This is a genomic window from Paenibacillus terrigena DSM 21567 (assembly GCF_000374845.1).
GTDB lineage: Bacteria > Bacillota > Bacilli > Paenibacillales > Paenibacillaceae > Paenibacillus_K > Paenibacillus_K terrigena.
The window spans coordinates 115343-173013 of sequence record NZ_KB895421.1; the positions used below are offsets into that span (position 1 = coordinate 115343).

Here is a 57671-nt window from a genome sequence, read left to right on the forward strand (position 1 = left end):
GAAGCCGTCGCCTTGGATTGCGGAGAAATGTACGAATACATCGTTGCCGCCTTCAACTTCGATGAAGCCGAAACCTTTCTCAGCGTTAAACCATTTAACTGTACCTTGTTGCATGTGTGTAGCCTCCTCAAAATAATTAACATGCTACTCCTATATTTACGGGTGGTAAATAAAAATTCACATATTCGAAAAGGTATATTAATCATACCGCATAATACCCTTTAGAATATGTGAATCCAGATCTCAAATCTTCAGGAGCATTTCATTGTTAATTCGTATTTACTTGTTCATAGTACCATATTATTTTATGGAAAGTCAAACACTTATATGCCATTAACTTTTCCAGACCATGACAAAGCGTCAAAAATTCTCCTAATTCAGCGAAAGCGCGTTCATTACTATGATATCAGGCAATAGCGCTGCTGGGAATATATATGGCTTTTTCGAAATTTCCTTACCCATATTCGCTTGCATCACCAGCATTTCACCCTGGGTCAACCTTTATCGAAATCAGGCACAGATATCATGTTACCCCTTTTTTAAAATTATATACCTGAAAGTAACAAACCTTGTGGGGATACAGGATAACGTTTATGATGAAAAATACCATGATCAACGTTTAACCAGACTCCGGAATGAATATTCATGCAAGGGAGGGCCACCTGCACCATGATTACGGATTCGCTCCATATTTTCGTCACGGTCATTGAACATCGCAATTTCTCGCGCGCAGCAGAGACTTTAAACTTGTCACAGCCTGGCGTTAGTCTTCATATACGCAATTTAGAACGAGAGCTCGGGGCGAAGCTCCTGCACCGTTCCCCCAAATATGTACGATTAACGGAAGCTGGACAGGTGCTCTATCAACGTGCAAAGGTCATTCTATCCCTCTATGAGGAAGCCAAATCCCAAATTCAATTGATGCATGGCACGGTCACCGGCACACTCAAAATCGGAGCCAGCTTCACCATCGGTGAATATGTCCTTCCGAAGCTGCTCGCAAGCTTCGTGCAGCATCACCCACAAGTCGATGTACAAGTCACGATTGCAAATACCGAAGGGATCACCCAAGGAATACGTTCCAATACGCTGGATCTTGGACTCGTCGAAGGTGAATTGCAGCAGAACGATATTGAGATTAGCCATTGGATGGAGGACGAGATGCTCGTAATTGCACCTTCGTCTCACCCCTTATCACGTATCCCACGGATAACGACAGAGCTGCTGCAGGAGCAGACTTGGGTATTCCGCGAACTCGGGTCCGGGACAAGAGCCTATCATGATCGATTCATCGAGCGTCGCGGGGTGCAAGTGAAACGTTCCTTCATCCTAAGCAGTAATCAAGGGGTCAAAGAAGCCGTGCTCTCTGGGCTTGGCCTATCTGTATTGTCCAAGCTCGCCGTAGAGAAGGAACTACTCAGCGGTGAGCTCGTTGCCTTACCGATTGAAGGAGGAAGGCTTACACGGGCGCTCTCGATTGTACAGCGACGTGAGCCGCAAGATATGCTGGCGCCACTGATGTTCCGTCAACATATTAGTCACCCTATTCAATCCTAATCTATCGCTGTATCCCATAATTCAATTTAAAGGTGGTTACCCCATGGAACAACATCATGCATCTTCCATTCAACTCGCGACCTTCGCCGGCGGCTGCTTCTGGTGCATGGTCAAACCGTTCGACCAATTGCCTGGCATCCTGAAGGTCGTCTCTGGCTATTCCGGCGGCCATACGGAGAATCCGACATACGCTGAAGTCAAATCGCAAACGACGGGGCATTATGAAGTCGTACAAATAACGTTCGATAGCGCACTATTCAGCTATGCGCAGCTGCTTGAGCTATTCTGGCCGCAGATTGACCCGACCGATGCGGAAGGACAATTCCAAGATCGCGGCCCTTCCTATCGTGCAGCGATTTTCTACCATTCAGAAGAGCAGCGTGAACAGGCTGAAGCCTCCAAGGCTGTCATCGCCGCGAGTGGACGTTTCAACAAGCCGATCGTCACCGAAATTCTGCCTGCGAAGACCTTCTACCCCGCAGAAGAATATCACCAAGATTATTATAAAAAAAGCCCCGACCATTACCGAGAAGATCGCCTTCTCTCCGGTCGAGACCAATTTATTGGACAACACTGGAATTCCAAATCGAACTCCTAATGATTACCTTTACCTATTATCGCTTCAATTCGCCCAAATGCCGGAGCAGTTCCGTTGTGAATTGCTCCAAGTAAGTGCGGTCCACCTCACTGAATCGGCTCTCCAACGGGCTGTCGATATCTAACACGCCAATCAATTGATCATCGATCAATAGAGGAATAACAATCTCCGATCTCGAAGCCGCATCACACGCAATATGACCCGGGAACTTATGCACATCTTCGACGACAATCGTTCGCCGTTCTCCCGCAGCCGTCCCGCATACACCGCGTCCGAGCGGAATGCGTACGCAGGCAGGCAGCCCTTGGAATGGGCCAAGCACCAACTGATTCGTTGCTTCCTCGTACAGATAGAACCCCACCCAATTGATTCGATCCATATATTCACTCAGCAATGCCGAAGCATTGGATAGATTCGCGATAGCGCTCGTCTCCCCTTCTAGCAATGCAGCAAGCTGCCTTATTGCCTCCGGGTAATCTTTATCTGGATTTCCACTGATATGACCTTTTTCGAACATCTCTTTCTCCTCCCCTTACACGGATTCCCTGAATAACCTCCTCAGATTAACACATTCCCTAGGCAAATGCATATCTTATTGCAACACGAATTACCAAGGAGGTACCTAGAACCGATGCGCAAGAAGAAACCCGTCACGACCCAATCTCGCAACCAGAACCGACTCTATCAGGCAGATGACAGCTTCGCAGGCCAGCTTCAGAAAGTACGTGAGAAGCTGCTCCCTCTCTGTCATCAATACAAGAACCACGCCGTGCATATTGAGACCATTGATGGCAGGACTTTTGAAGGTACGATCGTAGATGTCGACGCTGGGCATCTATACTTACAAACCCAGAGTGAGCAACGCGCTTACTATCCTTATCCCTACCCACAGCCATATCCCTATCCGCGTCCAAGCTCAAATGTTATATTACCGCTAGTCTTGTACGAATTACTCGTCATCGCGCTTCTCTAACGAACGCAAAAAAACAAGAGAAGGTATGGCAATCGCCCTCTCTTCTCTTGTCCTTACGATCAATTAGCTTATAGCACTCTTCATGAATCGAGGGAATCGCAGCGTTGCAAGCGCTAAGCCGACAACTGCAACGAGAAGCATCACTCCGAGATTCGGTAAGATATCCTGAATATGCGCACCATGCACCATCACATTCTGCATCGCCTTCTGCGCCCAATACTGCGGCATGACTTTACCTATATTCTGCAAGAATCCAGGCAGCATATCTGTTGGGAACCACAAGCCCCCGAGCACCGCACCACCCATCGTAATGAGCTGCGTGAACGCCATCCCTTGATTCTCACTTTTTACGATGAGGGAAATCGCAAGTCCAAGCCCCGTACCACAAATCGCAATCGCGAAGACGATCATCGCGATAGCTAGTGCATCTCCAAGATGCAAACCGTACACAAAATACCCGAACCCAAGTAGAATTGTACATTGTACAACCACGACAAGCATATACGGTACCCACATGCCGATTAAATAGCTCATATAGCGCATCGGCGTACTATTCAGACGTGAGATCATGCCCGATTCCTTATCCTTCATAAATCGACGCACCATCGAAGTGATCACGAAGAACGCGAACATCACGGTATAACCTGGGACAACCTGCGTAATCATACTGATCGAACCGCTCGTTACCTCTTGCTTCTCATCGACTTTAATCGGCGGAGTAAGCACTTGCTTCAATTCCGCTTGGCTTTTCCCTGCTGCAGTCAGCGCATTCGCAATTTTCTCTTCCTGATATTTGCCTGCAATATTCTGGAGCACCGCTTCAATCGGGCCGATAATATTGCTGCTCATGCCATCGTGATAGAGCACGATCTGTGCTTGTTGATTCCCGGACTTCAAGCTGTCCCCGAAGCCTTTCGGGAACACGATCATCGCCGATAATTTGCCTTCCTTAATCTTATCAATCTGCTGTTCAGTCGTCAGCGTCGTATCATGCGTCAATTGGAATGCCTTCGTATCCTCAATCGTCTTGAGAAATTGCTGTGACGCTTGGCTTTGGTCTTGGTCCACATATTGAACATGCAATGTGGCAGAGCTTGCGTTGCTGAATACCGTTGCGAACAACACGATGAATAGAATGGGCATCCCGAGTAACCAGAAAAATGTACCTTTTTCTTTCATTAACAATTTAATTTCTTTCCGCGCAATCGTCCGTATCATCCTTAACCTCTCCCTTCGTATCCCTAAGCGTCACGCAGCGAAGTTCCTGTTAGCTCCAGGAACACGGCCTCGAGCGACGGCCTTACCACCTCAAGCTGCGATGTCCGATAACCTCTCAACTGGCAGAGCTCTGCAGTACGACGGATCGTGTCGAGCACGGCATCCGTTTCAATGCGGAATCCACGGCCCTGCTTCGTTATTTTCTGCGATAGCGGGGTTAAATCCGGTTGGACATCCCCCTCAAGCTCCAGATAGACCGATCTGCCGCCATACTGTGCGAGCAGCTCATTGAGTGCGCCCGCCACAACAACTTTTCCATGGTCGATAATCGCGACATCTTCACATAATGCCTCGACTTCCTCCATATAGTGCGTGGAGTAAATGATCGTCATGCCTTCGGCTTTGAGCGACTGAATCAAATCGAAGATATGGTTCCGTGATTGCGGGTCGATTCCCACCGTCGGCTCATCCAGAATCATGAACTTCGGCTTATGCAGCAGCGCGGCTGCGATATTAATTCGCCGCATCATCCCGCCAGAGAAGGTGCTTACGGCATCATTCGCCCGATCTGCAAGCCCCACTTGCTCCAGCACTTCTTGAATGCGTTGTTTCAATGCCTTACCCGTCACCCCGTACATCTCACCGAAAAAAAGAAGATTATCATAGGCGCTCAGCTTCTCGTACAACGTAATATTTTGCGGGACATAACCGATGATTTTGCGAACCTCTTGCGACTGTGTTGCCGTGTCATAACCGAGTATATTTACGCTGCCGTGGTCTGCCGTTGTGATACAGGAGAGAATCTTCATCGTCGTCGATTTCCCAGCCCCATTGGGTCCGAGCAGCCCAAAACACGTCCCCTTACGTACTTGAAACTGAAGATCTTGCACGGCAAGCTTCCCCGCGTACCCCTTCTGCAAGCCTTTCACTTCGATCGCCATATCCATGATCATTAACCTCCCTTATATTTAGCTGCGTTGATCTCTTATTGAATTAATTGCCGATTCATGAGCTTCACGGCAGCCCATAAGAAAACTCCCCCGAATAGAAAGGACAGCGCCAGGAAAGCTACGAACAGCAGCCCTTCCGCCTGCGTGATCGGCATCTGCATAAACGTAAAGAAAGAATTACCATCATCGTTCAATACAACCGCTGGAATCCATGACAAGGCGTTCGCTGACAACCCATAAATCACCCAGACGAGCGGTAATAGCGGTCTCCACTGCGTTACGCGAAGAATCGAACCGAATAGGCCAAAGCCAATCATAAATGGAACGAGCACAAACATAGCTAGATAGGTTTTGGACTCCATGATGGTGAATCGGAAAAGTGAGTCTACCGATAGGTTCCCCTGAACCATCTGGATCAGAATGGTGATGACCCACGTCGCGGCAAAGGCAAGAAGCCCGTACTGTATGATTCGTATCAGCGCTGCGACATATTTGGAACGGAGAAGCACACCTCTTGAATAGGGAAGCGTTAACCACCACCCGTGCGTTCCTTCTTTAAACTCCTTGCCAACCATCATATAGGCCTGCATAAACGCAAAATACGGAAATACATAAATGATAAACAACAGCGCTTCCGGCTTGAACGCGATCTGTACATGTAGGAAAGCGTAAGCGCAGATGATCGCGATCGATACAATCGCAGCATAGATCGAAACCCATTTGCGGCACACCCGCGTCGGCTTACGCCGCATCAACTCATGTTTTATTAAATAGCTAAACGCATTGCGATCCATTTATCATTCTCTCCCCTTACTCGTATAGACTTCGGTATATGGACTCCATCGAACCCCGCTCTGCGCGCAGCGTCTCGACATCGCCATGCAGCAGCGCCTGCCCATCGTTCATGAACAGCGCATAATCGAATAGGCTCTCCGCTTCTTGGATCTCGTGCGTGCTAATCAGTACCGTCTGCTGACTATCGCTCATATTATCGATCAGCGCGCCGATAATGCGTTCACGAGAGATTAAATCGATCCCCGAAAAAGGTTCATCTAAGATCAACAAAGGTACATCACGGCAAAGGCATAATGTGAGCATCAGCCTTGCTTCCTGTCCGCGAGACATCCCGTGGACATCCATGTCTTTCTTCAGCTTCATGAACTCGAGCATTTCCTCTGCCCGGTTGCGATCAAATCCCGGCAGCAGCGATTCTGCCCAATCCAGCGCATGCTGCACGTTATGGTAGTTATACCAGCGCGCACGATCCGGCAAATACGAGATGAGACGATTCGTCTCAAAGCCCGGCTTCGCCCCGAACACCTCGACCTTCCCATGATCGGGCTGCGTCATCCCCGTGATCATTCGGAAGAAGGTCGATTTCCCAGCGCCGTTCGCGCCCAGCACACCGATGACACGATTAGCTGGCAATTCGATGGAGAATTCATTCAGCGCCCAGTGGTTACCATAGCGCTTCGTCACATGTTCCGCAGTGATGGCCATTTCCGTCTTCATTCGTCACTCGTCCCCTTCATTCAGAAATCTTTGTATATCGATCCGCGTAAAACCTATGCTGTGCATCTTCTCGAGAAATTCCTTCGTCGCTTCCAGCGCCAAGTTGTTACGGATATCCTGAACAACTTCATTATTCGAGGTAATGAACGTTCCTTGCCCGCGCCGTGTCTCCGTTAATCCATCCCGTTCAAGCTCCTGATACGCACGCATCACCGTATTCGGATTGATCTTCAACGTCTGTGCCAATTCCCGTACTGACGGTATCTTCTCTCCCAACGCAATTCCTCCTCTTGCGATTGAACCTCTTATCTGCTGCAACACCTGTTCATACAACGGTTTGCTTAAATCCAGATCAAACTGTATGCCGCCTGCTTCAACTACACTCAAGTCACTTCCTCCTTCACCCACACATTCATAAGACGAAAGCACGGCGTTTCAACATTCGTTTCTATATCGTATGAAGTGTATTATATCACTTAATACACTCATTGCAATAGGCATTTGTATTTTTTCCCAGAAAAAAGAACAAATCCACCGCCATAAGGCGATGGATTACTGTTTGTTCATTCGTTATTTTAATACTTTCTCAGCCAGGATGCGCTGTACATCATAGACATTGGAGTCTTTCTTGAACTGCTTCGATACCGTTGGTTCTACAGCGCTGGAGATCCAAATTTTGAGCTCTGCATCCAGATCGAATGTCCCTGCTGTCTCAATGCTGAAGCGTGCAATACTCTTGTAAGGAAGGGACATGTACTCCACCTTCTTCCCTGTAACGCCTTGCTTGTCAATTAGAATCAATCGTTTGTCCGTGAACACGAACATGTCTCGAATGAGCTTATACGCCTTATCCACCGTCTCGCCGGGAAATAAAATCGGCTGCAATTCCTCTTGTACATCCTTCTCACTGATCGCTGAAGCGTTACCCAATAATCCGTCCAAAAATCCCATTTCAACATCTCCCTTTCGAGGTCTCCATTTTATACTTGGATTGTGCTTACTTCTCATACGCAGCAAGCGGCAGGGATGGTGCAAAATTTAAATTTTATCTTCTTGTTAGAAGAATGGGTAGATAGTCGAATTCTAATCCCATCTCTGCTTCTAACCTTACGAAGCGAGGTGGGATTTATTGTGCATTCTGTGTCCTCCATGTCAATGAACACAACATGAGAATATTCTCATCGAGTTCTCATACTTCTCGGAAATCCACGTGTGCCCTAATCAGTCCGATAGTTAGGTAAATGATGGGGATTTTTTGTATGTTATGTTGGTATCAGGTGATCGAGACGCTTCACCACAACATTTCATTTCGAGGAGGAAATTAACAATGAATCCTACACAAAAGTTCGGTAAGCTGCTTCTAGGCACAAGTCTTAGTCTTTCCTTATTATTCACTGGAGGTATGCTGATCCCCCCTCAAGCTGCACATGCTGCACAAGCTGCACCTGTATCGACATCTACATCCATCGCGGATAACATCGCTGCTACAGGCAAGCAATTCATGGGGGTTCCCTATAAATTCGGTTCGAAGTCCGGCGTAACAAGTACATTTGACTGCTCTTCATTCACACAGTATGTCTTCAAACAAAATGGAATTTCCCTTCCGCGTGATTCGAGACAACAATCCCGGGTGGGGACATATGTATCACGGGATCAATTGAAACCAGGGGATCTCGTCTTCTTCTACAACCCTATTCATCATGTGGCTATCTATATCGGAAATGGGCAGCTACTTCATACGTATGGCAAACCTGGCGTGACAATTACTAGCCTAAGCTCATGGGAATCTCGGATCAACACCATCCGTCGCGTACTACCTGACAATGGACAAGCCGTGGATCCAACAAATACAACAAGTCCTGATCAAGGTACCAACGTCCAACCGACAACGAAACCGGATCCAACAGAGCAGTCCCCGTCCCATCCGTATAAAAAGACGAAGCACAGACACGGATACCGGTACCACAATCAACAAAACGAGAATGAATAAGTTGGTATCGTGGTAAATGCCAATGCTCGAAGGGAGCCGTTCGCGGCTCCTTTTACACGGGTATGCTAGTGAATACCTTCCTCCTTAACATTGGCTGCATAGACAGGCAATGCAACCCGAAAAGTACTTCCCCTCCCCAGTATGCTGGTCACAGTGATCTTGCCTCCATGTTTCTGAACCAACTCTTTGGCAATGGATAACCCCAATCCCGTCCCGCCCGTTTCTCTCGAGCGCGCTTTATCCACCCGATAGAACCGGTCAAAAATTTTGTCCTGATCCCCTTCTGGAATGCCGATCCCTGAATCCGCTACGGCGAAGAACACTTCCTCTTTACTTTTGCCGACGCGAATATCTATAGATCCTCCTGCAGGCGTGTAGCGTATAGCATTCTCAAAAAGAATGATCGCCACCTGTCGAAGCTGCTCCTCATCTCCCAGTACAAATACATATGGATCTAATGTTTCCTTCAGGGATATGTTCATATCTTGACGCCATAATTGCCGAATTGCGCCTTGAACCGTGCTGCCTAAATTCACTTTATCTTGTTTCATTGTGATATTGCCGGTACGCGCTAACGTTAATAATTGATTGATCAGACGCTGCATGCGTTTACTTTCTTGATCGAGCGCTTGAATGGATTGTTCCAAGACCTGAGGATTTTGTTTGCCCCAGCGCTGAATCAGCTGTACATTACCTCGAAAAGCTGTAAGCGGGGTTCGCAGCTCATGAGAAGCGTTCGAGACGAAGCTTTTCTCCCGTTCGAATTGATCTTCGAGTCGATCTAACAAATAATTGATCGTCTTCGCTAAGTCTGAGAGCTCCTTCGGGGTTTGCGGGACAGGAATACGCAGCTTCATATCCGTGACGTCGCTCATTCCTTGCATGGCATGCATAATTGCAAATAAAGGACGCATGTTTCTCCGTGTAAGATGATAAATTAACAAGGATCCAATGATCATACTGAAAATTCCTGTGATACTTAAGACTCTAACAATAACCCCTAGTAAATGCACAATATTGTTCATCTGCACCCGGATATGAATCGTCATCGCATGTCCATTACTGTGATGGACGATATTGTCGTAGAAAAATAAGCCCTGCGTCGCATCCCATTGGAGGGGGCCAATCCAAGTTAATTCGACCGTTTCTTGACCATGACCATCCGTAGTCACTTCCCACCCCCGAGAATGTGCTACCGTAACCCCTTTGGAATTTTTGATCTCCACATTGTAATTCGCGTGGTCCGGATAGAGAACCTCATCCAGCATCTCTTGCCAATCATCGACCGTTTCCTCGATACCATTCGTTATTTTTTGTTCTACAGCCATCAGTTCATTCTTCGTATCCTGGACTAGAAAATAGCTTACAGCTCCCATAATGCATAGACCGATAAATAGAATAATCGCCAGAAGGCTCACCACATACCAAGCAGTAAAGCGAAACATTAACGTATTGACTGCTTCTTTCATCTGCTTCATCATCTGTCATCCTTAGCCAGAACGTATGACATATCCAACACCTCGAATGGTATGAATTAATTTGGGGATATGCTTGCGATCGACTTTATTGCGAAGATATCGAATATAGACATCCACAACATTGGTCTCCCCTGCAAAATCGTAACCCCATACCGCTGACAATAAGCGTTCTCGGCTGATAACCTCACCTTGATGCTGCATTAAGAAATGAAGCAGCTCGAACTCCCGCTGCGTGAGCTCGATTCGTTCTTCTGCTCTCGTAACCTGCCGTTTTCGAATATCGATGACCAAATCTTCCACTTGAAGCACATCCGTAGAGGATCGATTCATTTCTCGATGATTACGCCGTATGTTGGTGCGTACTCTCGCGAGTAACTCCTCGATTTCAAAAGGCTTGGTTATGTAGTCATCTGCCCCTGTATCTAATCCGGCAATTTTATCTCCGATATAGTCCCTTGCTGTTAGTAAAATGATCGGAACTTCACTCGTTCTGCGAATCCTGCGGCAGACCTCGAGCCCATCCAGCTTCGGAAGCATCCAATCCAAGAGAATCAAGCTCCAGTCTGCCTGATGAAACAACGCAAGCGCCTGCTCTCCGTCTGCAGCAACCGTTACCTCATATCCTTCGTGCCGAAGTTCCAACTGAATAAACTGCGCGACATTCGGTTCATCTTCGACGAGTAAAATTTTCGCTGGCGACATCGTTTCACCCCATTGCGTAGATAACTGTAGTCTAACCTCAGCTTCAGTAAACATGCAGCAGACAAAGGAGAGTGAGATAAGAAGACTCCAATAAACCTCTCATGCAATCTTTCAACACAAAAAGCTCCCCCTTAGGGAGAGCTTTTTGTGGATTTATCGATATTAGCTCTTTGGCTCGGATTTGCTTGCGTAACGCTTATCCCACTCAGCAAGAATGCCGTCACGATCTACAGCAGCTTTGATCAGGTCGTTCTTGATCAATTGCTTGAGCGGATCTTGCGCATAGCCTTCAGGAATGGATGCCCCTTCTTGCTTGATACTCAGAATCGCATAGTTCTTGTTGTACTCTTTCATTGGCGCATCGCTGATCGCCCAGTCCAGGAATGCTTGCGCTTCTGGCTTGATGTTATCCTTCTTCACAAGTGCATTGGCTTCTAGATCCCAGCCAGAACCTTCAGACGGGAATACGACTTCAACTGGGGCACCTTTTTGCTTCTCTTGAATACCACGGTATCCGAAGGACAATCCGATGACAGCTTCACCTGTTCCTGCCATTTTCGCTGGCTTCGAACCGGAATGTACATACATCAACATGTTGTCATTCAATTTGTCCATGTATTTCCACGCTTCATCTGCACCCATCAATTGCAAGAACGCATTCACTGTCAAATATCCTGTACCGGACGAAGAAGGATTCGGCATGACGATAAGCCCTTTATATTCTGGTTTGATCAAGTCCGCATACGATTTCGGAACCGGTAGTTTACGCTTCTCTAGCTCAGCTGTATTCGCAATGATCGCCGTTTCCCATGCATCGATCCCTACCCATTTGGTCGGGTTCGCTGTATCCTTGAATTCTGGCGCTACACGCTCTACACCTTTTGGTGAATAGCCTTCTAGCATTCCCTTCTGATCGAGCACGAGCAAGCTCGTTGCAGCTAGACCCCAGATCACGTCTGCTTGCGGATTATCTTTCTCCGCGACTAATTTGGAAGTAATAACGCCCGTTGAGTCGCGTACGATGTTCAGCTTCACATTCGGATACTGCTCCTTGTATGATGCCAAATAGGCTTGAATTTGATCATCTTCCATAGCTGTGTAGATGGTTAATTCACCAGAATCAGCTGCTTTTGTCTCTGCTGGTTTATCTCCCTCTGCAGCTACCTCCGCCGTCGAACCGCCACCTTGGGCACATCCTGCCAATAATCCGATACAGAGCATGAGCGTCATGGCCCATTTGAACGAGTTTTTCATGATTCGATATCCCCTTTTCTATGTTCCCATAATGAATGTCGGCGTTTGCTTCTTGCTTACATATTCAATATAAAGGGTAATGATCAAGACAAGATCAACGTCATTTTAAGGTTTTATAAATATTCGCCGGCATAGGCTGCAAGACGTTCCACGCTATGCATTCCTGGGTTCTTGCTGCCAATGGTGAACTTATCGGTCTCACCGTAGAAGCCATGAAAGTCACTGCCCCCTGTCGGGATCAAGCCATAGCGCTCTGCAATCTCCATCGCCTTCTTCTCTTCGCCCTCACCATGTGTCGGGTGCCGCACTTCGATGCCGGCAAGCCCTGCATCGAGGAGTGCAGGGAGCATATCCCAGTTGTCATACTGATGCGGATGGGCAAGAACTGGAACGCCGCCCGCCTCACGAATCGCATGAACGGCATCGCGGGCATCGAGATACGCCAGCGGAATATACGCTGCGCCTGGTGCTGTCCCATTCCCGCCGCGTGCGAATAATGTACGGTACAGCTCGCCATAAATCGAAGTCGTATACCCCTGATCGAACAGCGCATGCATAATATGCTGCTTGTAGACCCCTGTACCGCCCTCTGCATAACGCTCGACCTGCTCCCACGTGATGCCGTAGCCCGCTTCGATCAGCTGCTCCACCATCTGGCGGGAAGCAGCCTGACGCCGTGCAATCAAAGGATCGCACAATGCGGAAATTGCTCTATGTCCCGGCTTCACATGGAAGCCTAGAATATGCACACGGCGGCTTCGTTCGAAGTCATACCCGGATATTTCGATACCCGGAATAATCTGAACACCCTGTTCCTGCCCAACGCGTTGCGCATGCGCAAGACCCAGCGTCGTATCATGGTCATTGATGGACAGCACCTCTACCCCGTTCTTGTGCGCGAGCCCGATCACTTCCTCGATCGTCATGGAGTTATCCGAGATTCTCGTATGACAATGCAAATCGATCATCAGTTACAGCCTCCCATGCATAATTCGCTTCATGAACCAGGGTACCGCCCACCCATGTCTTACGCACAACAGGATATCCGCCGGCTTCCTCTACGAGCAGCAAATCTGCCGTACGGCCCACTGCGATTGAACCGTAGGAATCCTCTATTCCAAGTGACTGTGCCGGGTAATAGGTCACCATCTTCACAGCCTCTGCTAGATTGCCAGTCGTCTCTGCAATCTTAAATACCGACGGAAGCAGCGCAGCCGGGAAATAATCGGAGCACAGGATATACGCAGCCCCTGCTTCAACCGCATCCATTGCCTTCATGTTGTTATTGTGAGAACCTCCGCGAACGATGTTCGGCGCGCCGATACTGACGTACATGCCTTGTTCCGCCGCATACTTCGCAGCCTCCAGCTTCACGGGGAACTCACTGATGACAGCCCCAAGACGATGCATGTAATCTACCTTCGCGGTCGTATCGTCATCATGCGAAGCCATCTGGACCCCTTGCGAAATGGCGTAGTCAGCCAGGTTCTGAAGCGCATCCCAATCGACATTCTGCTTGAACTCGACCAATTGATTGAGGAATGTCTCTGCCTCATCTTCTGTAATCTGCTCATAAGCAGCGAGATATTTGCGGTAGGACTCCCAATTCCCGTATTGACCTTGCCCTGGGGTATGATCCATCAGGGACAAGAAATCAATCTGTTGCTCCGAGATCAGATCATGGACTTGCTGAATTCCCGCGACATTCGTGATCTCATACCGATAATGAATCCGATGCCTGATCATCGAAGAGGCATGGCGTTTACGGCCTACATAACGAATAATACGGGCAACCATCTCATCATTTCGTACCGTCGTGCCGTCGGAAGAGCAGATCGAATGGAATAGTGTCGTAATCCCGTAGCCCGCCATTTTCTTCTCCAAGCTCGCCATGGCGAGCTCCAGCGGGAAAATACTGCTCGGACGCGGTGAAATCTCCTTCTCAATCGAATCACAATGCAGCTCAATCATGCCCGGCATGACGTACATCCCTTGCGCATCAACGATGACGTATGACTCCCCCGCCATAGCAGCAGGGAGCTCGAACGCTTCCGACGCATCTGCACGAATCACTTCCTTAATCAAGCCGTCTTGAATAACAAGGTGTCCCTTCGCAATGTCATCTGGCAGTATCATTTGGGCATTCGTTATGATCGTTGTTAACATTCCGCACCTACACCTCCGACGAGCAGTCCGCCCACCATATTGAATTCCTTATCCACGACCGATTCCATGAAATCCAAATCATGAAAAATCCCGATCATACTCGTACCCATTCCCTTAAGCTCCATAATCTTATCGCGAACAAAGGCCTTCGAGACGTGATCAAGCGATGCCGTCGGTTCGTCAAGGAGTAAGAACCGCGGACGCTTCACCATCGCGCGGGCGAGATTGAGGCGCAACTTCTCTCCACCGCTGAATGTATTCGGGTAAGCATGCCAGAGCGATTCCCTAAGCTCAAAATGTCTGAGCATCTCTGCCGCTTCGTCCACCGCCTCATCCTGCGACTTCCCATTCATCACCAGCACCTCAATAACCGCTTCGAATGCGGTCACCCGTGGCAAGAGTTTTAGAAATTGCGAGACGTAGCCGATCTCTTGATGCCTAATATCAAGAACCTGCCGCTCAGTTGCTTTCGCCAGATCCACCAAGCCATACGACAACGAGTTGTACCAGATCTCGCCTTGCGTCGGGATATACGTGCGATAAATGCACTTCAGAATAGTCGATTTCCCGGCTCCGCTCTTCCCTGTAATCCCAATAAATTCACCGGACCTTAACGTCATGTTAATATCGCTGCAGCCGGCAATTTGTTTCTGATCGAATTCGTGCAGTGTGAATGATTTATATAAATTGCGAATTTCGAGCAAGTTGTCCATGGGTTCGCCTCCTAGATCATGGAGTTAATTAAAGTCTGGGTATACGGGTGCTGCGGATCTTCCATGATTTGATCCGTCAGACCTTTCTCCACAATGCGTCCGTTCTTCATCACCACAGTACGCTGTGTGAGCATGCGAATCACCGCGAAATCATGGGAGACGACGATCATGCTGATCCCAAGCTCACGCTGAATCTGCCGGATTAAATCGAGCACTCGTGCCTGTACGGATACATCCAGCCCTGTCGTCACTTCATCCAGCAGCAAGAGGGGCGGATTGTTCGCTAACGCCTTGGAGATCTGAACCCGCTGCTGCATCCCGCCGCTGAAATATTTCGGTTGATCATCCATCCGTTCCAGCGGAATTTGGGTCTGACCGAGCAAATCCTTCGCCCGATCCCGAATTTCGCCGACATGGCGCCATTCCGCCATGAGCAATTTCTCGGCAATATTGCCGCCACTGGAATGTGATAACCGCAGACCGAGATGCGGGTTCTGATACACCATCCCCATCAGATGGTTGCGTACCCAGCGCTTCTGCTGGCGGCTAAGCTCAAACAGATTGTCTTTCCCGTCCTGATAAACTTGTAAATGAAATGTCCCTGATGTAGGTTCCTCGTCGAAATATAATGTTTTGACCAGCGTACTTTTGCCTGAACCGCTCTCCCCGATAATCCCCAGCACTTCTCCGGGATACAGCTCCAGATGAATATCCGCGCAAGCAATGACCGTCCCACAGCTCGGACAGACGTTCCGCTGATGCTCCGGGCCTGTAAGCTCTATACATGAAGGACAACCTGCCCCGTATTGTTTACTCAAATTCGAAATTTGCAGGATTGGTTCCATCCCAGATCCCCCCGATCTCTACAGACTCGCCGGCCGCTTGCCGCTGACGTTTATCACAATAGCTCGTATCCGAGCAAGCAACCTGCTTCGCTCCCGTTACCGCATCATACGACTCTTCCAAATACGTATGCGTACTTCCGCATTTCGCACATGGCTGATCGAATTGCTCCACCTCAAATGGAATATCCTCGAACTGAAGCGGCGTGACATTGGTATATGGCGGAATCGCGTAAATCCGTTTTTCCCGTCCCGCACCGAACAAAAACAAGTTGTCGGCTTGATGCAGCTTCGGCACATCGAACCTTGGGATCGGCGACGGATCGCACAAATAATGACTGTTCACCATGACCGGATAATCATAGGAAATCCGAATCTCACCATACTTTACAATGTCCTCGTACAAATGAAGCCACATTCTACTGTAATCCCGCTCCGCATGCATACGGCGCGTCTCCTGCTCACTCGGCTCGACGGTTCGCAGCACTTCCGGCAATGGCACTTGGAAAATCAAGATTTGATCCTCGCGCAGCTTCTCTTCCGGAATGCGATGCCGCGTCTGAATAAGACTTGCTTCGAGCGAATCGGTCGTCGGAGTGACGTCGCACATCTGGCAGATCAATTCTCGCAAGTTGCACGCATTGACGCTGTCATCGCTGCCTTGGTCAATGACCTTGACCGTATCTTCGGGCCCGATGACAGACAACGTCACTTGCAATCCACCTGTCCCCCAGCCGCGGGCAATCGGCATCTCACGCGAACCGAACGGCACTTGATAGCCTGGAATAGCAACAGCTTTCAAGGTCTTCCGTCTGAGCTCCCGCTTCGTCAGCTCATCAAGAAATGCGTAATTATAGGCTTCCATGTGGCGTCACCTCCTTCTCTTGTTCACGCTCTCCATCTGCGCTTCGATCACCCTTCTCGTTAATAGAACGAACGCGCTGAAGTTCAGCTTGGAAATCGACATAGTGAGGTAATTTGAAATGAGAGATAAAGCCTGAAGATTCAATGCCGTCGATATGATACAGGACGAATTCCTCGTCTTGTGCCGGCGAATCCGCATTTTGCTGCTGCATCGTCTGATCCAGAATGCTCATCGAAATGGCCTTATCTTCGTTATGACCGAAGCATAATCCATAACCAACCGCGAATTGCGCACGACCCGCAGCTTCGCGGTGATTCTCCGCGTGTACACGTACAACCATCTCCGATTCGGTGACGAGCACACGACCAATGGTCATCGTCTCGCCAGGATAGAACGGATGTTCAATCTCTACTGGCACATACCCAACGCGCAACTCTCCAATCGTCGGATGGACATCCCCGTAACCGCGTACGCTGGAATATGCAAAAGCCATCAGAGCCCCGCTCTCTCCACGCGCCATCGTCTGCAATCTTGCTGATCGTGAAGCCGGGAAGCTGATCGCATGACGGGTAATATCATCGATGACCGCCTCCTCGTCTTGCGGTTCTCCAGCAGCCAATAACCCTTCAGCACGCAATAACTCAATGACACGTGGGAAAACCGGCAGCTCGCTCTCTCCGTTCCCCGATAATTCCTCCTGCACGGCCTCTGTTAAGCTCTTGGACAAATAATTCGTTACATACTTCATAATCTCGGATGGATCTTCATCCATCCGGCTCATATCGAGCAGCCGCTTCGTATAGTCACGGGTAGGCCCGAGATACTGTCCGCCGGGTACTTCCTTGAATGTTGCCGAGATACGACGAATCACATCCATATTCTCGGTCTGGATCGGCAGCGTATAGAAATTTCGCACCAGCGTCGAGCGGAATGCCCGCAGCAGGAACGAGGCTTCCAGCACATCCCCTTCAGCCTGCTTGAGTGCGAGCGCAGCGAGATCGGGATCATATAAGGAACCTTCGGACATGACACGATCGACAGCGAGCCGCATCCCTTTGCGAATCTGCTGCACCTCCAGCGGTGCTCCGCCTTCCTTCCACGGGATGTACTTCAACAGCTTCTCTGCTTCATGAATCGCATGGCTTCCGCCTTTGACTGCTACATAAGCCATCTACGCCACCTCCCAACTGAATTTCGTGCTGCGCGGCACACAAGCCACGCGTCCCATCTCATCGACGAAGATCCAATCGATCCCTAGCGGGAACTCGGCATTACTGGCCTGCCATCCGGATACTAGACTTCCTGCGAGACCATCAATCGATAGCTGCTGCTCCTCAGCAATGCCCGGACCCCGCATCGTCAGCTTCACACTTCCCTTACGCCCTTCCGAACCTGCGCCTAACTCATGCACGCGGCAGATGATCGTTGCACTCTCATCCGGGAAGGTAAACGTCCCTCTTTTGCAAGACGCAATATCGACACTCGCCTGTGCAGCAGCATCGGTGGTGGTGAGGAACACATAATCACACGCCTGCAGTTCCTGTCTGCGCGATAAGGTATATAACTGAAGCTGCTCTGCCAGCGACATATCTCCAATAACCTCATAGGACACCGATTGATCGAGCAACATCATCCCTAGCGCAACAATGTACGCATCCGCAGCTTCACGACGAACGAAGGACGGTGCTTCAATCTGCACAATTTTGCCCGGTCTCGACATGGCATCCAGTACCTGACGATACACTTGCTGAACTGCATGCACACGCTCCATTGACTTCACACCCACACTCATGCTTCCTCCTCCTCTTCGGTATCCATCAATTGAAAATCAACCTTCGTCCGCTCTATTAATGCGAAATCCGCCTGACGACGCTCCAGCAGCTCCTTCTCCTGCTTCGCAATCCAGATGCGGAACTGCTCCCGGAAATCATTCCATTTCAGCTCCATGTTGTGATGCACCGCGTCAAGCATTGCGACAATCCGCACCTTCTCCAGGGCATTCCCCATGACTGCGCCATATCCAACAACGCCATCAACCGTCAGCGTCGCTTCCGAAATCAGAATTTCCCCTGCATTGAATACTTGATGTTGTACCGATTCCTGCGCCCGCATCATCACCATGCCAAGCGATGCCTCGTTCACATCCTCCACACGCCCCATCTGAGCAATATGACTGCCCCATGGCCGCAGCGCTTCAACCCCCATCTCAGCGATTACAGCCGTATAGCCGCCCATTCGTGTATGCTTTTGCTCCATCCCTATCGCTCCCCTCAACCATCTCGTGTTATTTATCGATCATGCTACCTATTTCGCTCGGATCCAGCTCGTATCGTATTCCTCAAGCGTCTTCGCCCATGCTTCGGGTAGATCAATATCACAGATGACGATGTCAACTTCGCGCAAATCCGCGATTTTATACATTTTCACTTCTCCGATTTTCGAATGGTCTGTCACGATAATCGTCTGTTCCGACCGCTCGATGAACTTCCGCATTAAGGAGCCGCGCTCGGCATCATATCCTGTAATGCCCTTCTTCAGTTGAATCCCGTCAATGGAGATAAATGCTTTGTTCGCCTGAAAATACTCGAGCATTTGCTCCGCCAATACCCCTGTCACTCGATCCTGCTCCGTGTTCACTACCCCGCCAAGCAACAAAATCTCAGCGTCTAGCATGCCGCGGTTCTTATACTGCTGAAGCAGCTGCAGTGCAGGCAGTGCATTCGTAATGACCTTCAAATGCTTCACATTGGTCAAATAATGGATCATTTGCAGCGTCGTCGTACCATCATCGATAAATATCACGTCATAATCCTGCACGAGCCCAGCACAGGCACGACCGATCTTTTCTTTCTCGGGGGCAAATAAATGCTCACGTAGTGCAACGCCCGGTTCCATCCGGCCCAAGGTCAGCTTCACCGCCCCGCCATAGACCCGTTTAAGCTTATTTTCCTTCTCGAGCTCCTCAAGTGTCCGACGTACCGTTTCGAATGAGACCTGAAGCGTATCCACAAGCTCGTCACTGCGAATTTTGCCTTCCAGATGAATTTTGTTCACGATATATTCCTTGCGTTCTAATGCACTTAATGACATAAACACCCCTCCAATTCACAAGCTCACTGTAAGGGATTCGTGTCAAAGGGGCATCAAATACACATGAAGATTATGTAAAGATGTGTTTTTCATGTGTGTTAGTGTGTGGTTTATCCTTTTGAGAGGTTCGCATATTGTGGGAAGACAAGACGTAGAATGGAATGAGACAAGCAGAACTTATGCCTTATAAAGGAGGACATGTTGTGCGCCATACAATCGTATTCGCTGTGGGGAATGTTATCGCATTCGCGCTGGTATTGATCATCAATGTGCTGGCAGAAAGGCTGCCGATTGGCGGGTACACGACGGGAGAAATCTCGGCGATGTACCCCTCCCGGTTAACACCCGCTTCTTACGCATTCATGATCTGGGGATTGATCTACACCGCGCTCTTGCTGTTCGTCATCTATCAGCTGCTGCCTGCTGGCCGGGCTCGACCGGAGATACAGCGGATCGGCGGATGGTTCATCGTAAGCTGTGCCATGAATTCCACATGGCTCCTGCTGTGGCATTATCAATATATCGAGTCCACCCTCTTCATCATGCTGGGGCTACTGATCTCCTTGATCGCCATCTATTCACGAACCCGAGTACCAGGACCGCCCGTCCGGGATGGAGCAGCCTATTGGCTGCTCTCCGTTCCGTTCAGTATCTACCTTGGCTGGGTGACGGTGGCATCACTTACGAACCTCTCCGTCTTCCTTACCCATACCTACGGAGAGCAGCAGGAAATTGCGGGGTTATCCCAGCTCACATGGTCGGTCATACTGCTCATCCTCGCTTCGTTAATCGCCCTGTGGGTAGCCTACCGTCATCACGATCCGTTCTACTTGCTTCCGATCGTCTGGGGACTCATCGCGATTGGGGTGGGACAGCAGGAAACGACGATCATTGTCTATACCAGTTGGATAGCAGCAATTTGGCTCGGCGTCGCCGCACTCCGCATGGCATGGCGATCCTTGCGCTGGCAGTGTGTCACATAAGCGTGCGGCGACTTGACGATTATACTGTGCTGAATACGTGCGATTTAACTGCCTTTTGGATGTTATTTCGGGCGAAACGCTCTCCTGCGTGCGATTTAACTGCTTTTTGGATGTTATTTCGCACCATGCCTTGCGCTGGCAAGTTGTGCATAGCTTCATGTCGCACATCAAAAATCCCTAGTCGCATAAGCACCTAGGGATTCGTTCATATCGAACCTTGGAAGGTTCGTGTTATTCGATTCAATCTTAGAATTGGTTCCAGACAATGGTCTCTTGTGCTGGGAAGCGGTGGCTCGGACGGCCTTCTTGCGCTGCTTTACCGACAGAGATCAACATGATTGGAATGTAACGGCTAGGTACGTTGAATTGCTCCGCGAATTGCGTTGCATTGTAACCACCCATTGGGCAAGTATCGTAGCCTTTTGCTTTTGCAGCAAGCATCAATTGCATAGCTGCAAGGGATGCATTAAGAACCGCGGAATCGCGAGCCACTTGCGGGCTCTTATAAGCGCCTTCGATTTGACCAACAAGCGAGTCCTTCACTGCTTGCGGCAATTGACCTGCTTTAACCGCACCACCGAAGATCGGCTCTGCATTTTTGTTCGCTTCAAGGTCGCCTAATACCGCGATAACAGCCGAAGCTTGAACCACTTGCTCTTGTCCGTAAGCGATTGGAAGCAATTTCTCCTTCTGTGCTTGCTCGTCGATTACAACGAATTTCCAATGCTGCAAGTTCCAAGCGGATGGTGCTTTCGTAGCTGTCTCAATTAGCTCAACAAGCTCTTCCTTGGAAATTTTGAACGATGGATCATATTTTTTAACGGAGTGGCGATCCGTCACCACTTGCATGAAATCTACAGATGTTGTTGTTGACATCATATATTCCTCCAGTTGTGTATGAATGTGATATAAATTACATGAATTCCGTTTCTCATTATACAATGATGTTTGTTGAGTTGCAAACAAAAATATAGCGACTTGTTTTTACATATGAAATTATTCTTCGTGAGTACATTTAGCCTAGGCTTCGTTATTGAAGAAGACTTTATAGAAGTACATTTTCCGTTCTTCGTCGTACCCTTTCTCCAGATAGTCGAAGCTTTCATTGTTGACCTTGATCTCAATGTTCGTGTCGAGCTTAATGTCGTTCTTGAACTGGCGTTTGACCTTCCGGAGCGCGGACTGTGAGATGTTGAAGTCCGTCATTGACGGCAGCTCCCTCATCTCCTCGTACGTTTCCTTGTAGGTCTTGAACATATCGATATAACCCTGATCGCGAATGACTTCCTCGTAGAATACATCCTGCGTGAACTGCTCATTGCTCGCAAAATGCTGAATCGTCTCGTTCAGGAAAACCAGCTTCTCCTTCTTCTCGAACTGATCATTCGTCGTTGCGACGACATCGTCATAGAAGTCCGAGCACATCCGGATATACTGATCGGTCATATAGTGCTCGTCCACCAAATCCCTGACCTGCAGGAAGTCATCCCTCCAATAGACTGCCTCGTTCTGACTCCCCTTATTCGATAAGTCGACCAGACTCACATGGAACCCTGAAGATGCTTGGTAATTGAAAATAATGCATCCCTTGTCCAATTTTTTGATGTTCACGCCTTGCTCGTATTGAAGCTCAAATGCAGACGAATCCCGCTCATCGATCTTGAGGAATTCATCCTTATGCTCAGATTTGAAAATGCCCACGGCATCGACTTTGAAATTATCGTAGAGAATATTGTTGAAATGCACGACATACAGCTCACCCGACTTAATCTGCGGATGCGAAGACTGTTCGTACAAATGCCTTAACATATGCACCGATTGGTCATAAAATGTCGTACTATCTTGGAAAATCGCGTTCGCAAATGTGTACACTTCATTCAATGCCAAGTCCGCCTCGTGATGGAACCGATACGTCGCATCAAACTTAAACGAAGCAAGAAAATACTTCAATAGCGCAGCACGAAGCTCGTCATTATCAATGACGGTCAGCTCCTTCGCGATGACGACACCTTCGTCCTTCGATTTATTGCCTACTTTATGAATAACAAGATCTTGAATTTCGATATTGGTTAGATTGATCATTCGGTCTCCCTCTTTCCTACGCGTCACCTTCGCGGTCTACAAAAAGACACTTTCCCAGTATACTCGAAAATAGTGCGCATAGGCAGACTTGACCTTTCGGTTCATTTACTTTTGCTTCGTCTGATAAGCTGCTACCATCTGTGCCCGATCCGCTTCAGACAATCGAGGACAGCTTAAGCAATACGTGCCGCCCTCCGTCTTGTACGCCAGACAGCATGCACTCTTCAGCCGCATTTTTTCCCCCGGTTCATAGGGACTATCCATGTAACGGAACTTCACTTGGAATGGGTTCTTCACGCGTCCGAACACTGTCGGAGACAGCTGATGATGCAGCACATCCATATCTTCGGCCAGATGGATTCGCTGCACTTCATCGATCGGCTCTTCCAGCCATTGTTCGTAATAATATTCGAAATACGTCGGAATGATCCCCCATAGCGCTCCAACACTAATCCCTGCCGCGGAGGCTAAGGATTGGAGAATCGGGCGAACCTGCTCACTGTAAAAGGAGGTCATTAGCGACGTGACGAGAAGTGATCGATTCGCAAGCGGTACCGTCGTCCCTTGAATCGATTTCAGATCAAACTTCAGCGTAATATATCCATCCGGATGCGCTACGATGTGAACGCTCATGAGGTTCATCGACAGATCTAGATGAATCCCGTAGCGCCAGATTGCATAATGAAAAGCCGCGAACATCCGGGCGAATTGTGCCGTGAAATACGTCGCCGCCACATCAAGTGAGAGTGCCTTCAGCTCCGGGGCATACGCGTTTAGAAATGCCAGCGCACCTTCGCGTTCTGTGAGCTGACGCAGTTCGAAGGTTGCGATCGCAGGAGAGGTGTCCTGATGGGTAATCATATATTTATCTAAAATTTCAGTTGGGATGTGCAATGGAAGATCCTCCTTCAGCGAATGAAGCACTAGCGATATGATTCGAGATAACGCTAATAGTGATAATGATAATTAATATCAATACCAAAATGATAATCTTCCAGCTTCACCCTGTCAATTCTAAAACGTGCACACGCCAAAACGCCCGTCTTCTTCCCCCAATGGAAGAAGAACGGGCGTTTTATATCAGGAAATATTAGAGGACTTGCAGGCAGACCGGTTTAGTCACTTCTACACGATCCGTTGTTGCTTCTGGCAATCCTTCTGGATTCAATCGAATCACGAGCATCGAATCCGAATTCTGATTCGCTGCCAGAATATACGGCGCGTCTGGCACAAGCGTGAAATGACGCGGGAAGTTCCCTTCCGTCGCTATGAGACCCGCATACTTCAATTCACTCGGGTGTTGAACGGTGAACACGGCAAGACTATCTTCTCCGCGGTTCGATCCATACACAACGTTGCCCGAAGCGGAGACGGTAATTTCAGCGCAGTAGCTCTCCCCTTGGAAGTCTGGAGCCAGCGTCGACAACTTCTGTACAGCTGTTAATTTGCCTTGCTCCCGATCTATCTCGAATACTTCGACTTCTGATGTCAATTCATAGATGACATAGACATAAGGCGCCTCCGGATGGAAATCCAAATGACGCGGTCCAGAGCCTGGTGTAACGTGCGCGATTGAACGCTCGATTAATTTGCCCTCGGACGTTAATTCATACGTAACCACTTGATCCAGACCAAGATCCGCTACAAGGAAATATGACGTGCCTGGTATCTGCTTAATGGAATGCGGATGCGGGGTTTCTTGACGATCTGCTCGAACGCCATTTCCGACATGCTGTACTTGGTCAGACATTGAGCCGATCGCGCCCTCTACTGTGATTGGATAGACGCAAATGCTGCCCGAAGAATAGTTCACGAGCAAGAGATAGTCTCCCGATGCATCCACTACGACGTAACAAGGATCTGCCCCTAGGGTAGACTGTCTGTTCACTTCTTCCATCGTGCCCTGCTCCAGATCATAACGCAAAGACACGACAGCCCCATCACCTGTCTCACTCACAGCATACACGCGGTTGCGAGGAGCATCTACGGTTAAGAACGATGGATTCGCCACACCTGCAACGCCACCCACACGCTTCAGACGACCCTCTGCTTGATCGAATTGAAAAAAATGAATGCCCTCTTCTTCCTTCGGCGCATACGATCCAACAAATACTGCTCTGTTCTGCGTCATTACGATATCCTCCTCAACATATAAATTGAATCGATTTCTTATGTAATCCACATGGCGATAACGATACTATCATTCTACCTCCTTTTACCATACGTTTCACCACATGATTTTAATCCCCACAAAGTGGTGTATTGGCTTCGAAGCGATCAGGTACTTTGCGGAGAGCTCGAAATCTAAAATAACCCGGCCTTGAAACAGGCCGGGTTATTTTCTATTCGTCTACTAGATTTTGAATTTCCCAACTTGGGCTTGCAATTGCTCTGCCATCGTGGACAGCGAGCCTGCCGACGTGCTGATCTCTTCCATCGAAGCTAGCTGTTCTTGCGTCGCTGCCGATACCGTCTGCGATTCTGCAACCGCTACTTCAGCCGCTTGTGAGATTGAGTTAATCGAGCCTACCACTTGTTCCGTGTTCACAGACATTTGCTGAACACTCGCGGATACGTTCTGAATTTCATCGGATACTTGATTGATCGAATGATGAATATGTTCGAACGCTTCGCCCGCTTGGTTAACCGTACGGATGCCCTCTGCAACTTCTTTTCTACCAATCTCAACGGATTGCTGGGTCGTCTTCGACTCTTTCTGGATCACCGTGACAAGCTCGGTAATCTGCTGTGCCGATTGTGCCGATTGCTCGGCTAGATTACGCACTTCATTCGCAACCACAGCAAACCCTTTGCCGTGCTCCCCTGCTCTTGCCGATTCAATGGCAGCATTAAGTGCAAGCAAATTCGTCTGTCTCGCAATTTCCGTGATGATCTGTACGATTTCTCCGATATCTTTGGAACGATTCGTCAGACCTGTGATAACGCGAGATAGATCTTCCATCGTATGGTTAATTGACTGCATCTGCTGAACTGCGGATTGAATCGCTGTGTTCCCTTCGACAGATTTCTCTGCCGTTGCGATGACCACATTAGATACGCTCTGGGCATTCGCATTGATCTGCTTCACGCCTTCCGACATCTCGTAGACAGCTTGAACACACTCGGATACGCTCTGCACCTGATGCTCTGTCCCTTCTGCAACACGCTGAATCGAGGACGAAATTTGCACGGTCGCTTGACTGGTCTGCACGGATCCTGCGTTCAATTCTTCGGAAGAAGCTGCCACGTGTTCAGCTCCTGCATGAATTTCTTTGAGCAACTGATGCAGATTGTTCTTCATACGATTGAAGGAAATCGCGAGGTCACCAATTTCATCGCGATTCTTAATGGCTAATTCCGGCTCCGTCAAATCACCATCTGCGATCAGAGATGCCGATTGCGAGATTCTTCTCAGCGGTCGACTAATAAGAACGGATACCGCATATCCAATCACAATAGCTAGAATCGAGGTAACCACAATCACGATCAGGTTCATCAGCTTCAAGCCGTTCGCATATTTTGAATTCTCCTTACTGCCTTCGTCAAGCAGCTGCTGCTGCGCCTTTGCCAGCTTATCCGCTTCATATTCCATCTCACGGCCAATGGGAATGACATTGTTCGCCGCTTGCTTCACCGCGGCAACAATATCCGTCTTGGATAAGGCGATGACCGTATCGGACTTCTCTGCGAACGATTTGCTTAATTCAGCCAATTTGGCGATCGTCTTCTTATCGTCCTCCCGGTTCACCATCTTCCCGAGCGCTTCTAATTGCTTCAATTGCAGATCATTTACCTGCTTAAATCGCGTTAAAGACTCCTCCGTATCGGAGAGCAAATAATCGCGTAGTCCGCTAGTCTGCGAAATCGTGCTCTTAGATATATTCGAAGCGCCCAGCAGGATTTCAACCCTCCGTTCGAGTAGGTCCTGGTACGAATGATCCATCTTGGTCAAGCTGTTGAAAAGAATGATGCCTGAGATGATAAGGATGGCCACCACCGCCAGGAAACTACATATTAATTTCTTCCGAATGCTGAATCTCATCTTTTCTCTCCTTCCAGTCCAATGGTCTATGGTCTATTTTTCCAAGTAATTATAGCTGGATTTCCTCCAACATTCCAGCATAATCCATTAAAGTTTTACAAATATCTACAATTAACGACAAAAAAAGACACAACGATTCGAGCTTTTCCATGCCAGTTCGAACGTCATGTCTGTCTCATATTATATATCGGTCAAATGTCCTAAATTGTGAACTTTGACGTCTGAGCCTGAAGTTGCTCCGCTCTCTTCGAGAGCGAATCCACGAAGGAGGCGAACTCTTCCATTGAAGCCAGCTGCTCTTCCACAGCCCCCGTAACCGTCTGCGATTCCGATGCAGAACGCTCTGTCATCTCAGAAATGGCATCCATGGACTTCACAACTTGGGCCGTATTCACATTCATTTGCTCAATACTGCTCGACGCAAGCTGTATTTCATCGGACACCCGAAGAATCGCTGTCTGAATATGGCCGAAAGCTCCCCCTGCGAGATTCACAATTCGGATACCCTCTTGAATCTCCTCACGTCCCACTTGGCACGATTGAACCGTCGATGCTGAATCACTCTGAATCTTCGAGATCAGCTCCGTAATCTGCATCGCCGATTGCGATGATTGCTCAGCGAGCAACCGAATCTCTTGCGCAACCACAGCAAACCCTTTGCCATGTTCCCCTGCACGCGCAGACTCTATGGCTGCATTCAGAGCTAACAAATTCGTCTGCTTCGCGATACTGGTAATGAACTCAACCATCTTGTTAATATGTTTCGAACGATCACCCAGCTCAACAATGATCTGGAATAACCCATCAATCGTCTGCTCAATCGATTGCATTTGTGCAATCGCTGCCTGGATGGACTGATTGCCTTCCTCCGACTTCTCACGCGTCACGACGACCGCATCAGCCACTTGCTGTGCATTGTCGGAAATCTGCTGCGCACCCACCGTCAATTCCTGCATGGCTTGTACACAGACGGCCACATTCTGTACTTGGTGATCCGTGCCTTCCGCTACACGCGTAATGGATACTGCAATCTGCTCTGTAGAACGATTGGTCTGCTCCGCGCCTGCCGCGAGTTCCTGGGAAGAAGCCGCCACATGCTCAGCACCTTCAGAGATCTCGGTAAGGAGATGACGAAGATTACGGCTCATCTGATTGAAGGATTGTGCAAGGTCGCCAATTTCATCGCGATTCCGAACCTGAATATCGGGGTCGGTTAAGTCTCCATTTGCAATGTTCTGCGCCGATCGCGAAATTTTCACGAGTGGTCTGCTGATCAATCGTGACAACATGTATCCGATGATGATGGCGAGGAGAAGCGCAAGACCGATCGTACCATAGCTTAATAGCTTCAAATCCGCGACCATCGACGAATTCTGAGCAGTACTCTGCTTCAATACTTCTTCTTGTTTCTTAGCGATCTGATTGGTAACCCTCTCCATCTGTTTACCGACAGGGAGAAGATTAGCTGTCGCGTCCTTCACCGCCCCCTGCCGATCTGTCGCTGCCTCATTAATAATGTTCTCAGCCTTCAGATTGAAGTCACGACTCAGAGCAACCAATTGATTCATCAGCTGCTTATCCTCATCCTTCTCCATCAACTGCAGTGTGCCGTAGATAAGTTGAATTTCACCCTGACTAGCTTGCTTCATTTCTTGAATATTCTGTTCATCATTGGTAAGCAGGAACTGTTGAAGGCTGCTCGTATGCTGTGCCGTATATGTTGATATGCGTTCAACGTTTGACAAAATCTGGGTGTCTCGATGCAATAATGTCGTATACGATTTGTCCATGCGACTCAAGTTCATTAATAGAAATCCACCTGAGCTCACCAACAAAACCGCTACGATGAGAAAACTGATGATTATTTTTCTAGTTATGCTAAACCTCATTCTCACGTACCCCCCGATTGAATAAAATGCGATCTATATTGACCCATTTTATACCAAGGAACACAAAATATCACCAACCATTTTTAATATGAAATCAATTGTATATGCGGAGAACAAGCCGTCTCATTGGGGATGTTGGATTATTTCGCATTATTTGACCATCGGTTCTACAAATGTGTAAAAAAGTCGATCTGGCGATATAAAAAACACGCCAGCCGTCAATCGTTCCGGAATTTCGACATCGATCAATAGTCCGCGCTCATCGCGATCCGACAAGACGAAAGCTGGGGTCAGCGGCAGATGGTTCTCCAGCAAGTTTTATAGAAGCCGAGATACCGGTCTTAAATATGCGAAGCAAACGTAGGCTGTCAATGAGGTTAACGGGCTTTTTGCCGAGAAAATAAGCCTTTCTAAATTGAAAAAACTTGCATATAGCATCTTTCAATATTAAGCTAAAAGTGCGTGTTCAAAAAGTCGGCATTTTAGCACCTGAAAGTTTTCGTAGAAAACTTACATCGTAAGCGCAAGCTCAGGTTGTGAGAACCCCGGGATAATGCTTTCGTAGCGAGTTTTTCTTCGAAAAACTTTCAGAGGAACGTAGTTTAGGCGAAACCTAAATGAGTACCTGAAATGTTTCCGAAGGAAACATACTTCGTAAGTGTAAACTATTCGAAGGTGAACGCAAGATTCGATGTCGACTATGCTTCTTGAATGACTTCGTGATCAAATGATGATTTTTTGAACAACCTCTAAAACTATATGAAAATTGCGAGTTGAATGGAGTCAACGCTTATGGAAAACCTATTCAGCATCATTGAACGTGAAATTGCTATTTTCGGTCGTCGTGCAGAGGCGATCCGCATTGCTTATCTGAATCATAAAGAAATTGATCGCTCCACGTATTTATTGCTGCGTCTACTGCTGGATGAAGGCCCGCTTGCCATTAAATCGCTTGCAGATGCGCTACATCTAGACATCTCGACCGCAAGCCGGCAGACCGCTGCACTCGAAGGGAAAGGGTTCGTCGAACGTCTATCCGACCCAAGTGATGCACGTGTCAAATTACTGCAGATTACCGAATTTGGGCGTAGCGAGCTGCATACCTTTGCGAAGGCGCGTGAGGAATTCTACGCGAAGCTGCTCGAGGACTGGAACGAAGATGAATGCCGACAATTCGGCGAAAGTCTGGCACGCTTCAACCGTACGATCGAAGCACGTCGCTTAGAGCGTGAGAAATCCGAATAACGAAGATCCCACTATCGAACCTGAAAGGAAGAGGCATCCTTCATGACTCCTTATCATTTCCGGCAACGAGAGATCGTCACACGCATTGCAAACTCTGCAAGCCAGCAGCCGGTTCTACCAAACGGACTCTGGTTCCATCACGACATACGCGATAATTTCTATTATGCTTCCTATTTATTCGCTGCAGCGGCCGACTCAACGATTCCTGTCTCTTTTGACCGGAATGAAATGAAAGCCCTTGCAACATCCATTCTGCTGCAGGTGCTTCAGCTGCAAGATCAGGATCCGAGCAGCTCTACCTACGGTCACTGGCCGATGAGTCTGGACCCTGTTCCGAGCGAAGCAAAGCCGCACCCTTTACCTGTCGAGATCATGGGCAGCCTGATGGTCTATTTCGATTCGCAATATCAATCTGCGTTCAGCGATCTGTTGCGCACGGCTTTTGCTACAGCATTTCTACATATTTATCAGGGCAACTTCTATCGCAAACCGATGGAACAGTATGGCCATCATGAGGCCAAATTCACTTCCGCCAAACTCATATTCGGTCATAAATTCCAAGATACAGCCCTCATTCAAGACGGCCATGATAGCTTGAAGCTTACGCTAGACCGCATTCACACGCTTGGCATGTGGGAGTACGGCAGCCTGCCGTGGTTCTGGCATTGGGTTCAGGCCTATACTTGCGCCTACACATTAGAGCAGAACGACTCGATTCGGCAGGACCTCAGCCGTCTACTTGATGCACTGTGGCGCCAACGATCGCAATATTACCTGAAGGGAACCTGGGTCGGCGCCCATGCCCGCGGCGGGTGGCATGACGTCCCTCGCGACAGCAACGTGCTGCTCGATTACGTGCAATACGGTGACTTCATACTCCCTGAGGCCATGCCTCGCACCGAATACGCCGGCTTCTTGTTCTACGAAGCGCCCGGGGAAGCACGTCAGACCGCATTAGATCGGTCGGAGCCGACGGAAGTGAGACAGCGCATTACGCGATTGAAATCGACGGGACCTGTCCATCTCCATTCCTATGCCTATATTACGGAGCACTATGCTGCTGGTGGCATGTGGGAGCGGTACACCGAGTTCGATAATGAGCAGCATCGCTGGGATATTACGATCCCGCTGGTCAATGAACATAGTATCAATCAAGCTTATTTCTTCCATCCCGGTGACGGGTATCATGCAGGAGATCCAAGACATCACAGCGAGTACGCGCATACCCTTTACCATCGGAATACGGTCATGTCACTCTATTCCATTCCAGAGACCTCTCCTTTCGACTACATTGTCGGCGTGCTACCCAAGGGTACCTGGCAGGCAGAGCCATCCGCGCTCTATGGTCTTGTAGAGAATGTATATGTCGCTGTACACCTCATGCAGCCTTATCAATATGAGGAACTGGAAGACCGACTTTCGGTGAGAAGCGAAGGCCGCTGGAATGGCGTCGTCATTGAAGCGATGGCTGTAGAGGAAGCCATGCAATTAGGGATGGAGAGCTTCGAGCTCTTTATCGAAGCGATGCAGGCGAACGCACCCGTATTCTCAGCGGTAGCGGATGGGGTCCTGCAAGTCCAGTACCATACACGATACAACGAGGAGCTGCAGCTTACTATTCACGGTCCGAATCACCATGAGGCGCGAATCCGTGGCGAGCAAGTCGATTTTGAGGGTTACAAGGTCTAATTTTTCAAATCTATCCGGCAGTACCAAAGGCGATTTCAGAAGACATGTATTGATCTTCAGAAGCGCCTTTTTTGTGTTCCCGATAACAATGAAAATCGACTCCTTTTTACGCTAAAAACACTCAACTAAAATTGGATTCAATTGGATAATTATTATCAAATTTGATACTATTTTAGTGTTTTCGGATCATCTATACACTCACCTTATTTTGCGTAGTACCAAGGGTTTTCAGTCCTTGTAATAAATTACCTACCCTATTTCGCACATATAACTGTTACAATTTGAAATAAGTCTGCCAATTAAATTCCAACTTTTGGAGGTGCTTGCACATGATCATGAAGCCTGGGCAATTGCAACGCAAGCTTGAAGAGCTCGAAGAGAAATTAAAGCATACTTCGGAGCCCACGTATGTATTCAGACCAGGAGACCCTGTCCGCGTCGGAAATCTGCAAGATGCTGTTGTTACAGAGGTGCTCCATGATGGTAAAATCTATCTCATCGACTATACGTATATCGATAAGAACTATGGAAATCCGATCCACCATGAGCATACGCGTAATTATTATGGCTGGCTGGATGTTCGGAAGCCGATCCCTGAGACATCGGACACGATCATTCGCAATACGGACATGAATGTTCGATTTACATTCCGCATGTTATCCGAACTTCTCCAACGCGTATACAATTTCGGCATGAATCTAGACCCCGATTACCAACGGGATTATGTCTGGGAGCTCGAGGACAAGGTTCGCCTGATTGACTCCGTATTCAGTAATGTCGATATCGGCAAATTCTCCGTGATTCAACGGGATCCGAAGACATGGGTACGATCGGGACAGGGCTATGAAATTATAGACGGCAAACAGCGCTTGATGACACTGATGGCCTACTATGAAGACCGTTTTGCATGGAACGGCAAGAAATACAGTGATCTTACCTCCAGAGAGCAGAATCATTTCATGAACTACCCGATTGTGTTCGCTGAAGTGAAAGACATGACGCGGGAACAGACCCTGCGGTATTTCTTAATGTTGAACACGGTCGGCAAGACCATGGACGCAGAACATATTGACCGTGTACGAGCTGAACTCAAAACATTGGAATAAGAACGCTACTCCATTTCATACGATTTTAGATGAGGTTACTGGAGATTGCCTTAATCACTTCGTGTGAAGGAGCGGATCGAATTTGGGTTATTTTGTCGAAGTGGAGCCCCGTGTAAAAATATATGTCGAAGATGTCGGATCCGGCGAACCCATCGTTCTCATTCATGGGTGGCCGGTGAACCACCAGATGTTCGAATATCAGACATCCATGCTGCCGAAGTATGGATATCGCTGTATCAGTATCGATATTCGCGGGTTCGGTCAATCCGACAAACCTTGGTACGGTTATTCGTATGACCGGCTATCCGATGATGTGCGTACCGTCATCGATGCTCTCCAACTGGAGCGCGTTCGACTAATCGGCTTCTCGGTGGGCGGTGCAATAGCCATTCGCTACATGGCTCGTCATTCCGGTCGCAAGGTCGCACAGCTTATTCTACTCGGTGCTGCTTCGCCAAGCTTCACGAAACGGCCAGACTTTCCTTATGGCAATACGGTCAATGATGTCGATGCGCTGATCGAGCAGACAACGGTCAACCGCCCGCAGATGATCGAAGATTTCGGCCAGAAGTTCTTCTTCAGTCCGATCACGGAGAGTTTCCGCAGCTGGTTCCAGCTACTTGGACTGCAAGCATCCAGTCACGGCACCATAGCTGTAGCAGAATCACTCCGGGATGAAGACTTACGGCAAGACCTTAACAAGATCCTCGTTCCGACAACGCTCCTGCACGGCGTCAAAGACAGGATCTGCCCTTATACGCTCGCACTAGCGACACACAAGGGCATTCCAGGCTCGGTCCTCGTGCCTTTCGAGAAGAGCGGGCACGGCCTATTCTACGATGAACGCGAGAAATGCAATGAATTGATACTTAAAGCTCTGAGAGGACTTCAGACGACCAAGTAACCATTATTACACATACACCTAGCAAAAGAGCACCCTATCACATGATAAGGTGCTCTTTGCTATACAAATCATGGCTTAGCGAAGCCATACGGTCTTCTCTGCTGCTGGGATACGCTTGCTCTGCGGCGCTTCCATATCAGGATACCCCACGTAGATCATGCCTACGAGCTGCTCCCGTCCGCTTAGTCCGAAGGCTTCCTGCATGATCGGATGATACATCGGGTCCCCGGTCCGCCAGACCGCGCCAAGTCCGAGTGCATGTGCAGCGAGCAGCATATTCTGCACGGCCGCATGTACCGCTGCATACTCTTCGATCTCCGTTACGTTCGCATCCTCTGCAGGCGATACCGCCACGGCAATAACGATGGGAGAACGGAAGGCCTTCTTCTCATGGTTACTCCGCTGGTCGGCTTCATCTTCCGCAGACAGCCCGCTCACTTGGGATAGTGCTATATCTGCATAAGCTCGTCCAAGTACGCGCCGACCTTCTCCTTCCATGACGAAGAACTTCCATGGCTCAGTACGCCGATGGTTCGGTGCCCAGATTGCTGCTTCCAGCAATCGCTCGATTTGTTCCTGTGGCACTGCATCCTGTTTCACTTTCCCGATACTACGTCTATGCTGAATGGCAGCGAATAAGTCTGTCATATCTTCTCTCATCTCCAGGCGATTATAATTTAGGCGTGCATTCCATTATTTTAACATAAATATACCATTTCCAAGCAAAAGAACGATTTATTAGCATGCTGTGGAACTGACCACCCGGAATAATTTACAATAGAGGTATCTATTAGGTACGAAGGAGATCGTATGGAACCGAAACTTGAAACGTTGTACACCATTTATAAACCCCTGCTTCAATCCATGGCCTACCGGATGCTTGGATCGGTTACCGAAGCGGAGGACATCGTACAAGACCTCTTCATTGCCTATGCACAATCTCCAGATAGCGAAATTCGGAATGAGAAAGCCTATCTCATCAAAATGGTCACCAATCGCTGCATCAACTTCCTGAGGAGCGCCCGTAAGCAGCGCGAAGTCTATGTCGGCCCTTGGCTGCCAGAGCCGCAGGTGTCGAGCATTGAGGAACGCCCGGATGATAGCTTCATGCAGCGCGAAAATATCTCATATGCCCTACTCGTACTGATGGAGCATCTTACGCCTGTGGAGCGTGCAGTCTTCATGCTGCGGGAGACGCTCGATTACAGCTATCAAGAGATCGGAGAGCTGCTGAACAAGACGGCGATCAATTGCCGTCAGATTTTCAGTCGGGCACAGAAGAAGCTGCAGCCTGAACTGACCGATACCAAGGCCAAAGCCGATCTCTCCGAGCGGCTCTCGCTGAGCTTCATCGAGGCATCTCGAACCGGAGATTTCCAGCATTTCGTCTCGATGATTACCGAGGATGCCATTCTGTTCAGCGATGGCGGGGGACGTGTCCGGGCTGCGATCAACCCGATTTATGGTCAAGAACGAATATTCGCCTTTCTGCATGGTATTCATACCAAGAGAAACGCTTCCTATCAGCAACACCTCATTCGTGTGAATGGCCATTATGGTATCTTGACTCACATTGGCGAGAATATTTATTCCATTATTGCTTTCCAGCTGGATTCATCGCATCAGAAGGCACAATCCATCTATCTCATTCGCAATCCAGAAAAAATTTCGCATTTCGATATTCTCTAATGTCACAAATGCGAATCCTATTTTGTCTATATCTATGAGAAGCTGAAAACAAGCTTAACGATATACAAATGGAGGGATTCCCACATGGAACAAAGAATGCAAATGAATGCCGTAAACCCGCAAGGTTACCAAGCAATGCTGGGGTTGGAGCAATACCTGCACGCATCGACGATCGATAAGAAATTATTAGAGCTTATCAAAATTCGCGCCTCCCAAATCAACGGCTGCGCCTTCTGTCTCGAGATGCATACCAAAGACGCACGCAAGATCGGAGAGACGGAACAGCGCATTTACCTGCTCTCCGCATGGCGCGAAGCACCTTATTACACTCCGCAGGAGCGTAGTGTACTTGCACTAACCGAAGCCATCACGGTCATTACCGACAATCATGTGCCGGATGATGTCTATCAAGAAGCAGCGGAGCATTACAGTCAGAAGGAGCTCGCCGATATCATTATGGCGATTATTACGATCAATGCCTGGAATCGAATCGCGATATCCACGCTCATGATGCCGGTGTAAGCTTGACTACCCATAATAATTAGGGTATATTTGGAAAAATATCATAAACCCACACTTACGAAGGAAGCACCTCGTGAGATCGCTGCAACGCAGCCGTTCTCGCGCAGGTGCTTTTTGTGTTGTCTGCTGTCGGGTTACCATGAAGGAGGATATCCATTTCCATGAGACAGAAAATAATCGCCTTATGTACGACACTATCCTTAATAACCGCTGCAATAGCCCCAACTGCAGCCCAAGCCGCTTCTTACACCATACCTGTATCTACCCAATCCGCACTTGATAAGACGAATGCAGCTGCAGACAAGACGCAATCCGCACGTCTATCCAGCTTACAAGGCGACTTAACCGCGCTTCTGAAATCGGAGGATCAATGGAACGAACGTATTCTATCGCTCCATACCCAGAATGAAGAGACGTTGCCGAGCTTAAGTAAACAAATTCAACAGATCGGCTCAGCCGAGCGAAGTCGATTGGAACAGCTCGTCACACAGACCAAAGCGAAATATCAGCCCCTCTTCCAATCGTACACTACCTTGAACGATCGGATTCAAGCCGCCAGAGCACTGAAGAACAAAGATCTGAATGCCTTGCTCCGTATTCAAGCGGATAGCATGAAAGCCGCTGTTCAACTCGCACGCGCAGATATTCGAGCGAAAGAGGAAGCCTTACGGGCATGGAAGAGCAAGACAGCTGAGACGGTGAAAAAAGTTCGCAGTACACTTAAGGATATGGACCCGATCAAGGTGCAAATCCGAGCGGAGAAGAGTATTTTGAGCTCCCTCAAGAAACAAATCCCTACCGCTTCGCGTAACCTCACTGATGCCGTCAAGGTCACCGATGCGAAGCGATCGATCGATGCGCTAACCTCGCTAACCACCATTATTCGCGACATCAACGCGCATCAACAGAAAATCATTACCTATGAGCAAAAGATCAGTGACATTCTCTCCAGAGCCAAATCCCAGATCCCCGTAAAATAATATAGAGCAGCAACCCGCATCGACGACTTATGGTCGATTGTAGGCTGCTGCTCCTAACAAAAAGGACTTGCCCTGGGGCAGCCGATGATCCGGTGCACCTTCCAGTTCAAGTCCTCGTATCGTTCATCTCTTGATTGTCTTCTTATTGTTGTTCTTGGCCTACACGACGCTGAATGACTCTGTGAATGATAATAGATCTAAACTCAAACACAAGACCAAGCGCTAACATAACGCCCATCACACCAAGCATCGAGATCTGTGCTGTCACGCCGCTCGCTGCCGTCAATACCGTTCCAATATAGCCTTCCAATAAGGCAAAGGTAAAGAACGAAATAGCGATGATCATCGAGCGCTTCCGTTTCTCCTTCAAGATGTCCATAGATTTCTCTGATAAGGATTTATTTGCCATGTAAATAACCTCCTCGTGATTGTCACAACCGTCTCATGCCAATCGCCGAGAGGCTGTGCCCGAAGATTGGAAGCGTTTTAATAATGAGATAATTATATTTAATCACAATTCTGTCACAATGGCAATAAAATCCTTCAAGGTTTAGACACAAAATAGACTCAGAACGTTAACAATTGTATTTGAAATGCATCAATCGGCATGAGCACCTAACCCTTAAGTACATTTACATTGGCTTTATTGATCACATAGGTGCCCATCAACTCAGATTCTCCAGGGTGTTTACCAGCATCCATATCGTAGAATTTCTTGACAGCCATCTCGCCGAATAAGTTCTGGCGCTGCGATATAACCGCATCCAGAATCCCCTGCTTCACATAAGCAATGTTATCTGGATTATTATCGAAGCCAATGAATTTCTGATGCTCCGATGGATGGCGCTGCGTATAAAGAGCCATGATCTTTCCAAAATCTCCATCCACACCTGCTGCAAGATCGAATCCGCCACTCTTCTTCACTAGACGCTCGAAATCTGCAAGCCGTTCGTCATGTACAGGATACCCGCTCTGAACACCTACAATTGCAATATTCAGTGATTTCGCAAGCTCATCGCGAATACCTTGCATTCGAAGCTTCAAATTCTCTTGGCGATCGTTAATGGTACTCAGCACAACGTTCCCTTCCCCATGAAGGACTTTGGCAATAAGTCGCCCCATTTCACAGCCTGCTTCATAATCATCCGTACCAATGAAGCTTGCCCGCCGACTGTCAGGCACATCGGTATCGACACAGATCGTTCGGATCTGCTGCTCCTGTAAAGTATTGATTACTGGCCGGATTGAAGATTGGTCTACTGGGATGAGAATTAAGTAATCAAGTCCTGCTTGAGCCAAATCTTGGATGACTTCCTCTTGCGTGCGGCCCCCATGGCCATCTTGGTAACGAACGACAAAATCCAATCCGTATTTGCTTGCTGTTTTTCTTGCATTATTGATCATCTGAACCGTAAATGGATGCCCCTCTGGCAGATTACTGACGAAGGCTACCCGCTTCGAGCGAAGCTCCGTATTGTCCACTTGATACGCTTCAACGGATTCCCCCATACGACCAACAATGCTTTGTAAAGATGTCGCCAAGTCGAACAAAATTTCATTCGATTGACTCTGCTGCATGCTCAGGGATGCAGCCTCCTCCGTCGATGCTGCTGATTCCTGCGCTACAGCGGCGATATTCGTGATGGAATCGACAATATGATTCTTCGTATGATTCAATACAGCCATGTGCGCTAGAATTTTATCCTGATATGTGACAAGATCGGTCACATTCGTTGTAATCTCATCAAATGTCGCGCTAACGTCTTGGATAGTCTGCTGCTGAATTTCGAACTTGTCGGATGCAGAGCGGATCGATTCGACGACCGACGCAATCTCTGTCGTAATCGACTGAATAATTCTGCCGATTTCCGCCGCGGATGCGAAGCTCTGATCCGACAATTTCCGTATTTCACTTGCGACCACGGCGAACCCGCTTCCCGCTGTACCGACCCTCGCCGCCTCAATCGAAGCATTCAGCGAGAGCAAATTCGTCTGCGACGCGATGCCCGTAATCGCATCTGTGATCTGATGCACTTCTTTCGCGTGATCCATTAATTTCGCAACACGCTCAATCGTAATCGTTAATTCATCCCTCGTCATACTGCTGGATTCTAGGGTCTTATGGACATTCGCATTCCCATGATCCTTCAATTCACACAATCGATCCACGCCATCTTCCATAATCGATATGGCCTGTAATACCTGCTCGAACTGCGCTGCAAGCTCTGTCGTCGAATGCATACCGCTCTCTGCATCCACCGCTTGCTGCTGAGCCCCTTGGGACACCGCAAAATTCACATCCGTCATGGCCTTGGATTGTTCAGCGGACTCTCCCGCGGTATCAATGACAACCGTCGTTAGCTTCGTGATTTCGTGGATAGATGTTTGAAAGCCGGAAATGGCGCCTCGAAATTGTTCAATGATATAGGATAGATCTGGTCTGCGTTCACCGAACTGCTGAAGCGCTTCACTCTGCCTCAAATCCTTGGTCTTGATCACTTGAACAGCGTAGGCCGCATCATCATGTGTCCCCTTCGGAACCCAAGCCACGAAGGCTAGTCCTGCAAAGCTGATCAATAGCAGAATATTGCCGGGAATTACTAAATACTGTCGTATGACAAACGCGGTCACAGCGACAGCAAGTATAATCAACAGCTTAACATTTGTCGAAATCCTCTTCATCATTAATCATCCCCCCTATGGATAAATTTAACTGCATCATTTATTAAGCTAAACAATTCTTCATTGGCTGTATAGCTTTGTTTTCAGCTTTTTGGTAGTTTTTCTACATATTTCGACCTGAGCCTTCGGGTATTCTGAGACAATGCATGAATCTATCCCTGATGGATGATGATAACACGAGGGAGGTGATGAACATGGCAGGCAGAAACAGCAAACCGAAGAACGACGGCCCAGCAGCATCTCCATCCCGAATGGATCAATTCGGCGATAAGCTGGCTGATAGCAGAGATGATAAGCAAGCAAGAGCGGATCGCAAGCAATAAGCATCCTCGCCAAATAGCCGCGCAGTGAAGTTCTGCAGCGGCTGTTTTGACATATCTTCATCGAACTTTTAACTCTTTTTCATCTGGCATTAAGGTTACTAATTTATAGTACAAGTATCAAATACGAAACTTATCTAAAGCCTAGCCGTAACATACCAAGAGAATAACGAATACCCCTACTAATGGTTGGAATAAGAAAGGAATTCAAAAATGGACCCTAAAAAGATTATAATGATAAGCTTCATGGCCTTCGTCATTGCGTGCAGCAGCAGCATCTGGAGCAATGAAGCGAGTGCAAGCGCTAGCACATACAAATTAGCAACAGACGGTTTAACGAGCAGCTCAGACGCCGATGATCTTCTACAAGCACTAGGCGTAGAATCAGAAGAGCAAATCTACGATGCGCTCTACAGCGGGCAATCACTGGCAGATATCGCTAATGATAATAAAATGGAAGTCGATCAAGTCGTTGATATTCAGGTGGCTCAGCTAAGGTCACAGCTCGACCAACGATTCTTAAACGGGAGTATTTCCTTAGAAGCTTATCAGGCCCAACTCGAAGAAATTCATGACATGATTCAAGAGAGTGTGCATCGGAAGATGCTCCAATAATATTCGATCCTATGCAAAAGAACCTTCAATCCACATTCAAAACGTGAGATTGAAGGTTCTTTTTCCTCAGATGGATTAGGAAGGATCGTAACAAGATCCATCGACATCACATTGCAGTCCTGGAATGATCGTGAGTCCGCCTTGATCCTTCGCAAGCTCTTCGTTCAACACTTTCTCGAAGGACTCGCGGTTCGTAACCCCTTGAATGCGTTGGCCGCCGATAATAAATGTCGGCACCGCGGTAACTGCAGCCTCTTCATAGGCATGACGACGAGCCTCATCCTGAACGGACTTATACTTCCCGCTTGTAAGTGCCGCGCGGAAGTTTTCCGCATCAAGCCCGATACTGCTCGCAAGCTCCGTCAACACTTCAAGCTCGCCGATATTCAACTCTTCCTGATAGAATGCCGTGAACACGCGGTTCATATAGGCGTTGCCTTTCCCCTGTTCCTTCGCATAATGATACCCTTCGAATGCAAGACCCGTATAGGGATGCGGCGAAAGGCGAGGCAGCTTCATATCTACGCCCCATTTCTCCGCCATGGGCGAGATATAAGAATTCCAACCCTGCAGCTTGCTCGGTTCATTCCATGGATCAATCGGTTGCGACCCACTTGGACGAAGCTCGAACGGCATCCATTCCACCTCCACGTCCTTACCCTGAATGGCTTCCTCGAACGGTTTCTTCCCTAAATAACAGAACGGACAGACAAAGTCCGAATATACTTGGATTTTCACGGTCATCGTAACCAACCTCCTGTACTTCTAACATAATTTGTGCACCTGTAACCATTATAGTTACTAGTTAGAAGTGTGTCAATCGATGACAAGAAGTGGCACAATCACGAGACTACTAAATCAGACTTTAAATCACTCAAGCACTTGTAGCATTCTCGCGCTCTACTCTTCTCGCCATCCAACTCGTTTGAACCCACAATCAAGAAGAACCACACGCCGGGCAGATCGCGACGCATCTCCTGCACGGATTTCTACTGGAAGTTTGCCGAATCTCTAGATCCCATCATGAGTACGACCCTCGGATTCAGCGCATTATCGAACGTATGGAGCGTCATGTCGAGCAGCCAGACAACTACGAGACCTGGTTAGCACAGTGCGGATTGCAGAAGAGCCAGTTCCATGATTTATTCCGCAAAATGACGGACTTGCCGCCCAAAGCCTATGTCAATCGCATCAAAATGCAGCGCGCCGCCGCAGCCTTGTTAGAGAGCAATCGATCCGTTACTCATATTGCGGAGACGCTCGGCTATTCAACAATCCATCATTTTACGAGACATTTTACAGCGTATTACGGCATCTCTCCAACGCAATATCGAAAATCACATTAGTGACAACTCAACTTTGTGCAGATTTTCCCCATTGCGAAAGTTGAGTTACGATAAGTTAACTTCTTAATTTAATTATGTGTTCCTATGCAGAGTACGTTATAATATAGGGCGTGAGGTGAATATAGGAATGAATCAACCGACATTGTGCCCGCGATTCGAAAAGGCTGTCGAAATATTAAGTAAACGATGGGTTTCCTTCATTGTCTTCCAACTCCTGTCGGGACCGAAGCGATTCAGCGAAATCGAGGCATCCCTGCCGAATATTAGCGGAAGACTCTTATCTGAGCGGCTCAAAGAGTTAGAGATCGATGGGATCGTAAATCGTGCCGTCTATCCGGAGACACCCGTTCGTATTGAATATTCATTAACAACGATGGGGCATGCCCTAGCACCGATTTTCAATGAAATCGTCCATTGGTCCTCCACGTGGATTGACGCATCTTCGCTGAACGTTGATGAACAAGAATCTAAATAAGTCTGAGGAACATCCTATGAATGATAAAGCATTCGAAGTGGATCCCCATCTATGCCCGCTCTGTGGGCAGGACAACCGCTGCGGCTACCGAGCAGGAACGGATGATTGCTGGTGCTTCCACACATCGGTGCCCATGGCGTTAAGAGAGCAACTTACACCCGAGTTCCGAGGCAAGACGTGTATCTGCCGTGACTGTGTTGAGGCGTATCATAGAGAAAAGATCCATAAAGAACAACGATAAACAGGCAATGCTGCGACCGTTTTCCGGTATTTTACCGGGGAGCGGTCGTTTTCGTTTTTTGACGGCATAGAATTAAAAAATGGTTGAGCAGGAGGCTAATCCCACTCAACCATTTCTCTGTGTACCCATGACTGGATACTAAATCGCCTTTACCATGCCGCCGTCGACGAGCAGGGATTGGCCTGTCACATAGCTATTCGCAAAAGAACCATAGAAGGCTACAATCCGTGCGAATTCCTCCGGCGTACCGAGACGACCCAGCGGAATATCTTTCAAGTTCGTGTTCTGAACTTCTTCCATCGTACATCCGAGCTTCGCTGCCATTAGCGCATCAAGCTCAGCGATCCGATCCGTTGCAATACGTCCAGGCGCCACGGTATTAATCAGAATGTTATCGTTTGCGAACTCGGAAGCCAGCGTCTTCGTTAAGGCTTGTACACCGGCACGGAAAACATTCGAGAGGATGAGGCCCGCAATCGGCTGCTTCACCGATGTGGAAGCAAGATTCACAATTCGCCCTCCGCCAGCAGCTTGCAAGTGAGGGAGCGCTTCGCGGATCATGCGAATGGTGCTTAGGAGATTCAATTCGAAACCATGCATCCATTTCGCATCATCCATGTCTGTGAAGCGTCCTCCCGGAGGACCCCCTGCATTGGTAACGAGTACATCTAACCCGCCTTGCGTGTCCACGGCTGTCTGAATCGCACGACTTACATCCTCTGCATTTAATACATCCATCTGCACCATTAAGACCTGTCTGCCTGTCTGCGCGAGAATCTCATCATGTGCCTGCTGGAGCTGCGCGAGATCACGACTTGCGATCGTTACGTTCGCCCCTTCTCTGGTGAATTCCAAGGCGCTCGCTCGGCCGAGACCTTTACTCGCAGCTGCTACGAACACGGATTTACCGGTAAGTCCTAAATCCATCGTCAACATCCTCCCAATCCATTGGTACTTTCACCCATTATTATGCGACTGAGAGGCTCGCATCAACCAAGAAAGAACCACCTTATATTTTCGTTTTCCGATATCCCGCAGCTAATAGTTGCATCCCATCCCGATATTTCGCGACGGTACGCCGTGAGATCTGAATCCCCTCCTTCGTGAGGAGATCCGCAATATGCTGATCTGAAAGAGGGCGGTCTTTGTTCTCCCCGGCTATTATCGCTCTGATTCGAGCCTTAACCGCCTGCGCAGAGGTATCCATACCCTCCCGTGTCGGCAGCCCTGACGAGAAGAAATATTTCAAGGGAAACACCCCGTGCGGTGTCTGTAGATGTTTGCCGTTCACTGCACGGCTGACCGTGGATTCATGAATGCCCAGTCGGCTCGCAATGACCGCTAGGGTCATCGGTCGAATCCCCTTCACACCTGCGGTTAGGAAATCGATCTGCTCCTCCAAGATCGCGTGCATGACTTGCTGCAGCGTCTGCCGCCTCAGAGCCACGCATCGGATGACCCACGCGGCCGATTTGATACGAGTCTGTAAGAATGCAGACGCATCGGATATTTCCGATACTACCGCTGATCCTTGGTTCCCCGCCCATCCATGATAGAGCTCACTGACGGCCAATCGAGGCGAACTGAAAGGATGCATGTGCAGCATATACCCTTCCGTCTTCAGCTCCACCATGGCATCCGGCACCACATAGGGCACGATAGATGCCCCAATCGATTGGCCGGGACGCGGCTGAAGACGCTGAATATATTGTGCAGCAGCCTTCACCTGAGCCCTCGACATCCGAAGACTTGATGCAATCGCCCCCCATTGGCCATGCGCTAAATCCTCGAGATAGTGCGCCACGATCTCCCTCGCACCGCGAGCAGACGACGAGTCCCGCTCAATCTGAAGTAATAAGCATTCCCTAAGGTCCCGCCCACCTATCCCCGCAGGCTCTACCGATTGCACCTGCCGTAGTGCTTCCTCAGCGAGGCCGATCGAGACATGTAGCACAGAGCACACATCGGCTAAATCCATATCCAAATATCCATCTTCATTCAAGTTGCCCGTCAGGTAGACCGCCGTTCGGCGAACATCAGGCGTTAGCTCGAGCAACCGTAATTGGCTAAGCACAGACTGCTCCAAGGATTCAGAAGCAGCCTGCGCTTGCCATAACGAATCGTATGCCATCCTTCTGGCATGTGTACTCCTGACGGTCTGGGAATACCCAGATCCCCTATGTTCCTCCAGTTCCAACACCGGATTCTGCATAACTTGTTCCTGCACATACTGCATCAGCTCTTGACCCGATAGGGTAAGGATATGCATGGATTGCTGGAGCTCCGGTGTCATCGCTAATTTCAGACGCTGATCTTGAACCAACTGATAGCCTAGCATCTTAACATCCCCCTATCGAATTTCTTGCTGATGAACTTCTTAGAACTTCTCTGACACCATCTTCGCTTGCGTGAACAAGAGCAGATAATCCCGTCCGCCTGCTTTCGAATCCGTTCCCGACATATTGAAGCCGCCGAATGGATGCGTGCCTACAAGTGCCCCTGTACATTTGCGGTTAAAATATAAATTTCCGACGAAAAACTCACGGCGTGCCTTCTCCAGATGTGCCCGATTGCGCGAAATGACCGCACCTGTTAAACCGTAATCCGTGTTATTCGCGAATTGAAGCGCTTCATCAAACGATGATGCCTTCGTGAATGCAACCACGGGTCCGAAGATCTCCTCCTGTGAGATCCGTGCCGCCGCGTCGACATCCGCAAAAATCGTCGGCTCGATGAAGTACCCCTGCGGATCCCCTGTGTTGCCACCCCATACGAGGCGTCCTTCTTGCTTGCCGATCTCGATATATTCTTGAATTTTACGATAAGCCTTGTCATCGACGACAGGTCCGACATTCGTTATCCGGTCCGTTGGGTTCCCCATCACAAGCTGCTTCGTACGCTCAACGACTTTATCCAGTACTGCGTCATATACATCTGCATGAATAATCGCACGAGAGCACGCCGAACACTTCTGGCCAGAAAATCCGAAGGCAGACGCAGTAATGGCATCCGCAGCCAGATCCAGATCCGCATCGCTATCGACCACGATGGAATCTTTGCCGCCCATTTCCGCAATGACGCGTTTAATCCATTTCTGACCTGGTGCCGTCTTCGCTGCGCGTTCGTTAATCCGAAGTCCTACGTCACGCGAACCCGTGAAGCTAATGAATCGTGCAAGCGGATGATCCACCAAGTAATCGCCCACCTCGCCACCTGGTCCCGGTAGATAGTTCACAACCCCAGCAGGCAGGCCCACCTCTTCGAGCAGTTCTACGAATTTCGCTGCAATGACAGGTGTCGTACTCGCCGGCTTCAATACAACGGTATTTCCCGATACGAGCGCTGCTGTCGTCATGCCCGCCATAATCGCAAGCGGGAAATTCCACGGCGGAATGACGATGCCGACCCCAAGCGGAATATAATAGAGTTCATTCTCCTCTTCTTCAATAATGGTAAGCGGCTGAGGCGCACTGAGGCGCTGCATTTCGCGCGCATAGAACTCCATGAAGTCAATCGCCTCTGCAGTATCCGCATCGGCCTCGGCACGTGTCTTGCCTGACTCGAATGTGAGCCATGCAGAGAATTCATGCTTGCGGCGGCGCATGATCGCAGCGGCCTTGTAGAGATACCGCGCCCGCTCATTCGGATCGGTATGCTTCCACGATTCGAATACACGGGCAGCCGTCTGAATCGCTTCTTCCGCGAGCGCACAATCCGCTTGCGATACGACCCCGATCACTTGATCGGTGGAGGCTGGATTGACCGACGTCACCTTGCGGTCTGTCGTCACTTTGTTGCCCCCAATAACGAGGTCATAGGAACGCCCAAGCTCACCCTCCACTTGTTGCAATGCCTTATCATAAGCCAGATTGTTCTGTTCATCTTTGAAATTGGTAAATACCTCATTTTTAAATTCTACGCGCATACCCTTTTCATCCTCCCTGAGTAAAATAACAAGAAATATAAATACCGTCCTGTATCCCAATGTATTAGCAATTACCGTGCCAACTTGCTTAAAAAAGAAATATTTTATATCAAATGCGGTTTTGGCATCCTTCTTGCTTCTTTCATGATTGCTACATCATTACTATGACATGATGATTTGGAGAGGGGATTCTACCCATGGACATCGGTACGGAACTATATCGCAAAACACTACTGACGATTGCCGGCAATCGGCTCGTTGAACATTGGTCGCTCAAATACGGCAAGAAATTAGCGAGTAAATTTATCGCAGGCGATACGCTTGCTGAAGCCTTAACGCAGATTGAGGCACTGAACCAAAAAGGGATTATGGCGACCCTCGATCACCTCGGAGAAGGCATTCGTCACTTGGACGAAGCTGCGGGATATCGGGAAGAATATGTGCGTTTGGTGCGAGGGATTGCGGACCGCGGTGTGAATTCCAATGTCTCGTTGAAGCCGACGCAGATGGGGCTCGCGCTCGACCCAGAGACCTGTTACGCAAATATACGCGCTGTTGTCGCAGAATCTGCGAAGCATCACAATTTTGTCCGCATTGATATGGAAGATACACCATTCACGCAAGCGACGATTGATATCGTTCGACGCCTGCATGCCGAGGGGCTTACGAATGTCGGTACCGTCATTCAAGCGTATCTCTATCGTTTTCTGAATGATGTCGAAGCGATGATTCAGGAGGGCATCCGCCTGCGTCTCGTCAAAGGGGCCTACAAGGAGCCGAGTACCGTTGCCTACCAGAACGCTTCGGATGTCATTACGAATTTCAAAAAAATGATTCAAATGCACCTCGATCAAGGCATCTATACGTCTGTGGCCTCCCATGACGACACCATGATCAGCTGGGTCAAAACCTATGTTCAGCAAAATGGGATCTCCAAAGACGCTTTTGAGTTCCAAATGCTATACGGTCTACGCATGAGTGAGCAAGCCAAGCTCGCCCAAGAGGGTTACCGAATCCGCTGCTATGTTCCGTATGGCGTGATGTGGTATCCGTATTATACGCGCCGACTGGCCGAGAAGCCCGCAAATCTGATGATGGTTCTCAAAAATATGTTCAACTAAGCGACGGAAGATCAGGTATAATCCATATATTAGAATCTTTGTTCTCATATATGGGAGGTCAACCGATTTGAAGCATCATCTGCCGCGTCTCGAACAATTGATCAATACCCAATTTAGATGTCTACCAACCGATCGCATAGAGGCCCTGCCGATAGAAAATATCTCTACCCAAGGCGATGGACTTGTATTTACCCAAGCAGGCTCGCAATATTTCTATCTTAAAACGCAGCATGGGCTCAACAACGATTCATATGAACAATCTTTTATCAGGATTCCTGTGGAAGCGCTTCCGATAGATACTCCGCTGGAAGAGGCCATGACTCGATTTACGCACTCGGCATATCTCCTTGTGGAATCGGAAGGTCAGGTCGTCGGTTATGTGTCGGCTGTCGATTTATTGCAAGCCATCACGCAATCATATCGTGTTCTAGACGCGTATTATCGAACGACCCTTGCGACGATTGATCCCGACATGGCTATTACGCTGATTAATGAGACGCAAGAGGTAGCTGTGTGGACTGCAGGCGCAGAGCATATCTTCTCGATTCAGAGCCAAGATATTATCGGCAAGCCTGCGACAGCCTTCTTTCCCGTCGATCGCTTGCAATCCTTGAAGACCCTTCAGACCGGGGAGTCTGTCTATAAAATGCAGCACCAACCGCGCCAGGATTTGTTCGTGCTTATCAATGCAAATCCGGTGAAGCTGGACGGGGAGATTATCGGTGCCGTCGCTGCGGAGACCGACATTACCGCCCAAATCCGGCTTCATCAGGAGCTGCTGCATATGTCGAGCAAGATGCATCATCTTCAGCGTGAGATGGAGATGCTCAGTCCATCGTCCGATCCATTCTCGCCGATCAAAGGCACAAGCCGTACGATCAAGAGCTGCATCGACACGATGCGGAAGGTCAGCCAGACGAAGGCGACCGTACTCATTCAAGGTGAGAGCGGTACAGGAAAAGAGCTGTTCGCTAAGGCCATCCATGATTCCCGTGAAGATCATAATGCCCCCTTCATCGCGATTAACTGTGGCGCGATCCCCCCGGCGTTATTCGAGAGTGAACTATTCGGATACGAGAAAGGCGCCTTCTCCGGCGCTGATCCACGCGGCAAGAAGGGGCAAATCGCGCTCGCGAACGGCGGAACACTCTTCCTAGATGAGATCGGGGAAATGCCGCTCGAAATGCAGGTGAAGCTGCTGCGCGTGCTGCAAGAGAAGAAGTATTTTCCGATCGGCGGGACGCAAATGCGCAGCGCCGATTGCCGGGTCATTGCCGCGACGAATCGAGATCTGAAGAAGATGATTGCGGAAGGGAAATTCCGCGAGGATCTGTATTATCGATTGAACGTCCTATCGATGGAGATTCCTCCGCTCCGGCAGCGCAAGGAAGACATCTATGAACTTACCCAGTCGTTCCTGCATGAGTTCTCCCTCGTATACGGGCGGCATATTCAAGATTTTCCGCCAGAGGTGATTCAATGTCTGCTGCAATACGACTGGCCTGGCAATATTCGCGAGTTACGAAACACGATCGAGCGGCTTGTTATCTTCGCAACGGATGGCATCATCAAATCGGATTATTTGCCGAGTGCCATTTATCAAGAAGCCTCACGACCTTCTGCAGCTGACTCTTCCCAAGCCATGGACGTTCATCTCAGCGTTCACGCTTATCAGGAGACCATGGATGCATTCGAACGGAATCTCCTGGTGCAAGCCTTGGAGGAGGTTAATGGCAATAAGCTTGAAATGGCGAAGCTGCTCGGGATTTCGCGGGCTACGTTGTACAATAAATTAAAACGTTTTGGGCTATAGACACGCTAGTGTCTAAAATTTAAGACATTTATATTCGTAATGTGTCTAATTTCATAGACAAACATAAGAAGACCTCCACCCGCGCCATCATTGGCGCGAATGGAGGTCTTTATCGTTATGATTGCATATGCTGGAGATACGGTGTCAGATCCACCTTCAACCCTTGAGCCAATCGCTTGCCAAGCTCTGCATCAGCACGATAGAAGTTACAGATGGCGAGCAGCTTGGTCTGGTCGGTAACCGAAGACAAGTCAGCCGTTAAGTTCTTCACGAGAGCATCCTGCTCCGCAGCCGAATACCGATTCCATACTTGGCCGGCCTGACCGAAGTTATTCGTCTTCTCAATTGTTTTGCGCATCGCTTCGCCTTGGATCGGATAAGGAACATCATTGTACGCTGGATCTTCTTTTGGCGTATGTTGGTGGCGATTCGGTTCATAGTTAATATGCTCCTTCTGCTGGCCGTGCGCCATCGCGCCATCCCGCTGATTATTATTCACCTGCGCGAACGGACAGTTAACCGGTAATTGCAAATAATTCGTGCCAATCCGGTAACGCTGCGTATCAGAATAGGAGAACAATCGACCTTGCAATAGCTTATCTTCCGACGGCTCAATGCCTGGAACAACAACGCCAGGGTTGAATCCGACTTGCTCAGTCTCCGCGAACACATTCTCAGGGTTCTTATTGAGTGACATCGTCCCCACGAGCTGATATGGAATATCTTCCTCGAACCAATCCTTCGTCGGATCCAGTGGATTGAAGTCGAAGTTATCCAGGTCCGCAGGATCCAGCACTTGCACATATAAATCCCATTCCGGGAACTCCCCACGCTCAATTGCTTCATAGAGATCGCGACTCGCATGATTGAAGTCCTTGCTCTGAATCTCCGCAGCTTCCTCGGCAGACAAGTTCTTAACCCCTTGCTTCGGCACCCAGCGCAGCTTCGTGTAGACCGTATTGCCGTAAGCGTTGATCCACTTATAGGCATGGACGCTGGATCCGCGCATATGGCGGTAACTCGCCGGGATTCCTTCGTCGGTGAATACATGCACGAGCATATTCGTCGATTCTGGACTTAGCGACATGAAATCCCAATAGCGGTCCGGTGTCTGTAGATTGTTACGAGGATCCGGCTTCAAGGAATGGACCATATCCGGGAACTTCATCGCATCGCGAATGAAGAAGATCGGTAAGTTATTCCCGACGAAGTCATAGTTCCCTTCTTCGGTATAGAATTTGATCGCGAACCCACGCGGGTCACGCAGTGTCTCAGGGGAGTGCAGTCCATGAATGACCGTCGAGAAACGAACGAATACAGGTGTCTCTTGGCTTTCATTTTGCAAAAATGCCGCTTTGGTGTAGCGTTTCATACTGTTCGTCAATTTGAAAACGCCATGCGCCCCTGCACCACGTGCATGAACGACCCGCTCCGGCACCCGTTCACGGTCAAAATGCGCGAGCTTCTCGAGCAGCTGATAATCCTCCAATAAAGTCGGTCCATGCTGCCCCGCCGTCCTGGAACTCTGATTATTGCCAATCGGAACACCTTGATTCGTTGTTAATTTGGTCATAAAAACGCCTCCCTTTATGTAATATGATAGTAGTCACAACCATTCAAGAATCATAACCACATTGTATGACAGATGATAATTAAAATCAATATTAATTTATAATCATTATAAATAAAATATAAGATAAAGGGACAACTCTCGCCGTTCTAATGATGACGTACGTGCGATATTGTCCCTTTTGTTATACAAAAAAGCCGACCCTACAGGTCGGCTCCATTTATTTCTTACGTTATTGGTTTATGATTTAGTTTGCAGCGGGCTTGTATTCACCAATACGGCTAGCTTTCTCTCGCCCTTCTCCATAACGGATTGACATTGGGGGCATGTCGGCTCTGTTGAAAATGCAAAATTATCTCGCATCCAACCTTTGCATTTCTCATTGGTGCATGACCAAACTGCTGTTACTTCCTCAGGAATCTCATCCATCGGCTTTTTCCGTGAATTATACATGTCCATCCCTCTTTCTATCCAGGATTATCAAGCTTATAAATGCCCTGAACCATCGGTCTCAGGAAGTAAGTTCTCGAAGCACTTCTTTAATATGGCCTGACCGTTGGTTTTTAATAAATAAAAATTCACATATTGTACAAGGTTATCCACGCCTTCCATCATAACCCTCTGCAATATGTGAATTCAGGTCAAATATCAATACATTTCCATCTTACCACTTCTGGCACATAATAGCAACGATTACTTTCCATATCTTAGCGTGCAGGAGCATAGCTTAAGATATAAGCGTATAACGAAGGAGCTGAATACGTTGAACTATCAGCAAAATCCGACCATGAAGCATGAACGGCCTAATTTCTTAGTCTTTATCGTTGATGAGCAGCGATACCCTCCCCGTTATGAGAGTGAAGCCATACGAACCTGGCGCAAGAATAATCTCGTTACGCAGGAGCTACTGCGTAACGACGGCGTGGAACTGCATCGGCATTATATCGGTAGCGCCGCATGCTGCCCTAGCCGAGCTACTATGTTTACAGGCCATTACCCTTCTCTGCATGGGGTCTCTCAGACGGATGGAATTGCGAAGAGCGCTTTCGATTCGGATATGTTCTGGCTCAATTCCAATACCGTGCCCACGATGGGGAATTACATGCGTGAAGCAGGCTACCAGACGTATTACAAAGGGAAATGGCATATCTCCTACGAAGACATCGTGGTCCCTGGGACGCATCAAGATGTTCCAAGCTATCATCCAAGCAACGGTGTGCCTGATCGTCAAAAAGGAGACCTCTATCGACGGGCAGACCGACTGGAAAGCTACGGGTTTTCCGATTGGATCGGCCCGGAGCCGCATGGACGAAACCCGCGAAATTCCGGATCTTCAGCTGCCCATGGCGTCAGTGGGCGAGATGTCGTCTATGCGTCAGAAGTTGCCGAACTGATTCGAGCGTTGGATCAACAAACCCACCCAGCAGAAGAACGACCACCTTGGCTCATCGTTTCCTCCTTCGTCAATCCGCATGACATCGTACTATACGGTTCACTAACAGAGCATATCCCTGCGTTCAGCTTCAATGTGGAACCAACTGTCCCTAACGTGGAGCCTCCACCGACCGTCCTTGAGTCCTTACACACGAAGCCTCGTTGCCAAGCTAGCTATCGCACTGTCTATCCTCAAGCATTGCAGCCCATCCTAAATCCATCTTTATACTATAGACTCTATTATCAATTGCAGAAAAACGCCGATGTGCAAATGCAAAAAGTGTATGAAGCGTTAACGCGCTCCTCGTTCTACGACAATACGATTATTATTTTCACATCCGATCATGGAGACTTGCTCGGCTCACACGGTTATCTCCACCAGAAATGGTATTCTGCCTATGAAGAGATTCTCCATGTCCCTTTCGTGATCAATAACAAGAAGCTCTTCCCGAATCCAAAACAACTTGATGCATTGACCAGTCATCTCGACCTGCTGCCAACCATGCTAGGGTTAGCGCAAGCCAATGTACCAGAGATCCAAGAACGTCTTAAACTTCAATTTACGGAAGTCCACCCCTTCGTGGGCCGCGATCTAAGCTCCTATCTGCTGGGGGAATCCGCGCCGCCCGAAGACTCGGTATTCTTCATGACCGATGATGATGTCATGCTTGGGCAGCATCAGATCAGCGCCTTAGGCAGACCTTATCCTTCTGTTGTCCAACCCAACCATATCGAGACCATCATTACGTGGCTTGAATCAGAAGATGCTGTTGGGACAAAGAGGAGGAGGCTATGGAAATACTCCCGATACTTTGACCCGAACGCAACGAGCAGCGGAACACCCGCCCCCGAAGAGTTCGAATTGTATAACTTGTCCGAGGATCCCTTAGAGATCCGCAACTTAGCTTACTCCACCTTCGCAACACCAGAGAGTCGGGAAATTCAAGCCCAGATGATATGCCTGTTGGATCTACAAAGACAGACCAAACGATTGACCCCAACGACAGCTTGAGATCTCGCTACGAATATCTTTCTTCAGAGGGGGCTTGGATGGTAGAGGGTAGTTTTGGTAATATTCATGTATAAAGAACGCAGAATGTTAGGAATGGAGCACAGTACATGAACAGATTAGCAGCCTTACGCGAGCCCTCTACGCGTAAATTATTATTCAGCGCAGGCCTGAGCTGGTTATTCGATGCCATGGATGTCGGCATGGTCTCCTTCATCATTGCCGCGATAGCCGTCGACTGGCATCTCGGCGCACAACAGATCGGCCTTGTCGCCGCAATCAATTCCATTGGAATGGCTGCTGGTGCAGCCGTGGCCGGTTCTCTAGCAGACCGTTATGGCCGCAGGTCCATCCTCATCTGGACGTTATTAATTTTCTCCGCAGCTAGCGGATTATCTGCACTCGTATCCAGCTTCGTTGCACTATGCATCTTGCGATTCATCGCGGGATTCGGTCTGGGCGGAGAACTACCCGTCGCTTCGACACTCGTCTCCGAATCCGTACCACAGAAGGAACGAGGGCGTGCCGTCGTGCTCCTAGAGAGCTTCTGGGCCTTCGGCTGGATCTTATCCGCGCTCATCGCCTATTTCGTCATCCCGGATTACGGCTGGCGCATCGCCTTTGTTATCAGCGCATTGCCCGCGTTCTATGCCCTGTACCTTCGCCGGGCGATTCAAGATTCACCTCGGTACATGGCGGCGGTACAACAGAAACCCTTGCCTTTTCGTCAGCGTGTCGCTTCTGTCTGGTCGTCGAAATACCGCCGTTCTACCATCACCCTATGGGTTCTATGGTTCACGGTTGTCTTCTCTTACTATGGCATGTTCCTCTGGCTTCCAACGGTTATGGTGATGAAAGGTTATGGTCTCGTCAAAAGCTTCCAATACGTGTTGATTATCACGTTGGCACAGTTACCCGGGTATTTCACAGCGGCGTATTTCATTGAGAAGATTGGCCGGAAGTTCGTGCTCGTGACGTATCTCGTCCTAACAGCGGTCAGTGCGATATGGTTCGGAATGGCCGAGTCCGAAGGCATGCTGATCGCTGCGGGTATCTGCCTTTCCTTCTTCAATCTGGGCGCATGGGGCGGCATGTATGCCTATACCCCAGAGCTATACCCAACGGAAGTACGCTCAACGGGCGTAGGACTCGCCGCATCCTTCGGGCGGATCGGCGGGGTGATTGGGCCTTATCTGGTCGGTATGCTCGTCGCTCGCGAAACGGCGATGACAACGATCTTCACAGTCTTCTTCGTCACCATTCTCCTCGGGGCATTCGTCGTCCTGTTCTGGGGACGAGAGACAAAAGGGATCGATCCCGACAGTCCAACCGTATAAATTCGCACAATAAAGGGGTTGTGTCCTATACCAATATAGGATACAACCCCTTATCATTGCTTCTATGTCCACGCCCAGAAGAATCCGTCTCGATCCCACGCGACTCTGCCGTTATGCAGCTTCCTGAAAGCTTTCTTCACTTCTTTCTCAAGCGAAGCGTTGCCATTCTCGTTCACAAAAACGAACTGCTCGCCGAAATGCGTCCGTACATAATCAATCGCATCGCTCTGTTGCAAAGTCCCTTTAAATTGAATCTCATCGACCATCCATTGGGCGACGGCTTGAGGTGTCACTTCCATGTTGTTCATGCTCCTTAATCCGCTGCGCGAACGAATCCTTCTTCGGTCAGATATTCTGCAGCTTCTTCATACGATTCGAATACCGTATCGAGATCTTCGCCTGCGAAGATGTACCACATCTGATCTTCATCTTCTAATTTGAGCTCCAACGACTGGTTCTTCGCGTTCGTCCAGCGTTCTTCGATCACTTCCTGTGCAGTGTCGGGTGTTGTCGCATCTGATGCTTCTACACTTCCAGTTGCACGTCGTACCCCTTTCCACGTTAAGGAACGGATGGACGCTTCAATGATCGTACGAATTTCTTCCGCAGACATATCGCGAATGTTCACCATACCTCGATCGTCAACATCATAACCGGTCAGATATCCGGCATAGACGAACCCATTGCCGTTCGGATGCAGGTGATAGACGACCGTTTTCTTATCGAACATACTTTCCTCGTAGTGGTAATTGACGCGTTTCATAGACACATTTTTGCGCTCCAATTCAGGGAATGAATCGGCAATCGCGAGCTTTTCTTCAAAACTTAGCATATTTCGTCGGCCTCCGCATGGCTATTGTAGTAAGCCCCATTATACCATAAGCACCGGATAATCCTAATCTCACTCTGATTCCGATAACATCGTGACAAATTAAACAAAGTTCATTGCCACCCGTGCCAAAAGACCCCCATCACCCGAAATTCAGGATTGGAGGCCTCTCTTATTCGTTCATGATTCTGCATGGTGTTAATAGTAATACGTCGTCTGCGATCCGATCTGAGCAACGAACGGATTCCACGCTTGCTGTGAGAACGCCTGGACTGCGTTGCCGTCCGAAGATAAGTTCCGCAGGAATTCGAAGTCCGGGTGTACGACCAAATCCGCTTGGTATGCCTCTATCGTGCTATTCGGCTTGCGTTTCTCATTCAAAGCCGCCAGAATATCCTCTGCCGATTTGAGCCCAATGCCATGCCCAAAGTACAAGTTCGGCCCCATCACGATCGCATTCTCGCCCCGCCATTCCGGCCCTTTTGGATCAAAATCCGGGTTTTCGAAATATACCCCATCCCCAAGATACGCTTCATTCTTGTCTTCCGTGATCACTAGCGGAAGATAGTTACTGGCATGCCAGTCTCTTAAATAAAGATTTTGGAAATACTTGTTAAATTCATCGTCACCGTTCATATCCAGCACGGCCTTATAGAACAGAATCATGATCGCTGTTGAACATTCAAACCCATAATACTCCCCATGTTCAAATATATCTCGAATCCCATCCGCGGGCTGGACATTTCCTCTTAATCGAAATCCACCGTTTGGTGTTCTTATCCAATATCGTGGATTACTGAACGATTCCCGGAAAGGCGCGAATCGGGCATAACTTGCGTTCAAGTCATTGGCTGCCTTCACGATTTTGCTCCTCATTTGCATTTCATAGACCAACGCTTCCTTCGAAGGATAGTAGTAGGTTACCGGGCTGTTCTCCTTCGCCTTTACAATGCTCTGTTCCATCCGCGTCAGCGGCAAACTGCCGGCTTCTTGTAAAGGTCTCCCCGAAATACGTATCACGGCTTCTCCTCCAGACTCATTATGATGACATCGCCCTAGGTTAGTGTACGTATTGCAGGCTGGAATCGTGCATGAATCTTTTCCACTCTAGTTCTATTAGACTAGTAAAGAAACAGCGTATTTCCCACAAATTATAGCGATATTTCACGAAATCCGACTTTCCCTTCCTAATCCCTTCCATATTACATGTCGAAACCTTCATTTTCTCCAAATTCTGAGAATTTTTTTGTTGACTAATTGATAGAACAAGACTACTATAGTGATAGGTTCATAGAACTAATTTCCTATTAAAAATGATAAAGGCAAAGCCGTCGAAAGATGGTGACGCAAAACTACAGGGGCTAACGCGAAAATTCGCCATGCCAGCCAGTTACCGACATAGAAGTACGACGTTATTCGCGTTGTTAACCCTTCTTATTTCGGTAAGAAGGGTTTTTTACGTACAACAATTTCATATGTCAACTCCGTATTGACAAAGGCAAACCCATCGAGAGATGGCGACGCAAAGCTATAGGGGCTAACGCGAGGAATACTCGCCATGCCAGCCAGTTACCATTACAAAGTCTAACGCACTTGAACGAGTGACGTTGGCTTTCCAAGGAGTGTTCGTGATGAAACAAACCAAACTCGTGCTTATTACGCTCATGATGCTGATGATTATTGCACTACTTCCTACGAATAACGTACACGCTGAAGGCGCTCTGCCCGATCAATTGGTCGTACTGCCGACAGGTGATTATAATGTAAAAGAAGCAAAAGAGATGATGGAGCGCCTAGAGAAAATCCCAGCTCCAATCTTAAAAACACTTGCTGACAAAGGCGTTAAAGTGAAATTAACGAACGACATCATTACCAACGAACCTGAATTGAACTACCTCAAAGGCGTAACGCCAAG

General features: G+C 48.6%; 60 protein-coding genes, 1 pseudogene and 2 riboswitches (2 of these 63 running past the window's edge). Of the genes and pseudogenes, 22 read left to right on the forward strand and 39 right to left on the reverse strand.

Annotated features, from left to right (window positions below; all coding sequences use genetic code 11):
* Positions 1-114, reverse strand: partial view of a cold-shock protein gene (locus tag C558_RS0123435; protein WP_018758750.1) — the 5' portion only. The gene continues 87 nt to the left of window position 1, outside the view; only the first 114 of its 201 coding nucleotides appear in the window; the start codon lies at positions 112-114; the stop codon falls past the left edge of the window.
* Between the two features lie 555 nt (positions 115-669).
* On the opposite strand from C558_RS0123435, the gene C558_RS0123445 reads away from it, so the two are divergent.
* A complete protein-coding gene (locus C558_RS0123445; RefSeq protein ID WP_018758752.1) occupies positions 670-1557 on the forward strand; it encodes a LysR family transcriptional regulator in 888 nt (295 codons plus the stop codon).
* 43 nt (positions 1558-1600) lie between these two features.
* The gene (gene msrA / locus C558_RS0123450; RefSeq protein WP_018758753.1) at positions 1601-2155 is read left to right on the forward strand and encodes a peptide-methionine (S)-S-oxide reductase MsrA; all 555 of its coding nucleotides are present in this window, start codon (positions 1601-1603) and stop codon (positions 2153-2155) included.
* A 16-nt stretch (positions 2156-2171) separates the two neighbouring features.
* Here msrA and C558_RS0123455 read toward each other — a convergent pair whose 3' ends face one another.
* Positions 2172-2672 (reverse strand): GAF domain-containing protein, encoded by a 501-nt coding sequence (locus C558_RS0123455; RefSeq protein ID WP_018758754.1) that lies wholly within the window; start codon positions 2670-2672, stop codon positions 2172-2174.
* Positions 2673-2786: 114 nt separating this feature from the next.
* On the opposite strand from C558_RS0123455, the gene C558_RS0123460 reads away from it, so the two are divergent.
* Complete coding sequence (locus C558_RS0123460) at positions 2787-3128, forward strand: hypothetical protein (RefSeq protein ID WP_018758755.1); 342 nt, start codon at positions 2787-2789, stop codon at positions 3126-3128.
* Positions 3129-3191: 63 nt separating this feature from the next.
* On the opposite strand, the gene C558_RS0123465 is transcribed toward C558_RS0123460, so the two are convergent.
* The 6 genes from C558_RS0123465 to C558_RS0123490 all read right to left on the reverse strand — a co-directional run bounded on the left by C558_RS0123465 (position 3192) and on the right by C558_RS0123490 (position 7759).
* On the reverse strand, positions 3192-4346 hold the full coding sequence (locus C558_RS0123465) for an ABC transporter permease (protein WP_018758756.1): 1155 nt from the start codon (positions 4344-4346) through the stop codon (positions 3192-3194).
* 23 nt (positions 4347-4369) lie between these two features.
* Positions 4370-5293 carry an ABC transporter ATP-binding protein gene (locus C558_RS0123470; RefSeq protein WP_018758757.1) on the reverse strand — a complete coding sequence of 308 codons (924 nt, stop codon included), beginning with the start codon at positions 5291-5293 and terminating at the stop codon, positions 4370-4372.
* Between the two features lie 38 nt (positions 5294-5331).
* On the reverse strand, positions 5332-6090 hold the full coding sequence (locus tag C558_RS0123475; protein ID WP_018758758.1) for an ABC-2 transporter permease: 759 nt from the start codon (positions 6088-6090) through the stop codon (positions 5332-5334).
* 16 nt (positions 6091-6106) lie between these two features.
* On the reverse strand, positions 6107-6808 hold the full coding sequence (locus C558_RS0123480; RefSeq protein ID WP_018758759.1) for an ABC transporter ATP-binding protein: 702 nt from the start codon (positions 6806-6808) through the stop codon (positions 6107-6109).
* 3 nt (positions 6809-6811) lie between these two features.
* Positions 6812-7195, reverse strand: a complete 384-nt coding sequence (locus C558_RS0123485) for a GntR family transcriptional regulator (protein ID WP_018758760.1) — start codon at positions 7193-7195, stop codon at positions 6812-6814.
* 183 nt (positions 7196-7378) lie between these two features.
* Positions 7379-7759: a PH domain-containing protein gene (locus C558_RS0123490; protein WP_018758761.1), complete on the reverse strand. Its 381-nt coding sequence runs from the start codon at positions 7757-7759 to the stop codon at positions 7379-7381.
* A 376-nt stretch (positions 7760-8135) separates the two neighbouring features.
* On the opposite strand from C558_RS0123490, the pseudogene C558_RS34815 reads away from it, so the two are divergent.
* Positions 8136-8624 (forward strand): annotated as a pseudogene (locus C558_RS34815) (C40 family peptidase); the annotation flags it as partial.
* A gap of 239 nt (positions 8625-8863) precedes the next feature.
* Here the strand turns inward: C558_RS34815 and C558_RS0123500 are convergent.
* From C558_RS0123500 to C558_RS0123555, 12 genes are all read right to left on the reverse strand, one after another.
* Complete coding sequence (locus tag C558_RS0123500) at positions 8864-10279, reverse strand: sensor histidine kinase (RefSeq protein ID WP_245583864.1); 1416 nt, start codon at positions 10277-10279, stop codon at positions 8864-8866.
* A 9-nt stretch (positions 10280-10288) separates the two neighbouring features.
* A complete protein-coding gene (locus C558_RS0123505) occupies positions 10289-10978 on the reverse strand; it encodes a response regulator transcription factor (RefSeq protein ID WP_018758764.1) in 690 nt (229 codons plus the stop codon).
* A gap of 162 nt (positions 10979-11140) precedes the next feature.
* The gene (locus C558_RS0123510) at positions 11141-12232 is read right to left on the reverse strand and encodes a putative 2-aminoethylphosphonate ABC transporter substrate-binding protein (RefSeq protein ID WP_018758765.1); all 1092 of its coding nucleotides are present in this window, start codon (positions 12230-12232) and stop codon (positions 11141-11143) included.
* A 113-nt stretch (positions 12233-12345) separates the two neighbouring features.
* Entirely contained in the window at positions 12346-13200 is an 855-nt protein-coding gene (locus C558_RS0123515; protein ID WP_018758766.1) for a PHP domain-containing protein, read from the reverse strand.
* Positions 13163-14398, reverse strand: coding sequence for a phosphonate metabolism protein PhnM (gene phnM, locus C558_RS31770; protein ID WP_018758767.1), 1236 nt, complete (start codon positions 14396-14398; stop codon positions 13163-13165). The genes C558_RS0123515 and phnM overlap by 38 nt, the downstream gene beginning before the upstream one ends.
* On the reverse strand, positions 14392-15111 hold the full coding sequence (locus C558_RS0123525; RefSeq protein WP_018758768.1) for a phosphonate C-P lyase system protein PhnL: 720 nt from the start codon (positions 15109-15111) through the stop codon (positions 14392-14394). The genes phnM and C558_RS0123525 overlap by 7 nt, the downstream gene beginning before the upstream one ends.
* A gap of 11 nt (positions 15112-15122) precedes the next feature.
* Entirely contained in the window at positions 15123-15956 is an 834-nt protein-coding gene (locus C558_RS0123530) for an ATP-binding cassette domain-containing protein (protein WP_018758769.1), read from the reverse strand.
* On the reverse strand, positions 15922-16818 hold the full coding sequence (locus tag C558_RS0123535; RefSeq protein WP_018758770.1) for an alpha-D-ribose 1-methylphosphonate 5-phosphate C-P-lyase PhnJ: 897 nt from the start codon (positions 16816-16818) through the stop codon (positions 15922-15924). Before C558_RS0123535 ends, C558_RS0123530 begins: the two co-directional genes overlap by 35 nt.
* Complete coding sequence (locus C558_RS0123540; protein ID WP_018758771.1) at positions 16805-17989, reverse strand: carbon-phosphorus lyase complex subunit PhnI; 1185 nt, start codon at positions 17987-17989, stop codon at positions 16805-16807. Before C558_RS0123540 ends, C558_RS0123535 begins: the two co-directional genes overlap by 14 nt.
* Positions 17990-18610, reverse strand: a complete 621-nt coding sequence (gene phnH / locus C558_RS0123545; protein WP_018758772.1) for a phosphonate C-P lyase system protein PhnH — start codon at positions 18608-18610, stop codon at positions 17990-17992.
* Entirely contained in the window at positions 18607-19074 is a 468-nt protein-coding gene (gene phnG, locus C558_RS0123550) for a phosphonate C-P lyase system protein PhnG (protein ID WP_018758773.1), read from the reverse strand. Before phnG ends, phnH begins: the two co-directional genes overlap by 4 nt.
* A gap of 48 nt (positions 19075-19122) precedes the next feature.
* Positions 19123-19908, reverse strand: a complete 786-nt coding sequence (locus C558_RS0123555) for a DeoR/GlpR family DNA-binding transcription regulator (RefSeq protein WP_018758774.1) — start codon at positions 19906-19908, stop codon at positions 19123-19125.
* Between the two features lie 203 nt (positions 19909-20111).
* Between C558_RS0123555 and C558_RS0123560 the strand changes: the two genes are divergently transcribed.
* Positions 20112-20891: a tryptophan-rich sensory protein gene (locus C558_RS0123560; RefSeq protein WP_018758775.1), complete on the forward strand. Its 780-nt coding sequence runs from the start codon at positions 20112-20114 to the stop codon at positions 20889-20891.
* 246 nt (positions 20892-21137) lie between these two features.
* Here C558_RS0123560 and C558_RS0123565 read toward each other — a convergent pair whose 3' ends face one another.
* The 7 genes from C558_RS0123565 to C558_RS33965 all read right to left on the reverse strand — a co-directional run bounded on the left by C558_RS0123565 (position 21138) and on the right by C558_RS33965 (position 29219).
* Positions 21138-21767: a nitroreductase family protein gene (locus C558_RS0123565; protein ID WP_018758776.1), complete on the reverse strand. Its 630-nt coding sequence runs from the start codon at positions 21765-21767 to the stop codon at positions 21138-21140.
* Between the two features lie 144 nt (positions 21768-21911).
* Complete coding sequence (locus tag C558_RS0123570; RefSeq protein ID WP_018758777.1) at positions 21912-22973, reverse strand: nucleoid-associated protein; 1062 nt, start codon at positions 22971-22973, stop codon at positions 21912-21914.
* 105 nt (positions 22974-23078) lie between these two features.
* Positions 23079-23867, reverse strand: a complete 789-nt coding sequence (locus tag C558_RS32810; protein WP_018758778.1) for a (2Fe-2S)-binding protein — start codon at positions 23865-23867, stop codon at positions 23079-23081.
* 196 nt (positions 23868-24063) lie between these two features.
* The gene (locus tag C558_RS0123580; RefSeq protein ID WP_018758779.1) at positions 24064-25104 is read right to left on the reverse strand and encodes a lactonase family protein; all 1041 of its coding nucleotides are present in this window, start codon (positions 25102-25104) and stop codon (positions 24064-24066) included.
* 222 nt (positions 25105-25326) lie between these two features.
* Positions 25327-27015, reverse strand: coding sequence for a methyl-accepting chemotaxis protein (locus tag C558_RS0123585; RefSeq protein ID WP_018758780.1), 1689 nt, complete (start codon positions 27013-27015; stop codon positions 25327-25329).
* Positions 27016-27215: 200 nt separating this feature from the next.
* Entirely contained in the window at positions 27216-28904 is a 1689-nt protein-coding gene (locus C558_RS0123590; RefSeq protein ID WP_026264101.1) for a methyl-accepting chemotaxis protein, read from the reverse strand.
* A gap of 150 nt (positions 28905-29054) precedes the next feature.
* On the reverse strand, positions 29055-29219 hold the full coding sequence (locus C558_RS33965) for a hypothetical protein (protein ID WP_156826242.1): 165 nt from the start codon (positions 29217-29219) through the stop codon (positions 29055-29057).
* 477 nt (positions 29220-29696) lie between these two features.
* Between C558_RS33965 and C558_RS0123595 the strand changes: the two genes are divergently transcribed.
* The 4 genes from C558_RS0123595 (at position 29697) to C558_RS0123610 (ending at position 33848) form a co-directional block, all read left to right on the forward strand.
* Positions 29697-30149, forward strand: a complete 453-nt coding sequence (locus C558_RS0123595) for a MarR family winged helix-turn-helix transcriptional regulator (RefSeq protein ID WP_018758782.1) — start codon at positions 29697-29699, stop codon at positions 30147-30149.
* A 42-nt stretch (positions 30150-30191) separates the two neighbouring features.
* Entirely contained in the window at positions 30192-31838 is a 1647-nt protein-coding gene (locus C558_RS31780) for a hypothetical protein (protein WP_018758783.1), read from the forward strand.
* A 329-nt stretch (positions 31839-32167) separates the two neighbouring features.
* Positions 32168-32944, forward strand: a complete 777-nt coding sequence (locus tag C558_RS0123605) for a DUF262 domain-containing protein (protein WP_018758784.1) — start codon at positions 32168-32170, stop codon at positions 32942-32944.
* An 82-nt stretch (positions 32945-33026) separates the two neighbouring features.
* A complete protein-coding gene (locus C558_RS0123610) occupies positions 33027-33848 on the forward strand; it encodes an alpha/beta fold hydrolase (RefSeq protein WP_018758785.1) in 822 nt (273 codons plus the stop codon).
* 75 nt (positions 33849-33923) lie between these two features.
* On the opposite strand, the gene C558_RS0123615 is transcribed toward C558_RS0123610, so the two are convergent.
* The gene (locus C558_RS0123615; protein ID WP_018758786.1) at positions 33924-34496 is read right to left on the reverse strand and encodes a nitroreductase family protein; all 573 of its coding nucleotides are present in this window, start codon (positions 34494-34496) and stop codon (positions 33924-33926) included.
* A 162-nt stretch (positions 34497-34658) separates the two neighbouring features.
* On the opposite strand from C558_RS0123615, the gene C558_RS0123620 reads away from it, so the two are divergent.
* The 3 genes from C558_RS0123620 to C558_RS31785 all read left to right on the forward strand — a co-directional run bounded on the left by C558_RS0123620 (position 34659) and on the right by C558_RS31785 (position 37039).
* A complete protein-coding gene (locus C558_RS0123620) occupies positions 34659-35537 on the forward strand; it encodes an RNA polymerase sigma-70 factor (protein ID WP_018758787.1) in 879 nt (292 codons plus the stop codon).
* 84 nt (positions 35538-35621) lie between these two features.
* A complete protein-coding gene (locus C558_RS0123625; RefSeq protein ID WP_018758788.1) occupies positions 35622-36059 on the forward strand; it encodes a carboxymuconolactone decarboxylase family protein in 438 nt (145 codons plus the stop codon).
* Positions 36060-36220: 161 nt separating this feature from the next.
* The gene (locus C558_RS31785; RefSeq protein ID WP_018758789.1) at positions 36221-37039 is read left to right on the forward strand and encodes a hypothetical protein; all 819 of its coding nucleotides are present in this window, start codon (positions 36221-36223) and stop codon (positions 37037-37039) included.
* Positions 37040-37181: 142 nt separating this feature from the next.
* Here C558_RS31785 and C558_RS0123635 read toward each other — a convergent pair whose 3' ends face one another.
* Positions 37182-37448: a hypothetical protein gene (locus tag C558_RS0123635; protein ID WP_018758790.1), complete on the reverse strand. Its 267-nt coding sequence runs from the start codon at positions 37446-37448 to the stop codon at positions 37182-37184.
* A gap of 206 nt (positions 37449-37654) precedes the next feature.
* Positions 37655-39724: a substrate-binding domain-containing protein gene (locus C558_RS0123640; RefSeq protein ID WP_018758791.1), complete on the reverse strand. Its 2070-nt coding sequence runs from the start codon at positions 39722-39724 to the stop codon at positions 37655-37657.
* A 191-nt stretch (positions 39725-39915) separates the two neighbouring features.
* Here C558_RS0123640 and C558_RS35020 point away from each other — a divergent pair, with 191 nt between their 5' ends.
* The gene (locus C558_RS35020; RefSeq protein ID WP_018758792.1) at positions 39916-40044 is read left to right on the forward strand and encodes a hypothetical protein; all 129 of its coding nucleotides are present in this window, start codon (positions 39916-39918) and stop codon (positions 40042-40044) included.
* A gap of 231 nt (positions 40045-40275) precedes the next feature.
* Positions 40276-40656 (forward strand): hypothetical protein, encoded by a 381-nt coding sequence (locus C558_RS0123650; protein WP_156826243.1) that lies wholly within the window; start codon positions 40276-40278, stop codon positions 40654-40656.
* 75 nt (positions 40657-40731) lie between these two features.
* Here the strand turns inward: C558_RS0123650 and C558_RS0123655 are convergent, their stop codons facing one another.
* Positions 40732-41400 carry a DsbA family oxidoreductase gene (locus tag C558_RS0123655; protein WP_018758794.1) on the reverse strand — a complete coding sequence of 223 codons (669 nt, stop codon included), beginning with the start codon at positions 41398-41400 and terminating at the stop codon, positions 40732-40734.
* A gap of 317 nt (positions 41401-41717) precedes the next feature.
* On the opposite strand from C558_RS0123655, the gene C558_RS0123660 reads away from it, so the two are divergent.
* The 3 genes from C558_RS0123660 to C558_RS33320 all read left to right on the forward strand — a co-directional run bounded on the left by C558_RS0123660 (position 41718) and on the right by C558_RS33320 (position 42718).
* On the forward strand, positions 41718-42002 hold the full coding sequence (locus tag C558_RS0123660) for a helix-turn-helix transcriptional regulator (protein ID WP_018758795.1): 285 nt from the start codon (positions 41718-41720) through the stop codon (positions 42000-42002).
* A gap of 127 nt (positions 42003-42129) precedes the next feature.
* Complete coding sequence (catR, locus tag C558_RS0123665; protein WP_018758796.1) at positions 42130-42477, forward strand: catDE operon transcriptional regulator CatR; 348 nt, start codon at positions 42130-42132, stop codon at positions 42475-42477.
* A gap of 16 nt (positions 42478-42493) precedes the next feature.
* Positions 42494-42718, forward strand: coding sequence for a cysteine-rich CWC family protein (locus C558_RS33320; protein WP_083927255.1), 225 nt, complete (start codon positions 42494-42496; stop codon positions 42716-42718).
* Positions 42719-42856: 138 nt separating this feature from the next.
* Here the strand turns inward: C558_RS33320 and C558_RS0123670 are convergent, their stop codons facing one another.
* The 3 genes from C558_RS0123670 to pruA all read right to left on the reverse strand — a co-directional run bounded on the left by C558_RS0123670 (position 42857) and on the right by pruA (position 46643).
* A complete protein-coding gene (locus C558_RS0123670; RefSeq protein WP_018758797.1) occupies positions 42857-43645 on the reverse strand; it encodes an SDR family oxidoreductase in 789 nt (262 codons plus the stop codon).
* An 82-nt stretch (positions 43646-43727) separates the two neighbouring features.
* On the reverse strand, positions 43728-45056 hold the full coding sequence (gene rpoN, locus C558_RS0123675; RefSeq protein WP_018758798.1) for an RNA polymerase factor sigma-54: 1329 nt from the start codon (positions 45054-45056) through the stop codon (positions 43728-43730).
* 39 nt (positions 45057-45095) lie between these two features.
* Positions 45096-46643 carry an L-glutamate gamma-semialdehyde dehydrogenase gene (gene pruA, locus C558_RS0123680; RefSeq protein WP_018758799.1) on the reverse strand — a complete coding sequence of 516 codons (1548 nt, stop codon included), beginning with the start codon at positions 46641-46643 and terminating at the stop codon, positions 45096-45098.
* Between the two features lie 197 nt (positions 46644-46840).
* Between pruA and C558_RS0123685 the strand changes: the two genes are divergently transcribed.
* Positions 46841-47764 (forward strand): proline dehydrogenase family protein, encoded by a 924-nt coding sequence (locus tag C558_RS0123685; RefSeq protein ID WP_018758800.1) that lies wholly within the window; start codon positions 46841-46843, stop codon positions 47762-47764.
* Between the two features lie 67 nt (positions 47765-47831).
* Complete coding sequence (locus C558_RS0123690) at positions 47832-49577, forward strand: sigma-54-dependent Fis family transcriptional regulator (RefSeq protein ID WP_018758801.1); 1746 nt, start codon at positions 47832-47834, stop codon at positions 49575-49577.
* A 115-nt stretch (positions 49578-49692) separates the two neighbouring features.
* On the opposite strand, the gene C558_RS0123695 is transcribed toward C558_RS0123690, so the two are convergent.
* Positions 49693-51150, reverse strand: a complete 1458-nt coding sequence (locus C558_RS0123695; RefSeq protein WP_018758802.1) for a catalase — start codon at positions 51148-51150, stop codon at positions 49693-49695.
* Between the two features lie 237 nt (positions 51151-51387).
* The gene (locus C558_RS0123700; protein ID WP_018758803.1) at positions 51388-51600 is read right to left on the reverse strand and encodes a cold-shock protein; all 213 of its coding nucleotides are present in this window, start codon (positions 51598-51600) and stop codon (positions 51388-51390) included.
* Between the two features lie 334 nt (positions 51601-51934).
* Between C558_RS0123700 and C558_RS0123705 the strand changes: the two genes are divergently transcribed.
* A complete protein-coding gene (locus C558_RS0123705; protein WP_026264105.1) occupies positions 51935-53593 on the forward strand; it encodes a sulfatase family protein in 1659 nt (552 codons plus the stop codon).
* Between the two features lie 107 nt (positions 53594-53700).
* The gene (locus C558_RS0123710) at positions 53701-54927 is read left to right on the forward strand and encodes an MFS transporter (protein ID WP_018758805.1); all 1227 of its coding nucleotides are present in this window, start codon (positions 53701-53703) and stop codon (positions 54925-54927) included.
* Between the two features lie 62 nt (positions 54928-54989).
* Here the strand turns inward: C558_RS0123710 and C558_RS0123715 are convergent, their stop codons facing one another.
* The 3 genes from C558_RS0123715 to C558_RS0123725 all read right to left on the reverse strand — a co-directional run bounded on the left by C558_RS0123715 (position 54990) and on the right by C558_RS0123725 (position 56776).
* Positions 54990-55226: a DUF6953 family protein gene (locus C558_RS0123715; RefSeq protein ID WP_018758806.1), complete on the reverse strand. Its 237-nt coding sequence runs from the start codon at positions 55224-55226 to the stop codon at positions 54990-54992.
* Between the two features lie 14 nt (positions 55227-55240).
* Positions 55241-55759 carry a hypothetical protein gene (locus C558_RS0123720; RefSeq protein WP_018758807.1) on the reverse strand — a complete coding sequence of 173 codons (519 nt, stop codon included), beginning with the start codon at positions 55757-55759 and terminating at the stop codon, positions 55241-55243.
* Between the two features lie 195 nt (positions 55760-55954).
* Positions 55955-56776, reverse strand: coding sequence for a hypothetical protein (locus C558_RS0123725; RefSeq protein WP_018758808.1), 822 nt, complete (start codon positions 56774-56776; stop codon positions 55955-55957).
* Positions 56777-57067: 291 nt separating this feature from the next.
* Positions 57068-57154, forward strand: a riboswitch (cyclic di-GMP riboswitch).
* Positions 57155-57243: 89 nt separating this feature from the next.
* Positions 57244-57333, forward strand: a riboswitch (cyclic di-GMP riboswitch).
* 54 nt (positions 57334-57387) lie between these two features.
* On the opposite strand from C558_RS0123725, the gene C558_RS0123730 reads away from it, so the two are divergent.
* Positions 57388-57671, forward strand: partial view of an anthrax toxin lethal factor-related metalloendopeptidase gene (locus tag C558_RS0123730; protein ID WP_018758809.1) — the 5' end (the start) only. It continues 364 nt past the right edge of the window; the window shows 284 of its 648 coding nt (coding positions 1-284); its start codon is at positions 57388-57390; its stop codon lies beyond the right edge, outside the window.

Bases quoted from the DNA above. Each gene is read 5' to 3' on its own strand.
- C558_RS0123490 (WP_018758761.1), bottom strand. From the start codon at position 7,759: ATGGGATTTTTGGACGGATTATTGGGTAACGCTTCAGCGATCAGTGAG.
- C558_RS0123515 (WP_018758766.1), bottom strand. From the start codon at position 13,200: ATGATCGATTTGCATTGTCATACGAGAATCTCGGATAACTCCATGACG.
- C558_RS0123530 (WP_018758769.1), bottom strand. From the start codon at position 15,956: ATGGAACCAATCCTGCAAATTTCGAATTTGAGTAAACAATACGGGGCA.
- C558_RS33320 (WP_083927255.1), top strand. From the start codon at position 42,494: ATGAATGATAAAGCATTCGAAGTGGATCCCCATCTATGCCCGCTCTGT.
- C558_RS0123510 (WP_018758765.1), bottom strand. From the start codon at position 12,232: ATGAAAAACTCGTTCAAATGGGCCATGACGCTCATGCTCTGTATCGGA.
- C558_RS0123640 (WP_018758791.1), bottom strand. From the start codon at position 39,724: ATGATGAAGAGGATTTCGACAAATGTTAAGCTGTTGATTATACTTGCT.
- C558_RS0123570 (WP_018758777.1), bottom strand. From the start codon at position 22,973: ATGATCAATCTAACCAATATCGAAATTCAAGATCTTGTTATTCATAAA.
- C558_RS0123505 (WP_018758764.1), bottom strand. From the start codon at position 10,978: ATGTCGCCAGCGAAAATTTTACTCGTCGAAGATGAACCGAATGTCGCG.
- rpoN (WP_018758798.1), bottom strand. From the start codon at position 45,056: ATGCTAGGCTATCAGTTGGTTCAAGATCAGCGTCTGAAATTAGCGATG.
- C558_RS0123710 (WP_018758805.1), top strand. From the start codon at position 53,701: ATGAACAGATTAGCAGCCTTACGCGAGCCCTCTACGCGTAAATTATTA.
- C558_RS0123595 (WP_018758782.1), top strand. From the start codon at position 29,697: ATGGAAAACCTATTCAGCATCATTGAACGTGAAATTGCTATTTTCGGT.
- C558_RS0123660 (WP_018758795.1), top strand. From the start codon at position 41,718: ATGGAGCGTCATGTCGAGCAGCCAGACAACTACGAGACCTGGTTAGCA.
- C558_RS0123685 (WP_018758800.1), top strand. From the start codon at position 46,841: ATGGACATCGGTACGGAACTATATCGCAAAACACTACTGACGATTGCC.
- C558_RS0123565 (WP_018758776.1), bottom strand. From the start codon at position 21,767: ATGTCAACAACAACATCTGTAGATTTCATGCAAGTGGTGACGGATCGC.
- C558_RS0123670 (WP_018758797.1), bottom strand. From the start codon at position 43,645: ATGGATTTAGGACTTACCGGTAAATCCGTGTTCGTAGCAGCTGCGAGT.
- pruA (WP_018758799.1), bottom strand. From the start codon at position 46,643: ATGCGCGTAGAATTTAAAAATGAGGTATTTACCAATTTCAAAGATGAA.
- C558_RS0123475 (WP_018758758.1), bottom strand. From the start codon at position 6,090: ATGGATCGCAATGCGTTTAGCTATTTAATAAAACATGAGTTGATGCGG.
- C558_RS0123460 (WP_018758755.1), top strand. From the start codon at position 2,787: ATGCGCAAGAAGAAACCCGTCACGACCCAATCTCGCAACCAGAACCGA.
- C558_RS0123535 (WP_018758770.1), bottom strand. From the start codon at position 16,818: ATGGAAGCCTATAATTACGCATTTCTTGATGAGCTGACGAAGCGGGAG.
- C558_RS0123540 (WP_018758771.1), bottom strand. From the start codon at position 17,989: ATGGCTTATGTAGCAGTCAAAGGCGGAAGCCATGCGATTCATGAAGCA.
- C558_RS0123635 (WP_018758790.1), bottom strand. From the start codon at position 37,448: ATGGCAAATAAATCCTTATCAGAGAAATCTATGGACATCTTGAAGGAG.
- phnM (WP_018758767.1), bottom strand. From the start codon at position 14,398: ATGTTAACAACGATCATAACGAATGCCCAAATGATACTGCCAGATGAC.
- C558_RS0123605 (WP_018758784.1), top strand. From the start codon at position 32,168: ATGATCATGAAGCCTGGGCAATTGCAACGCAAGCTTGAAGAGCTCGAA.
- C558_RS0123555 (WP_018758774.1), bottom strand. From the start codon at position 19,908: ATGTCATTAAGTGCATTAGAACGCAAGGAATATATCGTGAACAAAATT.
- C558_RS0123445 (WP_018758752.1), top strand. From the start codon at position 670: ATGATTACGGATTCGCTCCATATTTTCGTCACGGTCATTGAACATCGC.
- C558_RS35020 (WP_018758792.1), top strand. From the start codon at position 39,916: ATGGCAGGCAGAAACAGCAAACCGAAGAACGACGGCCCAGCAGCATCT.
- C558_RS0123620 (WP_018758787.1), top strand. From the start codon at position 34,659: ATGGAACCGAAACTTGAAACGTTGTACACCATTTATAAACCCCTGCTT.
- C558_RS0123625 (WP_018758788.1), top strand. From the start codon at position 35,622: ATGGAACAAAGAATGCAAATGAATGCCGTAAACCCGCAAGGTTACCAA.
- C558_RS0123655 (WP_018758794.1), bottom strand. From the start codon at position 41,400: ATGACCGTGAAAATCCAAGTATATTCGGACTTTGTCTGTCCGTTCTGT.
- C558_RS0123480 (WP_018758759.1), bottom strand. From the start codon at position 6,808: ATGAAGACGGAAATGGCCATCACTGCGGAACATGTGACGAAGCGCTAT.
- C558_RS0123720 (WP_018758807.1), bottom strand. From the start codon at position 55,759: ATGCTAAGTTTTGAAGAAAAGCTCGCGATTGCCGATTCATTCCCTGAA.
- C558_RS0123455 (WP_018758754.1), bottom strand. From the start codon at position 2,672: ATGTTCGAAAAAGGTCATATCAGTGGAAATCCAGATAAAGATTACCCG.
- msrA (WP_018758753.1), top strand. From the start codon at position 1,601: ATGGAACAACATCATGCATCTTCCATTCAACTCGCGACCTTCGCCGGC.
- C558_RS0123470 (WP_018758757.1), bottom strand. From the start codon at position 5,293: ATGGATATGGCGATCGAAGTGAAAGGCTTGCAGAAGGGGTACGCGGGG.
- C558_RS0123525 (WP_018758768.1), bottom strand. From the start codon at position 15,111: ATGGACAACTTGCTCGAAATTCGCAATTTATATAAATCATTCACACTG.
- C558_RS31785 (WP_018758789.1), top strand. From the start codon at position 36,221: ATGAGACAGAAAATAATCGCCTTATGTACGACACTATCCTTAATAACC.
- C558_RS0123580 (WP_018758779.1), bottom strand. From the start codon at position 25,104: ATGACGCAGAACAGAGCAGTATTTGTTGGATCGTATGCGCCGAAGGAA.
- C558_RS0123465 (WP_018758756.1), bottom strand. From the start codon at position 4,346: ATGATACGGACGATTGCGCGGAAAGAAATTAAATTGTTAATGAAAGAA.
- C558_RS0123650 (WP_156826243.1), top strand. From the start codon at position 40,276: ATGATAAGCTTCATGGCCTTCGTCATTGCGTGCAGCAGCAGCATCTGG.
- phnG (WP_018758773.1), bottom strand. From the start codon at position 19,074: ATGGAGCAAAAGCATACACGAATGGGCGGCTATACGGCTGTAATCGCT.
- C558_RS0123585 (WP_018758780.1), bottom strand. From the start codon at position 27,015: ATGAGATTCAGCATTCGGAAGAAATTAATATGTAGTTTCCTGGCGGTG.
- C558_RS0123615 (WP_018758786.1), bottom strand. From the start codon at position 34,496: ATGACAGACTTATTCGCTGCCATTCAGCATAGACGTAGTATCGGGAAA.
- C558_RS31780 (WP_018758783.1), top strand. From the start codon at position 30,192: ATGACTCCTTATCATTTCCGGCAACGAGAGATCGTCACACGCATTGCA.
- catR (WP_018758796.1), top strand. From the start codon at position 42,130: ATGAATCAACCGACATTGTGCCCGCGATTCGAAAAGGCTGTCGAAATA.
- C558_RS0123590 (WP_026264101.1), bottom strand. From the start codon at position 28,904: ATGAGGTTTAGCATAACTAGAAAAATAATCATCAGTTTTCTCATCGTA.
- phnH (WP_018758772.1), bottom strand. From the start codon at position 18,610: ATGAGTGTGGGTGTGAAGTCAATGGAGCGTGTGCATGCAGTTCAGCAA.
- C558_RS0123700 (WP_018758803.1), bottom strand. From the start codon at position 51,600: ATGTATAATTCACGGAAAAAGCCGATGGATGAGATTCCTGAGGAAGTA.
- C558_RS0123695 (WP_018758802.1), bottom strand. From the start codon at position 51,150: ATGACCAAATTAACAACGAATCAAGGTGTTCCGATTGGCAATAATCAG.
- C558_RS0123705 (WP_026264105.1), top strand. From the start codon at position 51,935: ATGAAGCATGAACGGCCTAATTTCTTAGTCTTTATCGTTGATGAGCAG.
- C558_RS0123715 (WP_018758806.1), bottom strand. From the start codon at position 55,226: ATGGAAGTGACACCTCAAGCCGTCGCCCAATGGATGGTCGATGAGATT.
- C558_RS0123500 (WP_245583864.1), bottom strand. From the start codon at position 10,279: ATGATGAAGCAGATGAAAGAAGCAGTCAATACGTTAATGTTTCGCTTT.